The organism is Pseudomonas sp. FG43 (genome assembly GCF_057809175.1).
The window spans coordinates 1-57,429 of sequence record NZ_JBMDJL010000001.1 but is presented as its reverse complement, the minus strand read 5'-3'; the positions used below and the strand labels follow the sequence as shown (position 1 = coordinate 57,429).

49 protein-coding genes (1 of these 49 only partly in view) are annotated in these 57,429 nt (G+C 57.8%); 22 read left to right on the top strand and 27 right to left on the bottom strand.

Annotated features, from left to right (window positions below; all coding sequences use genetic code 11):
- Positions 1-469, top strand: the 3' end of a protein-coding gene (locus ACODS3_RS00245; protein WP_489032771.1) for an iron-sulfur-binding ferredoxin reductase. It extends 482 nt beyond the left edge of the window; 469 of the gene's 951 nt are visible here — the last part of the coding sequence; its start codon lies beyond the left edge, outside the window; the stop codon is at positions 467-469.
- 4 nt (positions 470-473) lie between these two features.
- Here the strand turns inward: ACODS3_RS00245 and ACODS3_RS00240 are convergent, their stop codons facing one another.
- A complete protein-coding gene (locus tag ACODS3_RS00240; protein ID WP_489032770.1) occupies positions 474-1,760 on the bottom strand; it encodes a hypothetical protein in 1,287 nt (428 codons plus the stop codon).
- 267 nt (positions 1,761-2,027) lie between these two features.
- A complete protein-coding gene (gene pyk, locus ACODS3_RS00235; RefSeq protein ID WP_201017459.1) occupies positions 2,028-3,479 on the bottom strand; it encodes a pyruvate kinase in 1,452 nt (483 codons plus the stop codon).
- A 178-nt stretch (positions 3,480-3,657) separates the two neighbouring features.
- Between pyk and ACODS3_RS00230 the strand changes: the two genes are divergently transcribed.
- Together ACODS3_RS00230 and ACODS3_RS00225 are read left to right on the top strand one after the other, a co-directional pair.
- Complete coding sequence (locus ACODS3_RS00230; protein WP_201017458.1) at positions 3,658-4,032, top strand: tetratricopeptide repeat protein; 375 nt, start codon at positions 3,658-3,660, stop codon at positions 4,030-4,032.
- A gap of 199 nt (positions 4,033-4,231) precedes the next feature.
- Positions 4,232-4,591: a PilZ domain-containing protein gene (locus tag ACODS3_RS00225; protein ID WP_489032768.1), complete on the top strand. Its 360-nt coding sequence runs from the start codon at positions 4,232-4,234 to the stop codon at positions 4,589-4,591.
- A 10-nt stretch (positions 4,592-4,601) separates the two neighbouring features.
- Here the strand turns inward: ACODS3_RS00225 and ACODS3_RS00220 are convergent, their stop codons facing one another.
- Genes ACODS3_RS00220 through ACODS3_RS00195 form a run of 6 tightly spaced genes read right to left on the bottom strand, consistent with a single transcriptional unit; the run spans position 4,602 to position 11,498 of the window.
- A complete protein-coding gene (locus ACODS3_RS00220) occupies positions 4,602-5,945 on the bottom strand; it encodes a DUF58 domain-containing protein (protein WP_489032766.1) in 1,344 nt (447 codons plus the stop codon).
- Entirely contained in the window at positions 5,942-6,997 is a 1,056-nt protein-coding gene (locus ACODS3_RS00215; protein ID WP_201000242.1) for an AAA family ATPase, read from the bottom strand. The genes ACODS3_RS00220 and ACODS3_RS00215 overlap by 4 nt, the downstream gene beginning before the upstream one ends.
- Positions 6,994-8,223, bottom strand: coding sequence for a DUF4350 domain-containing protein (locus ACODS3_RS00210; RefSeq protein ID WP_489032764.1), 1,230 nt, complete (start codon positions 8,221-8,223; stop codon positions 6,994-6,996). The genes ACODS3_RS00215 and ACODS3_RS00210 overlap by 4 nt, the downstream gene beginning before the upstream one ends.
- Positions 8,220-9,809: a DUF4129 domain-containing protein gene (locus ACODS3_RS00205; RefSeq protein WP_489032762.1), complete on the bottom strand. Its 1,590-nt coding sequence runs from the start codon at positions 9,807-9,809 to the stop codon at positions 8,220-8,222. The genes ACODS3_RS00210 and ACODS3_RS00205 overlap by 4 nt, the downstream gene beginning before the upstream one ends.
- Positions 9,796-10,776: a stage II sporulation protein M gene (locus tag ACODS3_RS00200; RefSeq protein ID WP_489032760.1), complete on the bottom strand. Its 981-nt coding sequence runs from the start codon at positions 10,774-10,776 to the stop codon at positions 9,796-9,798. The genes ACODS3_RS00205 and ACODS3_RS00200 overlap by 14 nt, the downstream gene beginning before the upstream one ends.
- Positions 10,773-11,498, bottom strand: a complete 726-nt coding sequence (locus ACODS3_RS00195; RefSeq protein ID WP_489032758.1) for an RDD family protein — start codon at positions 11,496-11,498, stop codon at positions 10,773-10,775. The genes ACODS3_RS00200 and ACODS3_RS00195 overlap by 4 nt, the downstream gene beginning before the upstream one ends.
- A gap of 159 nt (positions 11,499-11,657) precedes the next feature.
- Here ACODS3_RS00195 and sbcB point away from each other — a divergent pair, with 159 nt between their 5' ends.
- Positions 11,658-13,088 carry an exodeoxyribonuclease I gene (gene sbcB, locus ACODS3_RS00190; RefSeq protein WP_489032756.1) on the top strand — a complete coding sequence of 477 codons (1,431 nt, stop codon included), beginning with the start codon at positions 11,658-11,660 and terminating at the stop codon, positions 13,086-13,088.
- Positions 13,089-13,176: 88 nt separating this feature from the next.
- On the opposite strand, the gene mvaT is transcribed toward sbcB, so the two are convergent.
- A complete protein-coding gene (mvaT, locus tag ACODS3_RS00185) occupies positions 13,177-13,554 on the bottom strand; it encodes a histone-like nucleoid-structuring protein MvaT (protein ID WP_201000236.1) in 378 nt (125 codons plus the stop codon).
- Between the two features lie 346 nt (positions 13,555-13,900).
- On the opposite strand from mvaT, the gene purU reads away from it, so the two are divergent.
- Both purU and ACODS3_RS00175 read left to right on the top strand, forming a co-directional pair.
- The gene (gene purU / locus ACODS3_RS00180; RefSeq protein ID WP_201017449.1) at positions 13,901-14,752 is read left to right on the top strand and encodes a formyltetrahydrofolate deformylase; all 852 of its coding nucleotides are present in this window, start codon (positions 13,901-13,903) and stop codon (positions 14,750-14,752) included.
- Positions 14,753-14,865: 113 nt separating this feature from the next.
- Positions 14,866-15,042: a hypothetical protein gene (locus ACODS3_RS00175; RefSeq protein WP_201017448.1), complete on the top strand. Its 177-nt coding sequence runs from the start codon at positions 14,866-14,868 to the stop codon at positions 15,040-15,042.
- On the opposite strand, the gene gpgD is transcribed toward ACODS3_RS00175, so the two are convergent.
- A complete protein-coding gene (gene gpgD, locus ACODS3_RS00170; protein WP_201017447.1) occupies positions 15,000-15,788 on the bottom strand; it encodes an N-acetylglucosaminyl phosphatidylglycerol deacetylase in 789 nt (262 codons plus the stop codon). The genes ACODS3_RS00175 and gpgD overlap by 43 nt on opposite strands.
- Positions 15,781-16,902 (bottom strand): N-acetylglucosaminyl phosphatidylglycerol synthase, encoded by a 1,122-nt coding sequence (gene gpgS, locus ACODS3_RS00165; protein WP_236250150.1) that lies wholly within the window; start codon positions 16,900-16,902, stop codon positions 15,781-15,783. Before gpgS ends, gpgD begins: the two co-directional genes overlap by 8 nt.
- A 194-nt stretch (positions 16,903-17,096) precedes the next feature.
- Between gpgS and ACODS3_RS00160 the strand changes: the two genes are divergently transcribed.
- The gene (locus ACODS3_RS00160; protein ID WP_489032753.1) at positions 17,097-18,584 is read left to right on the top strand and encodes a helicase HerA-like domain-containing protein; all 1,488 of its coding nucleotides are present in this window, start codon (positions 17,097-17,099) and stop codon (positions 18,582-18,584) included.
- A 42-nt stretch (positions 18,585-18,626) separates the two neighbouring features.
- Here the strand turns inward: ACODS3_RS00160 and ACODS3_RS00155 are convergent, their stop codons facing one another.
- Both ACODS3_RS00155 and ACODS3_RS00150 read right to left on the bottom strand, forming a co-directional pair.
- Positions 18,627-20,099 (bottom strand): inorganic phosphate transporter, encoded by a 1,473-nt coding sequence (locus ACODS3_RS00155; protein WP_201000231.1) that lies wholly within the window; start codon positions 20,097-20,099, stop codon positions 18,627-18,629.
- Between the two features lie 198 nt (positions 20,100-20,297).
- On the bottom strand, positions 20,298-20,495 hold the full coding sequence (locus ACODS3_RS00150) for a hypothetical protein (RefSeq protein WP_201017445.1): 198 nt from the start codon (positions 20,493-20,495) through the stop codon (positions 20,298-20,300).
- Between the two features lie 795 nt (positions 20,496-21,290).
- Here ACODS3_RS00150 and pcaR point away from each other — a divergent pair.
- From pcaR to ACODS3_RS00125, 5 genes are all read left to right on the top strand, one after another.
- Entirely contained in the window at positions 21,291-22,133 is an 843-nt protein-coding gene (pcaR, locus tag ACODS3_RS00145; RefSeq protein ID WP_117183921.1) for a pca regulon transcriptional regulator PcaR, read from the top strand.
- A gap of 148 nt (positions 22,134-22,281) precedes the next feature.
- Positions 22,282-23,139, top strand: coding sequence for a CoA transferase subunit A (locus ACODS3_RS00140; RefSeq protein ID WP_201000230.1), 858 nt, complete (start codon positions 22,282-22,284; stop codon positions 23,137-23,139).
- Positions 23,139-23,918 (top strand): CoA-transferase subunit beta, encoded by a 780-nt coding sequence (locus tag ACODS3_RS00135; RefSeq protein ID WP_374063363.1) that lies wholly within the window; start codon positions 23,139-23,141, stop codon positions 23,916-23,918. The genes ACODS3_RS00140 and ACODS3_RS00135 overlap by 1 nt, the downstream gene beginning before the upstream one ends.
- Entirely contained in the window at positions 23,915-25,126 is a 1,212-nt protein-coding gene (pcaF, locus tag ACODS3_RS00130) for a 3-oxoadipyl-CoA thiolase (RefSeq protein ID WP_201017444.1), read from the top strand. The genes ACODS3_RS00135 and pcaF overlap by 4 nt, the downstream gene beginning before the upstream one ends.
- 224 nt (positions 25,127-25,350) lie before the next feature.
- Entirely contained in the window at positions 25,351-26,655 is a 1,305-nt protein-coding gene (locus tag ACODS3_RS00125; protein WP_489032749.1) for an MFS family transporter, read from the top strand.
- 59 nt (positions 26,656-26,714) lie between these two features.
- Here ACODS3_RS00125 and ACODS3_RS00120 read toward each other — a convergent pair whose 3' ends face one another.
- The 3 genes from ACODS3_RS00120 to ACODS3_RS00110 are packed head-to-tail and all read right to left on the bottom strand — an operon-like array spanning position 26,715 to position 32,470.
- Entirely contained in the window at positions 26,715-28,175 is a 1,461-nt protein-coding gene (locus tag ACODS3_RS00120) for an AdeC/AdeK/OprM family multidrug efflux complex outer membrane factor (protein ID WP_201000227.1), read from the bottom strand.
- Complete coding sequence (locus ACODS3_RS00115; RefSeq protein ID WP_489032747.1) at positions 28,172-31,306, bottom strand: efflux RND transporter permease subunit; 3,135 nt, start codon at positions 31,304-31,306, stop codon at positions 28,172-28,174. The genes ACODS3_RS00120 and ACODS3_RS00115 overlap by 4 nt, the downstream gene beginning before the upstream one ends.
- Positions 31,307-31,309: 3 nt before the next feature.
- Positions 31,310-32,470, bottom strand: coding sequence for an efflux RND transporter periplasmic adaptor subunit (locus ACODS3_RS00110; protein WP_489032745.1), 1,161 nt, complete (start codon positions 32,468-32,470; stop codon positions 31,310-31,312).
- Between the two features lie 244 nt (positions 32,471-32,714).
- Here ACODS3_RS00110 and ACODS3_RS00105 point away from each other — a divergent pair, with 244 nt between their 5' ends.
- Positions 32,715-33,347 carry a TetR family transcriptional regulator gene (locus ACODS3_RS00105; protein WP_201000224.1) on the top strand — a complete coding sequence of 211 codons (633 nt, stop codon included), beginning with the start codon at positions 32,715-32,717 and terminating at the stop codon, positions 33,345-33,347.
- Between the two features lie 468 nt (positions 33,348-33,815).
- Positions 33,816-34,946: a DUF3396 domain-containing protein gene (locus ACODS3_RS00100; RefSeq protein WP_201017441.1), complete on the top strand. Its 1,131-nt coding sequence runs from the start codon at positions 33,816-33,818 to the stop codon at positions 34,944-34,946.
- A 3-nt stretch (positions 34,947-34,949) separates the two neighbouring features.
- On the opposite strand, the gene ACODS3_RS00095 is transcribed toward ACODS3_RS00100, so the two are convergent.
- Complete coding sequence (locus tag ACODS3_RS00095) at positions 34,950-36,452, bottom strand: MDR family MFS transporter (RefSeq protein ID WP_489032743.1); 1,503 nt, start codon at positions 36,450-36,452, stop codon at positions 34,950-34,952.
- Positions 36,453-36,554: 102 nt separating this feature from the next.
- Complete coding sequence (locus tag ACODS3_RS00090) at positions 36,555-36,725, bottom strand: hypothetical protein (protein WP_201017439.1); 171 nt, start codon at positions 36,723-36,725, stop codon at positions 36,555-36,557.
- A gap of 145 nt (positions 36,726-36,870) precedes the next feature.
- Here ACODS3_RS00090 and ACODS3_RS00085 point away from each other — a divergent pair, with 145 nt between their 5' ends.
- A complete protein-coding gene (locus ACODS3_RS00085) occupies positions 36,871-37,110 on the top strand; it encodes a hypothetical protein (RefSeq protein WP_201000220.1) in 240 nt (79 codons plus the stop codon).
- Here the strand turns inward: ACODS3_RS00085 and ACODS3_RS00080 are convergent, their stop codons facing one another.
- From ACODS3_RS00080 to bglX, 8 genes are all read right to left on the bottom strand, one after another.
- On the bottom strand, positions 37,111-37,734 hold the full coding sequence (locus ACODS3_RS00080) for a flavin reductase family protein (protein ID WP_489032740.1): 624 nt from the start codon (positions 37,732-37,734) through the stop codon (positions 37,111-37,113).
- Between the two features lie 107 nt (positions 37,735-37,841).
- Complete coding sequence (locus ACODS3_RS00075) at positions 37,842-38,234, bottom strand: hypothetical protein (protein ID WP_304574892.1); 393 nt, start codon at positions 38,232-38,234, stop codon at positions 37,842-37,844.
- 356 nt (positions 38,235-38,590) lie between these two features.
- Positions 38,591-39,919: an MFS transporter gene (locus tag ACODS3_RS00070; protein ID WP_201000217.1), complete on the bottom strand. Its 1,329-nt coding sequence runs from the start codon at positions 39,917-39,919 to the stop codon at positions 38,591-38,593.
- Positions 39,920-40,102: 183 nt separating this feature from the next.
- On the bottom strand, positions 40,103-41,713 hold the full coding sequence (locus tag ACODS3_RS00065; protein WP_489032738.1) for a molecular chaperone DnaJ: 1,611 nt from the start codon (positions 41,711-41,713) through the stop codon (positions 40,103-40,105).
- A 5-nt stretch (positions 41,714-41,718) separates the two neighbouring features.
- A complete protein-coding gene (locus ACODS3_RS00060) occupies positions 41,719-43,413 on the bottom strand; it encodes a molecular chaperone HscC (protein ID WP_489032736.1) in 1,695 nt (564 codons plus the stop codon).
- A 78-nt stretch (positions 43,414-43,491) separates the two neighbouring features.
- Positions 43,492-44,814 (bottom strand): sigma-54-dependent transcriptional regulator, encoded by a 1,323-nt coding sequence (locus ACODS3_RS00055; RefSeq protein ID WP_200986473.1) that lies wholly within the window; start codon positions 44,812-44,814, stop codon positions 43,492-43,494.
- Positions 44,808-46,574: a sensor histidine kinase gene (locus ACODS3_RS00050; RefSeq protein WP_201017435.1), complete on the bottom strand. Its 1,767-nt coding sequence runs from the start codon at positions 46,572-46,574 to the stop codon at positions 44,808-44,810. Before ACODS3_RS00050 ends, ACODS3_RS00055 begins: the two co-directional genes overlap by 7 nt.
- Positions 46,575-46,651: 77 nt before the next feature.
- Positions 46,652-48,958 (bottom strand): beta-glucosidase BglX, encoded by a 2,307-nt coding sequence (gene bglX / locus ACODS3_RS00045; protein ID WP_489032733.1) that lies wholly within the window; start codon positions 48,956-48,958, stop codon positions 46,652-46,654.
- 272 nt (positions 48,959-49,230) lie between these two features.
- Here bglX and ACODS3_RS00040 point away from each other — a divergent pair, with 272 nt between their 5' ends.
- From ACODS3_RS00040 to ACODS3_RS00030, 3 genes are all read left to right on the top strand, one after another.
- Entirely contained in the window at positions 49,231-49,923 is a 693-nt protein-coding gene (locus ACODS3_RS00040; RefSeq protein WP_489033129.1) for a TPM domain-containing protein, read from the top strand.
- A 13-nt stretch (positions 49,924-49,936) separates the two neighbouring features.
- Complete coding sequence (locus ACODS3_RS00035) at positions 49,937-50,554, top strand: TPM domain-containing protein (RefSeq protein ID WP_489032731.1); 618 nt, start codon at positions 49,937-49,939, stop codon at positions 50,552-50,554.
- 237 nt (positions 50,555-50,791) lie between these two features.
- A complete protein-coding gene (locus tag ACODS3_RS00030) occupies positions 50,792-52,009 on the top strand; it encodes a class I SAM-dependent methyltransferase (protein WP_489032729.1) in 1,218 nt (405 codons plus the stop codon).
- Here ACODS3_RS00030 and ACODS3_RS00025 read toward each other — a convergent pair.
- On the bottom strand, positions 52,002-52,901 hold the full coding sequence (locus ACODS3_RS00025) for a DMT family transporter (protein WP_489032727.1): 900 nt from the start codon (positions 52,899-52,901) through the stop codon (positions 52,002-52,004). The genes ACODS3_RS00030 and ACODS3_RS00025 overlap by 8 nt on opposite strands.
- 248 nt (positions 52,902-53,149) lie before the next feature.
- Here ACODS3_RS00025 and yiaY point away from each other — a divergent pair, with 248 nt between their 5' ends.
- The 4 genes from yiaY to ACODS3_RS00005 all read left to right on the top strand — a co-directional run bounded on the left by yiaY (position 53,150) and on the right by ACODS3_RS00005 (position 57,379).
- Entirely contained in the window at positions 53,150-54,298 is a 1,149-nt protein-coding gene (gene yiaY / locus ACODS3_RS00020) for an L-threonine dehydrogenase (RefSeq protein WP_201017430.1), read from the top strand.
- Between the two features lie 10 nt (positions 54,299-54,308).
- Positions 54,309-54,632: a DUF2025 family protein gene (locus tag ACODS3_RS00015; RefSeq protein ID WP_304574899.1), complete on the top strand. Its 324-nt coding sequence runs from the start codon at positions 54,309-54,311 to the stop codon at positions 54,630-54,632.
- A gap of 79 nt (positions 54,633-54,711) precedes the next feature.
- Positions 54,712-56,226: a diguanylate cyclase gene (locus ACODS3_RS00010; RefSeq protein ID WP_201017428.1), complete on the top strand. Its 1,515-nt coding sequence runs from the start codon at positions 54,712-54,714 to the stop codon at positions 56,224-56,226.
- Between the two features lie 88 nt (positions 56,227-56,314).
- Positions 56,315-57,379 (top strand): DUF4118 domain-containing protein, encoded by a 1,065-nt coding sequence (locus tag ACODS3_RS00005; protein ID WP_489032724.1) that lies wholly within the window; start codon positions 56,315-56,317, stop codon positions 57,377-57,379.
- The last annotated feature ends 50 nt before the right edge of the window (positions 57,380-57,429 follow it).

Sequence of the window (57,429 nt, the reverse complement as noted above, 5' to 3'; positions counted from 1 at the left end):
CTGCGATGTGGCGCGTACCTTGAGCCCCGGCGATATGCTGCGTCTGGGGGAGTTGCGCGGCGGTGCCTTGCACTATGACCCCGACTGGCAGGAGCGCCCGCTTCTGCTGTTGGCCGCCGGCACCGGGCTTGGGCCACTGTGGGGTGTGTTGCGTGAAGCGTTGCGTCAGGAACATCAGGGGGCTATTCATCTGCTGCATCTGGCCCATGAGCCTGGCGAGCACTATCTGGCTGACGAGTTACGACGTGTGGCCGAGGTGTATCCGCAATTGCAGGTCCGCCTGTTTACCCCCGATGAGTTGCGTGCCGCTCTGGGCGAGTTGCGTTTGATCTGCCGCCAGGCCGTGGCGCTGGTCTGCGGCAGCCCGGTCAGTGTCGAGACATTTGCCAAAGCCCTGTACATGGCGGGAGTGCCACGTAATCGGCTACTGGCTGATACTTTTGCTGGCCGGGGTGCTACAGGCGGATAAAGCGTTATCCCAATACCCTGAAGACAAAGCCCTTCAGCAATCCGCTGGTCGGGATAGATGCACCGGCCACCAGAATGTTGCCGTCGTTCTGCACGGCAACACCATAATTAAGGGTATGCCCAACTGCTACCGATATCCTGACCCAGCCTTGGGGGGCACCGAACTGAGTGTCCCAGACACCCCGGTTATCAATACGCCCGATGATTGCCGCCGACTCGGTTCCCAAGGTGCCGCCGCACAGGACATTCAGGCCGGAACGGCTGTCCAGAGCGGTATTGTTCCATTGGCAGCCTTGAGTGCCGATTTCGGTAAACAGCGCTTGGCCACCATTGAACTCGGGGTCCAGTGAGCCGTCTTTATCCAGGCCCAGTGCCAGAGACTTGAGAGGGTATACGACCGTGCTTCCGATCCCCAGAATATTGCCGTTGGACTCTCTGAGCACATCCAGAAACTGAGCTTGCTGGCCATCTGTGCTTTCTGGCGGAGCGATGAAGATGCCGTTTTCCCCAAAGCTGCTGTCCAGCGACCCATCGGTGTTATAGCGAACTACCATCGGACGGGCTTCAGTGATTGGGGTATACCGATAAGTCCCGGCGATGATGACCTTGCCGTTTTCCACATACAGAGGCTCCAGCCTGGTCAATACGTCTGGAAAACTCAGGGTCGCATAGCCAGTGCCATTGAACGATGTGTCCAGCGAGCCGTCCGGATTCAGCCGGAACGTGACAGCGATATGAGCGAACGTGTCGCTGACGACGATCTTTCCATCCGCCTGAAGTAGAGCGCCGATCGAGGTGGAGGAGTTCTGCAGGGCTTCTGGGTCGCGCGCAAAACGAGTGGATTCCGTCGCGGACTTTTCAAGTGGCAGGTCCAGGATGACAGAACCTTGCTCACCGAAACTGGTATCAAGGCTGCCATCGGGATTCAGGCGAGTCAGTGCCCGGTAATCAGTGTTCTCGCCGATGTAAACCTTCCCGACCAGAACCAGCTTATTGTCTGAGGTGACAAGGGTTGCGGCGACGGCCGATTCGAGTCCCGGACCGAATCGGCCGAGCACGATTCCGGCATTGCCAAAGCTCTGGTCAGGCGTGCCGTCGGGGTTCAGGCGTGCCAGTGCATAGTCATTTTGGCCGCGATACCCGGATACCAGCAGTTTTCCGTCTGGAGCAATATTGACCCCGAGCACTGAGGCATCGATCGTTTCCGGTCCGAAACTCAAGAGCAGGATGCCGTTTTCGCCAAAGTCGGGGTCAAGGTCGCCAGCAGCCAGCGTTGATTTTTTTGTATTCATGGGCTTATTCCTTCAAGTCTGCAACGTTCATCCTGAACGTTTTATGTAAGTGACTTCCGTGCTCCAGGCACCAGAAGAACCTCACAGTGTCATGAGGCAAAAGAGTGAACAACTTTCAGAAATGACAGGTCATGGGCTGTTGTCATGGCACCATCGCCCCGTATGTATTTGTCGCCAATCCATCGTCGCGAGCAAGCTGTCATGCCATAACGCGAAAACCCCCGGCTCGCGAGAGACCGGGGGTTTTCGTTTACGGCGTCTGGCGTTTTAAACCAGGGGATCGCCAACGTGCAGGATTTTCATGCCGTTGGTGCCACCGATGGTGTGGTAGCTGTCGCCCTTGGTCAGGATGACCCAGTCGCCTTGCTCGACCAGACCGCGCTTGAGCAGTTCGTCTACCGCAGCCTGGCTGACTTGACCTGGCGGCAGGGCTGCCGGGTCGAACGGCACGGTGTAGACGCCACGGAACATGGCGGCACGCGCCTGGGTTTCGCGGTGCGGGGAGAACGCATAGATCGGCACCGAAGAACGGATACGCGACATGATCAGCGGGGTGTAGCCACTTTCGGTCAGGGCGATGATCGCCTTGACGCCCGGGAAGTGGTTGGCGGTGTACATGGCGGCCAGCGCGATGCTTTCGTCACAGCGAGTGAACGAGTGACCGATGCGGTGGCTGGAGGTCTTGCCTGTCGGGTGCTTTTCAGCGCCCAGGCAGATGCGAGCCATGGCCTGTACAGCTTCGATCGGATAGGAACCGGCGGCACTTTCAGCCGAGAGCATCACGGCGTCGGTGTAGTCGAGCACGGCGTTGGCCACGTCGGACACTTCGGCGCGGGTCGGCATCGGGCTGGAGATCATCGACTCCATCATTTGCGTGGCAACGATCACCGCCTTGTTGTGGCGACGTGCGTGCAGGATGATGCGTTTCTGTACGCCGACCAGTTCGGCGTCACCGATTTCAACGCCCAGATCACCACGGGCAACCATGACGGCATCGCTGGCGCGGATAAGCTCGTCGAGCACTTCATCGTTTGCAACGGCTTCGGCGCGCTCGATCTTGGCGACCAGCCAGGCAGTGCCGCCGGCTTCGTCACGCAGCTTGCGAGCGTATTCCATGTCCGCGGCATCGCGCGGGAAGGAAACGGCCAGGTAGTCCAGCTCCATTTCTGCAGCCAGCTTGATGTCCTGTTTGTCTTTTTCGGTCAGCGCGGGTGCTGTCAGGCCACCACCGCGGCGGTTGATGCCTTTGTGGTCCGAGAGCGGGCCACCGATCAACACGGTGCAATGCAGTTCTTCAGCCGTTTGTGTATCGACGCGCATGACCACGCGACCGTCGTCGAGCAGCAGCTCGTCGCCCACGCCGCAGTCCTTGACCAGGTCGGGGTAATCGATGCCCACGATTTCCTGATTGCCATCGGTCAGTGGATGAGCGGTGGAGAAGGTGAACTTGTCTCCGACCTTAAGCTCTATTCGTTTGTTGGCGAACTTGGCGATACGAATTTTCGGGCCTTGCAGGTCACCCAGCAGTGCGACGAAGCGCCCGTGTCTGGCGGCGATTTCACGGATCAGCCTGGCGCGAGCCTTGTGCTCATCCGGGGTGCCGTGGGAGAAGTTCAGGCGAGCAACGTCCAGACCCGAGAGAATGAGTTGTTCGATGACTTCAGGCGAATTACTGGCAGGGCCAAGTGTGGCGACGATTTTGGTGCGGCGAACGGTCATGCACAAACTCCTTAATTGAAGCGCAGCGAGAGGCTACTCCTGTCCGGGGCTTTAGTCATTGTTCCTTTGCACTACCTCTTCGGAAATCGGCAGGGCAATCGGCTGATGATCGGTGTTGAATCGGCCCTGAAGAAATGGGGCCGGGGGCCGATATCAAGGCACAGAACAGGAGACTCTCATGCGCATTTTAACGATTCTTGTATTACTGGTTGCTGTCAGCGGATGTACCCGTTGGGCGATGAACGCCAACTTGAATGAGGCCTATCAGGCTTATGATCGTGGTGATTGCGACAGTGTGATGCTGTCTCTGTCGAAGGTCGAGCGTCAGAGCCGTGATCGCCCGTACGTCCTGCCGGAAGTGTCGATGCTGCGTGGGCAATGCCTTGAAAGGCAAAAGCTGTATATAGATGCGGTGCAGACCTATCAATTTCTGATTGCCAGGTATCCTTCCAGTGAATATGCGTACCGTGCCCGCGCACGCCTCGATACCTTGTCGCAACTGGGCCATAACCTCGGTGGACAACCTGCGAAGCCCCTTCCTGCGTCAAAATGATTACACCCGATTGGGGGAAAAGTAGCGTTTTTGGGTGGATGTTAAAAAAATCTCGGCTAGGCTCTGTGTCAAGGGAATGAAATGTACAGAGCTAAACCTGTTTCAAGGGCTTTCCATGCGGCATGAGTAGGTCGTAACCGCAGGGAATTTGAATTGTTCGCGTGCAGGATCACGCCCAATAGTTCAGAAGGCGGCTGAGATGCAAAGGAATCGAAGGATTGAACGTCACCAATTGCAAGATTATCTTCACGTCTCAAATCGCTACACGGGCAGGTTGATGGGGTGTCTGGGCAATGTCTCTGAAGAGGGATTGATGCTCATCAGTGACTTGCCATTACTGGTCGGCGCAGTATTTGATTTGCGCATGAAGATGCCCGTTAACGAGAGCGGGCAAAGGATGGTAGATGTAAATGCCACCTGCCTGTGGTGCAACGAAGATGAAACACCTGGAAACTACAATTCGGGCTTTTTATTGAACACGGTGCCTGAGGGCTATCGTGATCTTACCGATGCTCTGCGTCATTACTTCTGCTTCTACCTTGTGGAAGCTTCAGCCTGACGCAGGCGATTTACAGGGTTCCTGCTTTCTTCCAGCTCAAGTAACGAGTGACCAGTTGTGCGCCCAGTTCTGCTGGGCGTACATCCATGACCGGGATTTCCTGGGCTGCCAGGCGTTCATGAAGCCCGGCTCTCGCATTGAGAAAATCGATGGTCCCGCAATAAGCCAGCGCCTGATCGTAGGTTTGTACCGACGATTGACGCAGGCTGTCGAGAACCTCTTCACGCAGACTGGCGACCAGTACGCGGTGATGGCGGCTGAGCTGTTTAACGGCTGCCTGCAGCTCTTCATCGTCTTCATCGCGCAGGTTGGTCACCAGTACCACCAGTGCCCGGCGTTTCTGCCGCGCCAGCACCTGGCGTACCGCAGCGCTGTAGTCCGCTGCATGCTGAGTACTTTGCAGGTCATAAACCTTGTTGAGCAACAGGTTCAACTGGCTCTGCCCTTTGACCGGGGCCAGATAGCGCTGCTGTTCGCCGGCAAAGGTCATCAGCCCCACGGCATCTCCCTGGCGCAATGCAACGTAACTGAGCAAGAGGCAGGCATTGAGGCTGTGATCGAAGTGCGACAGGTCGCCATCCTGACTGCGCATACGTCGGCCGCAGTCGAGCATGAGGATGATTTGCTGGTCGCGCTCGTCCTGATATTCACGGGCAATGGGCGTGCGTTGCCGGGCAGTGGCTTTCCAGTCGATCTGCCGCAGGCTGTCACCTTCGCGGAATTCACGCAATTGATTGAATTCCAGCCCGAGACCCCGGCGTTGACGCTGGTGTACGCCGATCTGACTGAGCCAGTTATCCACAGCCAGCAATTGCCCGCCATACAGTCGGGCGAAATCCGGGTAGACGCGGGTGCTGCCGGGCAGCGGCAGATAGCGACGTGCAGACCACAGGCGCAACGGGCTGGGCAGGCTGACTTCGCAGTGCCCGAAGACGAAATGCCCTCGGCTCAAGGGGCGCAGACGATACCCCAGCCGGCCTTGTTCGCCGCTGGCCAGGGTGATCGATTGCGGCATGTTTTCAAATTCAAGACCGTTGGGAATGTGATCGAACACTTGCAAGGTCAAGGCACTCGGGTAGACGTGCTCAAGATCCAGCCGCACTTCGCTCCAGCGTCCCAGTGCCAGGCTGCCCGGCAAGTGGCGCTGCACGCCGGGTGACGGTTGGCGTGCGACCTTGATGAGGTCGAACAGGCTTGCCCCGGTCAGCCCGAGCAACGCTCCCCAGAACAGGGTTGTGACCTGGTGGGGTAGCTCGACGCCCAAAGCCTTGAGGGTTCCGAGCAGCAAGGCAATGCCCGCCAGCCCGCCAAGCCAGCGCAACAGTACGACAGAAGGCCTGAATGCCTGCTTCATAGGCGCGGTGCCGGAACCTGATCGAGTACTTGCTTGAGTACCTGATCCACCGAAAGACCTTCGATATCCAGCTCTGCCGATAGCCGCACGCGATGGCGCAATACGGCCAGGGCGCAGCCTTTGATGTCGTCCGGTATGACGAACTCACCGCCGCGTAACAGTGCGCGTGCCCGTCCGCCACGGGCCAGAGCGATGGACGCCCGTGGCCCGGCACCGAGGCTCAGGCCTGGCCAGGTGCGTGTGCTGCGCGCCAGTCGCACGGCATAGTCCAGAACCTGTTCGTCCATGGGCAGTTCGCTGGCGATGCGTTGCAATGCCTGAACCTCACGGGCTTGCAGGATCACCCGCAGGGGTTGCACATCAAGCATGTCGGCGCGGGTCGAGCGGGTGACTTGTCGAACCATGGCCAGTTCTTCCTGAGCGTCGGGATAATCCATGCGCAACTTGAGCATGAAGCGATCCAGTTCAGCCTCTGGCAACGGATAAGTGCCTTCCTGTTCGATGGGGTTTTGCGTCGCCAGCACCATGAAGGGCTGGGCAATGGGCAACGCTCGGCCCTCAAGGGTGACTTGCCGTTCCTGCATGGCTTCAAGCAGCGCGGCCTGAGTCTTGGCCGGTGCGCGGTTGATCTCGTCGGCCAGCAGCAGATTGGTGAACAGAGGCCCCTTGCGCAGTTTGAACTGCTCGGTCTGCATGTCGTACACCGCATGGCCGGTGACATCGCTGGGCATCAGGTCGGGAGTGAACTGGATGCGGGCGAACTCACCGCCGAAGCAGCGAGCCAGGGCGCGGACCAACAGGGTCTTGCCCAGCCCCGGCACACCTTCAAGCAACACATGGCCGCCGCCGATCAGGGCGGTCAGGACATCGTCGATCACTGCATTCTGGCCGATCAGTGCTTTTTGCAGCTCATTGCGCAGCGCCTGTGCCAGATGGCTGGCGCGTTGACGTTGCTGCGCCTGATTGCTCGGCGCCTGTTCGGCAGTACCCTGGGCTTCGGTAGGCGTGAGGTCGTCGGGAGTGTGAGGCTGGTCGGTCGTTTGATCGCTCATAGGGCATTCCTGAGGGTTTGCAGGTGGGCAACCTGACGGGTGAATTCGGCACTGGACATCCGCTGGCTGGGTCTTGGCCGCAGGGCGTCGCTGATGGCGCTGGTGGGTTGGCGAGTCAGGCGGGCCAGAACCTGCCACTGATCGGTTACCCCCAATCGTTCAAAACCGGGATGGCGCAGGCGGGCGCGCCGCAGGATATCCATTTGCAGGCTCTTGAGCAGAACCTGCTGACCACTGCGTCGGCGCACAAAGTCGGCACTGGCGCGCAGATGCTCAGCCAGTTGTCGCCTGCCTCTGGCGGCGGGCGCTTGCAAGGGGCCTTCACGCAGGCCGACATGCCAGAGCGTCAGGGCGATCAGTAGCGCGAGTGTCACCAGCGCCAGCGGGAAGTTGCGCAGCAATAGCCCCGGCAGGCTGTCATGCTCGGTTTCCAGAAGCATGGTCACCGCGCTGTCCTGGGTGAGATACCACAACAGCCAGGCGTTGTCGTATTTGGCGATGGCGCGGTTTTTCCACAGATCCGAGTCCGTGAGGACAGTGATCAGCCCCTTGCCGTAGATCATTTGCAGCATGTGCGTGGCATCGGCGCTGTTGGCCCAGGACTGGGCGTGATCCTGCGGATCTTCCAGATGGAAGGCCGGGCTGAAACTCATGTAGGCCGGTTCTTTTTCGTTTTCCAGATACAGGCGAGTCAGTTCCGGCCAGCGCATGGCAGGTGCAGCAGGGCGCGGGGCAATCATGGGAACGGGCAGTCTGGGGCGTGCCTCGTTTTCCAGCCGTTCCTGTTCGCGGTCCTGTCGCTTGATATCTCTTGTGAGGTATTGGCGAACCTGAACCCTGTCCAGCAACAGGTCACCGCTCCGTCCCTTTTTTTCGTCCCATAGCTGCTCGGCGACAAACAGCAGATGGCCACCCGATCTGGCCCAGTCCAGCAGCCGTTCGACCTGAGCAGGCGTCATGTTTTCGCGACTGTCGAGCAGCAAGAGCGTTTGTGCCTGCTGACTGACATCGGGAAGAGCGAGCAGGGTGCGGGTCGTGTCTACTGACGTCGAGCGTTGTCGAAGGAAGTGTTCGGCAGCCAGGTACGGGTTGGCCGCCACTTCCGGTGAAGGCCCTTGATCGATGATTTCTTCGTAGGGCTCGAGGTTCTTGTAGGCATAGACACCGCTCAGTACCAGCGCCACGAGCACCAGCAAGCCGATGAGGATCTGCTTGCGCCGAGTCATCGCTGTACTCCGGCATCGAACAGTCGGCGCCAGCCGTCACAGAGTTCCTGTTGCAGATGAGCGGGTGGCAGGCGATGGCCGTAGGCGAGGTTTTGCCAATGGGTGGTCAGGTTGCGGCTGAACTCGCTCAGCAGTGGCTGGTTCAGTTTCGTGACCTGCTCCAGCACCTGGCCTTCGGTGTCGGCGTTCTTGAGGGGAAGTTGATAGTCACTCAACAAGCGGCTGAGCAAGCCGCGATACAACAGGCTCAAGGCTTCTCGCGGCTGGGTGGCCCAGAGTCGCTGGGCGTGGCTGGCAATGTCGTCAGGCAGGCTTTGGGCCGTTACCGACAGGCCGAACAGTTGCTCGGGCCTGTTGCGCAAGGTTTTGCGCTTGCCATTGCCTCGGTCAACAAAGGTCTTGAACCACTCGCGATAACGCCAGACCAGCCAGCCGATCAAGGCGATGGCGGCCCCCCAAAGCAAGACCTCCAGTACGTTGGCGATCACATTTGCCGACCTCAACAAGCCGTTCAGCCATTTGATCAGGGCGCCTTCACTGCCGGGCTTGGCCTTGGACGCGGGCTCTTCGTGTTCCGGGAAGCGCCAGCCGCTTACGGTCTTGGGATTCTTGAACGGTGGTTGTTGCAGCAGGGCCTTGATGTCCTTTTTCGCGTCTTCGCTGGTCAAGGCCTGATGCGTCAGGCGTGGTGTATCGGGCGCAGCGGGTTGCGGGTCATTGATGACTGGATCCTGTTCCGGCAGCGGGCAGCTATAGCTTTGGGGTTCGTCTGCCAGGCTCGACGTGGGCAAGGCGGACAGGGCCAAGCCTGTGGCTATCAGCAGGACAGAAGCGCTGCCGATCAACCGTTGGCGCAGGCGCCTGAATATCAGTTCGATATCCCAGGCTTCCAGTGTGGTGCGGCGATTGAGGTACAGGGTAAAACCGCAGGCAACGTAGATCGGCCCCCAGAACACCAGCACCAAGGCATAAAGCGCATTGCTCAGGTGTTCAAGCCAGTTCCAGCTTCCGTCCGTATTCAGCATGCTGTACCAGCGCCAGTCGAGTTCGATCTGCTGGGGAATGAAGGCATAGAACAGCAGGATCAGGCCGAACCACAGCGCAAATTCCAGATGGCTGCCGACGATGGTCAGGCAGCGGGCGGCGCGCATGTTTTTTTGTTGGAGCAGTGCGATGCGCTGGCTTCGTTCGATGCCTGAAAGGTTTTCCAGTTGTTGCACCGGCAGCAGGAAACTGCGACTCAGGCTCAGACGTCTTGTGGTCAGGCTGGGGAGCAACTGGTTCTTGAGTGTCGCAGGCCAGGCCTTTAGCGCCTGTTTGAGTGTCGGCGCAGGGCCGAACAAGGCCTGGGAGAGAATCAGCAGGGACAAGCGCTCAAAGACGGGTTTTAACCACCAGATCAGGATGAAGACCAGCGAGGGATAATCCCACAGCAATACGCTGAGCAGTGTGAAGATCGGCAGTGTGACGATGGCCCAACTGCTCATCAGCAGGGCACGGTGTTCGCGGGCCAGCAGTACGCCGAGATCGATGGCTTCCCAGGCATTGCGCGGACGTATCGTGACGCTGGCGTCAGTCAGGCGCATGGGCTGTCCGTCCTGCCAGAGCCAGATAGGCAATCACCAATGCCCAGAGAGCGGCGCCCACCAGATATTTGATGAGAGGGGCGGGCCAGGTCATCGATGACCAGTAGGCTTCTATAAAGGCCGCAATAAACAGGAACAGAATGACGCCGCCGATCAGTTGCACACTGGTTCGTGCCGCCAGACGCAAGGCTTCGGCGCGGGTCAGGCGGCCCGGAGCCAGCAAGGCCCAGCCCAGTTTCAGGCCTGCCGCGCCGGCCAGGGCAATTGCCGTCAGCTCAAAGGCACCGTGCCCCACCACGAATGACCAGAATGTCTGGCCAAAGCCGATCTGTGTCAGGTGGCCGGCAACGGCACCGATCATCAGGCCGTTGAACAGCAGGAAGAACAGGCTGCCCAGGCCAAAGAGCAATCCGCTGGCGTAGGTCTGAAACGCGATGCCGATGTTATTCATGATGTAGTAGCCGAACATCATCCAGTCATCGCTGGATTCTCGCTCCAGCGCCTGGCCTATGCGTTTCGCGGCGGGGTCGTACATGCTTTCCATGTCGCTGACCTGTGCCGGGCTGAGGATGCTGTAGACCAGATCCGGAAAGAAATACACCAGCAGGCCCATGCCGATCAGGCTGGCGAAAAACAACAGGCTGGCGACCAGTACGAAGCGCCATTGCGCCCGAACCAGACGCGGGAAGCCTGCGAGGATGAAACTCAGGAACTGCGCACCGATGCTGCTGCGATGGCGGTAGAGCTGTTGGTGGCCGCGCATGGCCAGTTGTTGCAACGGGTCGATCAAGTGGCTGCTGTAGCCGCGTTCCCTCGCCAATGCCAGTTGATGGCAGATACGCCGGTAATCGCTGGCGAAGGTTTCGCCGGTTTCGGGATCGCTCTTGCTACGCTCAAGTGCATCCAGGCGCTCACTGAAACGTTGCCATTGGGGTTGGTGACGGGCTTCGAACAGGCTCTGTTTCATGTTGGCCCCAACAGGCCGCGGGCCAGGCCATTGATGTGCGCGACTGCCTTGCCGGGAGGAATGTGCAAGGGTTCTGCCAGAATGGCTGCCAGCTCTTCAGTGCGGGCAGCGGAGAGTTCGCCCTGGCGTTCCGCCAGATCCATGACGGCACGTTGTTCGTCCAGAGTCAGCGTGAACGGCGCAACAACCGGCTCGGCTTGCGGCAGAACGGGGCGCTGGGCCGGTACATCGCGATAGATCACGCAGGTTCCGGCCGCCAGATCGCCCAGACGCTTGAACATGGGATGGCTCAGGCAACTGATGGTCCCGATGCAGTAACCGAAAGGCAGCATGTCGACGACGCGCAGCAGGTTGCGGATCAGCGACGATGCCCAGCCGATGGGCGTGCCATCGTCCTGTACCACGCGCAGGCCCATGATGCGTTTGCCCGGCGTGCTGCCTTGATTCAATACTTCAAACAGCACCATGTACCACCAGGTCACCAGAAACGTGGCGATGGAACCCAGGCCTGTGCCGAGTTTGTCGAACAGCCGGAAGAACATGATGAGTGCGCCGATGATCAGCACTCGGATGCCGAGATCGATCCCGAAGGCCAGTGCGCGCGGCAGCAGACCGGCTGGACGGATGACCAGATCGATGCCTTCCGGGGTCTCGATCCCTATTCGGGTATCCAGTGGCGCGGGCGGCGCTGCATTCCTTGGCGAGGCTGGAGGCGATGACATTGTCGGGAGCAGGGCACCTGAAAGCGATTTGTGATGCTATCGAGCAAGGCTGTGGTGCGCAACAAGGCATTCCGGGCTTTGTGGGGCAATAAGGCTTTAATTCGCCACAGGCATGCTCGACAACCTACACTTTGCAGGTCTTTTGTTCAGGATCAGCCCGTGACCTCCAGCATCTTCTGGTACGACTATGAAACCACCGGTATCAATCCGCGCAGTGACCGTGCGTTGCAGATGGCCGGCATTCGTACCGACTTCGACCTCAATGAGATCGCAGAGCCCGTAAATCTTTATTGCCAGCCCGGCGACGACATTCTTCCTCATCCGGCGGCGTGCCTGATTACCGGGATCACGCCCGAGCGTCTGGCTGAAAAAGGGCTCTGCGAAGCTGATTTCATGACCCGTGTGCATGCCGAACTGTCGGCTCCCGGCACATGCGGTTCGGGCTATAACACGCTGCGTTTCGATGATGAGGTAACCCGTTACAGCCTGTATCGAAACTTCTTCGATCCTTATGCGCGAGAGTGGCAGGGCGGCAACAGTCGCTGGGATTTGATCGATGTAGTGCGAGCCGCCTATGCACTGCGCCCTGACGGGATTGTCTGGCCACAGGAAGAGGGCAGAGTAACCCTCAAGCTGGAACGCCTGACCGCCGCCAATGGCATTGATCACGGGCAAGCCCATGATGCGTTGTCGGATGTGCGGGCAACTATCGCTCTGGCGCGTCTGATACGTGAGAAACAACCAAGACTGTATGACTACCTGTTCGCTCTGCGCAGCAAACATAAGGTTCAGGAACAGATTCGTCTGATGCAGCCGCTGGTGCATATCTCAGGACGCTTTTCTGCGGCCCGTAATTATCTGGGTGTGGTATTGCCGCTGGCCTGGCATCCCAGAAATCGCAATGCCCTGATTGTGTGCGACCTGCATCTGGATCATTCGCCTCTGCTGGACCTGGATGCCGAAGTTCTGAAGCAGCGTTTATATAGGCGTCGTGAGGAGATGGCGGAGGGTGAGTTGCCGGTGCCGCTCAAATTACTGCATATAAATCGATGCCCGGTGATTGCGCCGCTCAGTGTCTTGCGCAGTGAAGATCAAGAGCGCTTGCAGCTGGATATGGCGGGCTATCAGGCGCGCGCGTCTCAGCTGAACGAGAGTCGTGAAGTTTGGCAGAGTAAATTGCCTGCTTTGTATGACAAGGATGATTTCACGGCCACCGAAGATCCCGAGCAGCAATTGTATGATGGATTTATTGGTGATCGTGATCGTCGACTTTGTGAGCAAGTACGCTGTGCCGAGCCGGAACAACTGGCCCATGATGCGTGGCCTTTTGACGATGGGCGTCTGCCTGAGTTGTTGTTTCGTTATCGCGCCCGTAACTTCCCCGATACCTTGAGTGACGAAGAGCAACAGCGTTGGCGCCATTTTTGTCAGGCGCGGCTACGCAGCCCGGAATGGGGCGCTCCCAATACCTTACAAAGTTTTACAGACGCGCTGGCCGAGTTGTCTGTTAATGCCACCCCTGCGCAGCTTCAGGTGTTGAATCAGTGGCAGAATTATGTACAGCATTTAACCGGGCGATTGGGAGTATAAGGCGAGAGGGGGGGGAATCTTATTAATAAAAAAACGCCAGCAAGCTGGCGTTTTTAACGGGTGCAGATGCGGTGCAGCCCTGTAAGGCTTAGCCCAGCAGAGTGGCCCAGCTTTCAACCTCGTCGCTGCCCCACTTGGCTTTCCACTCTTTCAGAGTTTTATGGTTGCCACCTTTGGTTTCGATGACTTCGCCGTTGTGCGGGTTTTTGTATTGCTTGACTTTGCGAGCACGCTTGGTGCCGGTAGTTTTCACTGCACCGCCACGAGGCGCTTTAACTTTGGATTCTGGATCCAGAAGTGCAATGATGTCGCGCAGCGATTTTTGGTATTCGCCCATCAGTGTGCGCAGTTTGCCTTCAAATTCCAGCTCGGTTTGCAGTTTGTCGTCTTGCGACAGGTTTTTCAAACGGGCTTGCAGTTCTTTGATGGCTTCTTCTGTGGCGCGGTATTCGTTGATCAGGGACATGAGGGAACCTTATGTTGTGATGGGTTTCAGGGTTACAGTCACGCAATAATAGTCAGAGAACTTGAGCAAGTAAACATTAAATAAAAGTTTTATTGGATTATTTAGAATATACACCCCGCCTACAGATTCATGGAACTAGCAAGCGGGTGTGCGACTCCCAAAGATGCACCCTATTAAAGCACCGCTAAATAGAGGGTTTGTTTGGGGCTTGAGCGCTGACAATGTGATGCTGGCAAGGTGCAATCTCTGGCGTCGGGTTTTCTTGAGAGGCAGGCAAAGGGAATACTGCAGTTTTGCCGCACAGTCGCTAGAATAGCGCCTTTGCGAAGTTCTGGAGTTTCCCTAAATGCGCACTTTTCGTCTGGTGATTGCTTGCCCGGACCGTGTTGGCATCGTTGCCAAAGTCAGTAACTTTTTGGCATCCCATAATGGCTGGATTACCGAAGCGAGCCACCATTCGGACAATCTCAGTGGCTGGTTCTTCATGCGTCACGAGATCCGTGCCGATACATTGCCCTTTGATCTCGAGGGCTTTCGCGAGGCGTTTACGCCTATCGCCGAAGAGTTCTCGATGGACTGGCGCATCACTGACTCTGCGCAGAAGAAGCGCGTGGTGCTGATGGCCAGCCGCGAATCCCATTGCCTGGCTGACCTGCTGCACCGCTGGCACAGCGATGAACTCGACTGCGACATCGCCTGCGTGATTTCCAATCACCAGGATCTGCGCAGCATGGTCGAGTGGCACGACATTCCTTATTACCACGTCCCTGTCGATCCAAAAGACAAGCAGCCGGCATTTGCCGAAGTTTCGCGTCTGGTCGGTCATCACAAGGCTGATGTGGTGGTTCTGGCGCGCTACATGCAGATCCTGCCGCCGCAGTTGTGCAGCGAATATGCCCATCAGGTGATCAACATTCACCACAGCTTCCTGCCATCGTTCGTCGGCGCCAAGCCTTATCATCAGGCCTCGCTGCGTGGCGTGAAGTTGATTGGTGCCACTTGTCACTATGTCACCGAAGAACTCGACGCTGGTCCCATCATCGAGCAGGATGTGGTTCGCGTCAGCCATCGCGACAGCATCGAAAACATGGTGCGCTTCGGCCGTGACGTGGAAAAAATGGTCCTGGCCCGTGGTCTGCGTGCTCACCTGGAAGACCGGGTGTTGGTGCATGACAACAAGACCGTGGTTTTCGATTGATCATTTGCGCCATTCGCGAATAAATTCGTTCCTACGCCTCTGTAGGAGCGAATTCATTCGCGAGACGTCATTGAAGGCGACAGATTTTCTTCGATTGTACGGGCGCCTTGCGAATGACCGATCCCCTCGACAAAGCCACCTCCACCGCGCCTCCCACTCTGGGCGAAGGCTGTCTGAGTCGCTACGACCTTGATGAGTTGACGCCTGAAGACGGCGCCGACTTCTCTGAGGCCGCTGAATTGTGGCGTCAGTTGCAAGAACAATCCCCCGAGCCCGACAGCAACGCTTGAGCATTCAGCCAGGCGATTTTGGTCATGGGCTGACGTCCTTCCTCCAGCAAGCGTTTGAGGGTGTCGAGCCAGTAGCGGCGCGAGAACCCATGGCGCATGTCGACAGGGTGCAGGCCCAGACGAATGGTCGGTGCTTCCTGAATCCTGGACCTGTGCAGTTCGCTGACCACTTTCGATACGCCTCGCCGCCAGGAACTTCGTGCGCTCCAGACAAGACCGGGTGCATCGATGCTCGTAAAGTCAGGTAATCGATAAAGGTGCTGCGAGTCGCTGGTGTAAGCCAGTGGTAGTTGGCGCAACGCTTCGCGGGTGCCTTGGCTCATCAACCAGGCGGGTGCCACAAAACCGTGAAGGGGCCAGGCATGGCGTCTGAACAGTTCAATCCCCGCTTCCAGTCGCGCAAGGGCTTGTTGCCGGTTCAGGGTGTAAAACTCGCCTTCCCAGGTGAAGATGCGACGCATGAAGTATTCATGCAGTGAGCGGGGCGCAGGGCCGTCGTCGTAGTGACAGTAACCATGCAATGCCAGCTCATCGCCTCGTTCAAGCCTGCTGTGCAGCAGGTTAGGCAAGTACGGGTCGTTATCCAGCGGGTGGCGTTTGTGGAAGTCCGGTACGACCAGCCAGGTGATGGGGATCGAGCCCAATGCATCCACGGCAGCCACAAAGGGCTGATAGTCGGCCCAGGTTGGCGGCGCGACATCATGCAGGACCAGCAGGACACTGCGCGGTTTCGGCGTTTCAGCCATGGGCGAGTGCTGGCAGGCGACAGCCCAGGACTGCTCGATAATGTTCGAGCAGGCCGCTGATCACGTTATCCCAACTGTAACGCTCCTCGACATGGCGCCGAGCCGCCAGGCCTTTCTGCTGCGTGTCATGGCTGAACAACTCGCGAACGGCGAAGGCCATCGCCTGGGGATCATTCGCATGACACAACAAGCCGCACTCCGGTTTTACTATTTCAGTAAAGGCCCCGGCCGCGACGGCAATTACGGGAATGCCGCTGGCCATGGCTTCAAGGATTACCAGGCCGAAAGTCTCCTGATCGCCTGCATGTACCAGGGCATCGGCACTGGCCAGCAGTTGTGCCAGCAGCCTGGTGTTGCAGAAGCGTCCGATGACCGAAACATTGTCCGGCACCTGGACCGGCATATGTGAGCCCACCAGCAACAGGTGATAGTGCGGGCCAAGTTGGCGCATGCATTCAAGCAAGACCGGCAACTTTTTCTCTTTCGAGCCGCGCCCGGCAAATATCAGCAGATGGGTATGTTCGTTCAAGCCGAGTTCAGTTCTGATGTCCGGGTTTCGATGGCGGGGGTTGAATGTCTCCAGATCGACGCCCAGGGGCTGTGTATAAACATTTTCTACGCCCAGGGATATCAACTTGTCAGCCATGATCTGACTGGGCGCCAATACCCGGTCGAAGTTGCCGTATAACTTGCTGATGTAGGCTTCGACACTGGTCCCCATCCAGTGGCCCATGCGGTTGCTGACCAACAATGGCAGATCCGAGTGATAGAAGCCGATCACCGGCACTTCCAGTTGCCGCCGGGCATCGAGTGCCGCCCAGGCAGTGAGGTAGGCATCGCCGACTTCTATCAGGTCCGGTTGCAGGCTATGCAATACATTGCGCCAGGGCGATACCCGTAACGGAAAGCGGTAACCATTGCTGAACGGCAAGGCAGGAGCGGCCACTTTATAAACCCCGTCGTTATGGCTTGAGCAGGCACCGGGGATCAGCAGGCTGTGGCGCACATCCGGGTAGCGCTCAAGGCGGCGGTGCTTGGCATCGAGGTAAGTGCGTACTCCACCGCTGGCGGGGGCGTAGAACATGGTCATGTCGGCGATATGCACAGTTGGCACTCCTGCGATCAATGGCAGTTCTTTCCTTGACCTCCCACAAGAATAGATGTTCGCGTGCAAATCCCGCCGCCCGGCGGGAGGATGGCAGTCAGCCTTGTTGAAACTGGTCAATACTATGCGTTCTATAAAAAGCGGCTGGCTGGCGGTCAGCTATTTCCAACAGCTCTGCATGATGTGCATGAGAAGGTGATGACATGCCTGATTCTCAGGAAATTGCGTTGGGGGCCGACCTTGGTGGGCAACCGGTCTTTCAGGCTTTGCGCCTGACCAATCGTCATGGTCTGGTGGCCGGTGCAACCGGGACTGGCAAGACGGTCACCTTGCAGCGTCTGGCTGAAGCCTTCAGCGATGCCGGCGTGGCCGTATTCGCCGCGGATATCAAGGGCGATCTCTGCGGGCTGGGGGCAGCGGGCAATCCTCAGGGCAAGATTGCCGAACGGATTGCCGGGATGCCCTGGCTCAATCACAAGCCTCAGGGATATCCAGTAACGCTGTGGGATATCGACGGCAAGTCCGGCCATCCCTTGCGCACGACATTGAGTGAAATGGGGCCGTTGTTGCTGGGCAATCTGCTTGAACTGAGCGACAGCCAGCAATCGGCGTTGTACGCAGCCTTCAAGGTGGCTGATCGTGAAGGCCTTCTGCTGCTGGATATCAAGGACCTCAAGGCACTGCTCAACCATTTGCGCGATAACCCGCAGTTGCTGGGGGAAGATGGCGCGCTGATGACTACCGGTTCCAGCCAGGCTTTGCAGCGGCGTCTCGCGGTTCTGGAGCAGCAGGGCGCAGAAGCCTTGTTTGGTGAGCCGGCCTTGCTACTGGAAGATATCCTGCGGCCTGCCAGCGACGGGCGAGGGCGCATTCATCTGCTGGACGCCAGCCGCCTGGTACACGAAGCCCCCAAGGTCTACGCCACTTTCCTGCTGTGGTTGCTGGCAGAACTCTTCGAGCAATTGCCTGAGCGTGGCGATGCAGACAAGCCGCTGCTGGCGCTGTTCTTCGATGAAGCGCATCTGTTGTTTGCCGATACGCCCAAGGCCTTGCAGGAGCGGCTTGAACAGGTGGTGCGTCTGATTCGCTCCAAGGGTGTCGGTGTGTATTTCGTCACTCAGTCGCCCGGTGACCTGCCGGATGACATTCTGGCGCAGTTGGGGCTGCGTATTCAGCACGGGCTTCGAGCGTTTACGGCCAAGGAGCAGAAGTCGCTGCGTGCAGTAGCCGATGGTTTCAGGCCCAACCCTGAGTTCGATGCATTGAGTGTGCTGACTGAGCTGGGAATCGGTGAAGCGCTGGTGGGCACCTTGCAGGACAAGGGTACGCCGGCCATGGTCCAGCGGGTTCTTGTGGCTCCTCCTCAATCGCGCATCGGGCCGCTGAGCGAAGCCGAGCGTGTCAGCCTTATCAGCCAGTCGCCTCTGGCGGGGCGCTATGACAGGCCTGTCGACCGGGAGTCGGCCTACGAAATACTGGTCACCCGCAAAGCGAGCGAACCGAGTCAGGCCGATGCACCTGCCGCAAACACGCAGGAGTCGGAAAGTTTCGGGGACAAGGCCAGTGAGTTTCTGGGAAGCGTTGCAGGGCAGGCGGTGAAAAATGCCATGCGTCAGGCGGCGACTCAATTGGGTCGTGAGCTGGTGCGGGGTTTGATGGGGTCGTTGCTGGGCGGCAAGAAGCGCAGGTAAGGCGTCAAAGGCGGTGCGTGCGCACCGCCTTTGTATGGAGCATCAGGCCAGCGCTTTGGACGCGAGCCAGAACAGACAGGCCGACAGTGCGACAGTGGCTGGAAGGGTCAGGACCCAGGCCAGCAGAATCGTACGTACGGTGCCGCCTTGCAGGCCGCTCCTGTTGGCAACCATGGTTCCGGCAACACCCGACGACAGGATGTGGGTGGTCGAAACGGGCAGGCTGAAGATGTTGGCCATACCAATTGCGCAGGCTGTGGTGATCTGCGCAGACATGCCTTGAGCGTAAGTCATGCCTTGCTTGCCGATCTTCTCGCCAATGGTCAGTACCACACGTTTCCAGCCGACCATGGTGCCGATACCCAGCGCCAGTGCAACGGCCAGGATTACCCAGAACGGTGCGTATTCGGTCGTACCGGTCAGGTCCTTGCGAAGTTTTTCCAGGTCGGATTTTTCACGAGCGCCCAGGTTTGGCAACTTGCCGACCTTGCGTGCAGTGTCATCCAGGCAAAGCAGGTAGCGACGTACCTCGATGCGTTGCTCGGAAGACAGCGAGTGGTAATCGGCAACGCCTTTCAATGTGTCGAGCAGTGCGTCGATGGTTGGCTCGGTCTGCTCCGGGTTACATGCGGAACTGGATGGCAGGTCGCCCTTGAACGACTTGCCCATGGCCAGGTATTCGCCCAGCGTGTTGCTGTTGCGCTGATAGAACTGGCTCAGGTGCAGGGTTGCATCCCGGGTGCGCTCGATCTGGTAGGTCGTGCTGTTGAGGTCCAGTACGAACTGGCTTGGCACGATACCGATCAATACCAGCATGATCAGGCCGATACCTTTCTGGCCATCGTTGGAGCCGTGTACAAAGCTGACGGCCATGGCCGAAATGACCAGTACCAGACGGTTCCAGAACGGTGGGTGCTTCTTGTCGTCGATCTTGCGACGCTGTTCAGGCGTCTTGTGCATCTTGGACAGGGGGCGCCACCATTTCAGTGCGATGAGCACCAGGCCCGCCACCAGGAAGCCAGCCAGTGGCGAGAACACCAGCGATGCGCCGATATCCATCGCTTTCTGCCAGTTGACGCCCTCGCTCAGGGGGATGTCGTTGATCAGGGCGTTGGCCAGACCCACGCCAAGGATCGAGCCGATCAGCGTATGGGAACTCGATGCCGGGATACCGAAGTACCACGTCCCCAGGTTCCAGGCGATCGCGGCAGCCAGCAGCGAGAACACCATCGCCAGCCCGTGTCCTGTGTTGACGTTGATCAGCATTTCCACCGGAAGCAGGTGGACGATGGCATAGGCCACGCCGACACCGCCCAGCAGGACGCCGAGAAAGTTGAACACACCCGAGAAGAACACGGCCAGATGAGGCGGCATTGCCTTGGTGTAAATGACTGTCGCCACCGCGTTGGCGGTGTCATGAAAGCCGTTGATGAACTCGAACGTTAGGACGAATGCCAGGGCGAGCAACAGGCTCACTAACACCCAAGCATCTAGCCCGCTGAATAAATCGATCATGTAGGTTTTCTGACCCGGTCTGAAGGGGGCGCGATTATGACAGAAAAAATACGGATCGACTTGCCAGCCGCTGATTGGTATCGATTAAAGTCAAAAAAAAGGCATGCCACAGGTGCCCGAATGATTGCTCAATGGGACGGTGACGCCTGTGTGGCTGGCATTTTCAGGTCTGGGCGAACGGCTGAAGCCCGTTCAGACCTATGTCTCTTCTTTCAGGTCTTTTTCCATCTTCTGCAACTCTTGTTTGAAAGCCTGATCCAGAAGACTGGCTCTTTTACGCCAAGGCTTGCGTTCCGGTTCGGGTTGCGCGGCATAGGTGGTGACTTCCCCGCCGTAGACATCCTTGTAACGTTGCTCCTGGCGCTCAAGTTCCGCGCGCAGTTCATCTTTAGTCACTGAGTTACCTGATCTAAGTCAATTGAGTCTGGTGATAACGCTGAGCACGCAAAAGTGTTCGCTCGTGTGAGCTGACCGGCGAAATACATTCGTGGCTGTCTGGCCACGCAGGGATTCCGGCTTTTTCACAAGGCCTTTGACACGTTGCTGCTCGCGGCTACGGGGCACCAGAAAAAACAGCTGTCGTAGCGACATTCGTTTTTGGGTTGGGCGCTAATGCTTAACGTTGACTGGTCCTTGCACCGAAAAATTAACTGCATGTTGCGCAGGAGGGCAAGGTATCGCCAATCAAGTGATCGATACTATCTCCAAGAAGTTCAGTCTCGTCAACTATAGGCGTTGTCCGGACGCCATGAGATTTCATGAATATTGTTTTTTTTGTGAGACTCTTCCGAAGTTTTGGTGAGTAATGAATATGACAGAACTTTCATCGATGAAAGTCTGATGCGCCGGGACAGAATACTGGCGACAAAATTCAAATGAAAATGAGAGAGGCGATTTATCGAGTGATCATTGAGGGTGCGTCAGGATGTCGCAGTCTGGATCGCTCTAATGAAAACGGCCTTGCTTCGTGGGCAAGGCCGCTGCCTTGGACTTCTTAGTGGGTACCTGACCAGGATTTCCAAGAAGTCACTTCATGGCAGGCGTAAAGGTATAAGTATATTTGCGACGGGTCAATTGCGATTATCGGCCATTGGTTCGATAATCGCACAATCCGGGCTTCGCAGAACCCCTTGAAAAGGGGCTGAAGCCAGCGGTTTACAAGGCCTGAGAGCTGTTACAGAGGTGTTGGCAATGAATGATGAACTGCGTAATTCTTTTGCATCGCTGGCACCGCCTATCGTGGCATCGCCTGCAAAACGTATTCAGGCACTGACCGGCGACCCCGATTTCATGACGTCACTGGCGCGTGGCCTGGCAGTGATTCATGCCTTCCAGGAGCGCAAGCGGCATCTGACCATTGCCCAGATCAGCCATCGCACGGAAATTCCCCGGGCTGCGGTTCGGCGTTGTCTGCATACGCTGATCAAGCTGGGTTATGCGACGACAGACGGTCGAACCTACTCATTGTTGCCCAAGGTCCTGACGCTGGGTCATGCCTATCTGTCCTCGACCCCTCTGGCGGTTTCTTCCCAGCCTTATCTGGACCGCATGAGCGATATGCTGCATGAGGCCTGCAACATGGCGACCCTCGAAGGCGATGACATTCTTTATATCGCCCGCTCGGCAACCACCCAGCGGCTCATTTCCGTCGATCTGTCTGTCGGTGGTCGCTTGCCGGCTTATTGCACGTCCATGGGACGTATCCTGCTGGCGGCGCTGGATGATGTGTCGTTGCGTGAATATCTGGATCATGTGGATTTACAGCCCAAGACCAGCCGCACCATTCGCACTCCCGAAGCACTGCTCGAATGCCTGCAACTGGTTCGCCAGCAAGGCTGGTGCATCGTCGATCAGGAACTGGAGCAAGGGCTGCGCTCGATTGCCGTACCTGTTTATGACGCATCGGGTCAGGTGCTGGCTGCGCTGAATGTCAGCACCAGTGCCGGGCGAGTGGCCCGCAGCGAGCTGGAGCAGCGGTTCTTGCCGATCATGCTCGATGCGAGCCGGGACTTGAGCACGCAACTGTTTACCTGATCGCTGTAGTCGCTTTTTAATTCGTTCGATTATCGAACGCTTAGTCGATTATCGGATTGTTTGCGATCGTGCTCAGGCATAACCTCATTTTCATTGCGGCGCTCTTCGCGCTGATCATTGAACGTGATGTTGGGTTCGGGAGCACCTCATGGCTGAAATTCTTTCTCTACGCGATGCAGTGAAGCAACTGGTCAACGACGGCGATACCGTTGCACTGGAAGGCTTCACGCATTTGATTCCTACGGCTGCTGGTCATGAAATCATTCGTCAGGGCAAAAAAGACCTGACGCTGGTCCGCATGACGCCGGATTTGATCTACGACCAATTGATCGGTGCCGGTTGTGCGAAACGGCTGATTTTTTCGTGGGGCGGTAATCCGGGCGTCGGCTCTTTGCACCGTTTGCGTGATGCGGTCGAAAAACAGTGGCCTCATGCGATTGAAATCGAAGAGCACAGCCATGCCGACCTGGCCAACGCCTACGTGGCCGGTGCATCGGGTTTGCCGTTCGCAGTGCTGCGTGCTTACGCCGGCTCCGACCTGCCCAAGGTCAACCCGCTTATCAAGACCGTGACCTGTCCGTTTACCGGTGAAGTGCTGGCTGCCGTGCCTTCGGTGCGCCCGGATGTCACGGTGATCCACGCCCAGAAAGCCGACCGCAAGGGCAACGTGCTGCTGTGGGGCATTCTCGGTGCGCAAAAGGAAGCGGCCCTGTCTGCCAAGCGCTGCATCGTGACGGTCGAAGAAATAGTCGACGACCTCAAGGCACCGATGAATTCCTGTGTATTGCCTACCTGGGCATTGAGCGCTGTCTGTCTTGTGCCGGGCGGTGCGCATCCGTCCTACGCCCATGGCTACTACGAGCGGGACAATCCTTTCTATCAAGCCTGGGACCCTATTGCCCGGGACCGCGAGAGTTTCACCGCCTGGATTGCCGAATACATTCATGGCACGGCGGATTTCAGTGAGTTCCAGAGCAAGTTGGCCAGCGCTGCGGAGGCAAAATAATGACTTACACCACCAGTGAAATGATGACTATTGCCGCCGCCCGCCGCTTGCGTAATGGCGCGGTCTGTTTCGTGGGCATCGGCCTGCCTTCCAAGGCTGCGAACCTTGCGCGCCTGACCTCTTCGCCGGATGTGGTGCTTATCTACGAGTCCGGCCCGATTGGTGCCAAGCCGAGCGTATTGCCGCTTTCGATTGGTGATGGCGAGTTGGCCGAAACGGCTGACACCGTGGTCGCCACCAGCGAAATCTTCCGTTACTGGTTGCAAGGCGGGCGCGTGGATGTGGGCTTTCTGGGGGCGGCTCAGGTCGACCGTTTCGGCAATATCAACACCACGGTCGTGGGCGATTACCACAACCCGAAAGTCCGCTTGCCGGGTGCCGGTGGCGCGCCGGAAATCGCCGGTTCTGCCAAGTCTGTACTGATCATTCTCAAGCAGTCGGCCCGCTCGTTCGTCAACAAGCTCGACTTCGTGACCTCTGTCGGCCATGGCGAAGGCGGCGACTCGCGCAAGCGCCTTGGGCTGCCGGGTGCGGGACCTGTAGGGATCATCACGGACCTGTGCATCATGGAGCCGGAAACCGGCACCAACGAATTCGTTGTGACTACGCTGCATCCGGGTGTCACTCGTGAACAGGTCATTGCGGCCACCGGCTGGGAAATCCGTTTTGCCGAGCAGGTCGTTTACTCCGAAGAGCCCACTGACGTGGAACTCAATGCCCTGCGTGAGCTGGAAGCTCGAACCGCGGCGGCTCACGGTCAGGTTGCAGGAGAAGCATGATGCGTGACGTCTTTATCTGCGATGCGATTCGTACTCCTATCGGACGTTTTGGCGGTGGCCTGTCTTCGGTGCGTGCCGACGACCTGGCGGCCGTGCCGATCAAGGCTCTGATAGAGCGCAACCCGTCGGTCAACTGGGAGGAGGTCGACGAGGTGTTTCTTGGCTGCGCCAACCAGGCAGGCGAAGACAACCGCAACGTTGCGCGCATGGCCGCTCTGCTGGCGGGCCTGCCGCCGAGCATTCCCGGCGTGACCCTCAATCGGTTGTGCGCTTCGGGCATGGACGCTATCGGCACCGCCTTCCGCGCCATTGCCGCAGGCGAGATGGAATTGGCGATTGCCGGTGGCGTCGAGTCGATGTCGCGCGCACCGTTTGTCATGGGTAAGGCCGATGCAGCGTTCTCGCGCAACATGAAGCTGGAGGACACCACCATCGGCTGGCGCTTCGTCAATCCGGCCATGAAGGCTGCGTACGGCGTCGATTCCATGCCGGAAACCGCCGACAACGTGGCGGATGACTTCAAGATTTCTCGAGCCGATCAGGACGCTTTCGCCCTGCGCAGCCAGCAACGCACCGCCGTTGCTCAGGCTGCGGGCTTTTTCGAGGAAGAGATCGTGCCGGTGCGGGTCGCTCACAAGAAGGGCGAAACCATCGTCGACAAGGATGAACATCCACGCGCCGATACCAGTCTGGAAACGCTGGCCCGGCTCAAGCCTGTCAACGGTCCGGAAAAAACCGTTACCGCTGGCAATGCCTCGGGCGTCAACGACGGCGCGGCAGCCTTGATTCTGGCTTCGGCCGAAGCCGTCAAGAAGCATGGCCTGACGCCTCGGGCACGGATTCTGGGCATGGCCAGCGCCGGTGTTGCACCTCGGGTGATGGGCATTGGCCCGGTGCCGGCGGTACGCAAACTGGTCGAGCGTCTTGGGCTGGCGGTTTCCGATTTCGACGTCATCGAACTCAATGAAGCCTTCGCCAGCCAGGGGCTTGCAGTGCTGCGTGAACTGGGGCTTGCCGACGACGCACCTCAGGTCAACCCGAACGGTGGTGCGATTGCGCTGGGGCACCCACTGGGCATGAGTGGCGCCCGACTGGTGTTGACGGCCTTGCACCAACTGGAAAAGACCGGCGGCCGCAAAGGTCTGGCGACCATGTGCGTGGGAGTAGGGCAGGGGCTGGCGCTGGCAATCGAAGTACAACCCGCGTAAGCGAATTCATTCGCGAGGGGGCGGCATATTCGATAGAGATATGTCGTTTGAAATACCGCATCGCGAATGAATTGGCTCCTACGGTGGCTAGGTAGGAGCCAATTCATTCGCCAGAAGCCGGTGCATTCAACAGAAGTGTGTGGTTTGCAATGCCGGGACGGTTGTACTTGTCGGGCTTGAGTGTTACAGATTGTTTCTAGTCGCCTAATCAGGATGGGGAAACAATGACAACTACAAACACGACTGAAACGCCTTATACCGGCGAAGAGCGCAGCAAGCGAATCTTTGCCATCGTAGGCGCCTCTTCCGGCAATCTCGTCGAGTGGTTCGACTTCTATATCTACGCCTTCTGCGCCATTTACTTTGCCCCGGCGTTCTTTCCTTCGGATGATCCGACCGTTCAGTTGCTCAATACCGCCGGGGTGTTCGCGGCCGGGTTTTTGATGCGGCCGATTGGCGGTTGGCTGTTCGGACGTGTGGCCGACAAGCATGGCCGCAAGAACTCGATGCTGATCTCGGTAACCATGATGTGCGCCGGGTCGCTGATCATTGCCTGTTTGCCGACCTATGCCTCGATTGGCGCCTGGGCTCCTGCGTTATTGCTGATGGCGCGTCTGCTGCAAGGGTTGTCGGTGGGCGGTGAATACGGCACCACGGCCACTTACATGAGTGAAGTCGCACTGCGTGGCAAGCGCGGTTTCTATGCGTCCTTTCAATACGTGACCCTGATTGGCGGTCAGTTGTTGGCGGTGCTGACGGTGGTGATCCTGCAGCAGTTTCTCACCACTGAAGAGCTGCGCGCCTACGGCTGGCGTATCCCGTTCGTGATCGGTGCCTGTGCTGCGGTGATTGCCTTGCTGCTGCGCCGCACTCTCAATGAAACGACCACTGCCGAAAGCCGTCAGGACAAGGACGCCGGAAGTATTGCGGCGCTGTTCAAGCATCACAAGTCGGCGTTTATCACCGTACTGGGATACACCGCGGGTGGCTCGCTGATTTTCTACACCTTCACCACTTACATGCAGAAGTATCTGGTCAACACAGGCGGTATGGAACCCAAGACCGCCAGCTACATCATGACCGGCGCGCTGTTTCTGTACATGTGCATGCAGCCGTTTTTCGGCATGCTGGCAGACAGGATCGGGCGTCGTAACTCGATGCTGTGGTTCGGCGCGCTGGGCGCACTTTGCACCGTGCCCATTCTGATGACCCTGAAAAGCAACACCAGCCCGTTCGTTGCTTTCGTGTTGATTACCTTGGCACTGGCGATTGTCAGTTTCTACACATCCATCAGCGGTCTGGTAAAAGCCGAAATGTTCCCGCCCCAAGTGCGTGCGCTGGGTGTCGGCCTGGCTTACGCAGTGGCCAACGCTCTATTTGGCGGTTCGGCCGAATACGTCGCTCTGAGCTTCAAGAGCAACGGCATGGAAAACACCTTCTATTGGTACGTGACGGCGATGATGGTAGTGGCTTTCCTGTTCAGCCTGCGCTTGCCGAAGCAGCCAGCGTATCTGCATCACGATCACTGATTGCGTTTTTCAGGGCATAAAAAAACCACCCGTCAGGGTGGTTTTTTTGTGGATGCCGATCAGAACAATTGAACTGACGGCTTCTCTTTGGCGATAGGTTCCGCGCTGCTGGTCTGCTCGTACCAGCCGCCACCGAGGGCCTTGTACAGGTTGACCTCGCTGGTGAGCTGCGACAGACGATCAGTGATCAGCGTCTGTTGCGCGCTGAACAGCGAGCGCTGTGCGTCAAGGAACGTCAGGTTGCTGTCGATCCCGATGCGGTAGCGACGCTCGGCAAGACGGTAGTAGTCCTGGTTGGCAGTGACGAAATCGCGCTGCGCCTGAAGCTGCTCGTTATAGGTCTTGCGCGAGGCCAGGCCGTCGGAGACTTCCTGGAACGCAGTCTGAATCGCCTTCTCATAGTTGGCGACGTTGATTTCCTTCTGGATCTTGGAGTAATCCAGGCTGGCGCGCAGGTTGCCGGCGTTGAAGATCGGCAGGTTGATGCTTGGCTGGAACAACCATGTGCCCGAGCCGCCCTTGAACAAACCGGACAGGTCAGGGCTGGCTGTACCGGCATTGGCCGTCAGCGTGATGCTCGGGAAGAACGCGGCACGTGCTGCACCGATATTGGCGTTGGCGGCCAGCAGGTTATGTTCGGCCTGCAGGATATCCGGACGGCGCTGCAGCAGGTCAGACGGCAGGCCGACCGGCATTTCGGTCAGCAGGTCGGCAGACAGAGGCTGCGCTTCGGGAAGGTTGTCAGGCAGGGCAGAGCCCAGCAGCAAGGTCAGGTTGTTCTGATCCTGTGCGACCAGTCGTTGGTACTGGGCCAGTCTGGCCTTGGCACTTTCAACCGAGGTACGCGACTGGCTCAGGTCCAGAGCCGAAGCGACACCCACTTCATTGCTGCGCGAAGTCAGGCGATAGCTTTCCTCGTAGGTCTTGAGGGTTTCCTGCGTCAGCTTGAGCAGTTCCTTGTCGGCCTGCCAGGTCAGGTAAGCGTTGGCGACGTTGGCCACCAGGCTGATCTGTGTGCTGCGGCGTGCTTCTTCGCTGGCGAAGTAAGTCTGCAAGGCCTGATCGCTGAGGCTGCGAACACGACCGAACAGATCCAGTTCATAGGAACTGATACCCAGGTTTGCCGAGTAGGAACTGGTGATACCAGCCTCGCCACTGGTGGACATGTCGGCTGGCACGCGCTGGCGTGAGCCCGTGGCATTTGCCGACACGGCCGGGAACAGGTCGGAGCGCTGGATGCGGTATTGCGCACGGTAAGCGTCGATGTTCAGTGCCGCGACACGCAGGTCACGGTTGTTGACCAGAGCGGACTGGATCAGTTGTTGCAGTGCCGGGTCACGGAAGAACTGACGCCAGCCTTGTTCGGCGGCAGCTCTTTCGGCGGTCTCGGCTGGCAGGTACGCAGGACCTTGCGGGTACTGCGCTGCAACCGGTGATTCCGGTTGCTTGTACTCAGGAATCAAAGAGCAACCGCTGAGAATGAACGCGGTTACTGCCAGAGAAATCAGGGACTTGCTCATTGGCCAGCCTCATCGTGAGAGATAGGTTTCTGCTTGCTCTTGAAGAGCGACGATATCGATACAAAGAACAGTGGCACCCAGAAGATGGCCAGAACAACGGCAGTGATCATACCGCCAATTACGCCTGTACCAATCGAGTGTTGGCTGCCCGAGCCTGCGCCCGTGGAAATTGTCAGTGGGACAACACCCAGGATGAAGGCCATGGAGGTCATGATGATCGGACGCAGGCGCATCCGGCAAGCCTCAATTGCAGCGTCGACCAGACTCTTGCCCTGTTCGTGAAGCTCCTTGGCGAACTCCACGATCAGAATGGCGTTCTTCGCAGCCAGACCGACTGTCACCAGCAACCCTACCTGGAAGAACACGTCGTTGGACAGGCCACGCAAGCTGGTTGCCATCAACGCACCGATGACGCCCAGTGGCACGACCAGCATGACCGCGATCGGAATCGACCAGCTTTCATACAGGGCCGCCAGACAGAGGAAGACCACCAGCAGGGAAAGAGCATACAGCGCAGGTGCCTGCGAGCCGGACAGACGTTCCTCGAAGGACAGACCTGTCCAGGAGATGCCGATGCCTGGTGGCAGTTTCTTGGCCAGTGCTTCCACTTCGGCCATGGCTTGACCAGTACTGTAGCCAGGGGCCGGTGTACCGAGAATTTCCTCTGCCGCCACGCCGTTGTAGCGCGACAGTTTAGGCGAGCCGTAGACCCACTTGCCGCTGGCAAATGCCGAGAACGGCACCATCTCGCCTGCACTGTTGCGCACATACCACTTGTTCAGGTCTTCCGGTGACATTCGTGCGCCAGAGTCGCCCTGCAGGTAGACCCTTTTGACACGACCACGGTCGATGAAGTCGTTGATATAGCGGCCACCCATTGCAATCGACAGCGTACTGTTGATGTCCGACAGCGTGATGCCCAGGGCGCTGGCGCGCTCGTCATCGATCAGCAACTGGTACTGAGGCTCATCGTTCAGGCCGTTGGGGCGGACGCCTGCCAGAACCTTGCTCTGGGACGCCATGCCCAGGAACTGGTTGCGGGCTTCCATGAGTTTCTCATGGCCTACGCCACCCTGGTCTTGCAGGTAAACGTCGAAACCGGTGGCGTTACCCAGTTCCAGAACCGATGGAGGTACTACGGCAAACACCATGGCATCGCGGAAGCTGAAGAAGTGTGCCTGGGCACGCTTGGCCAGCTCGAAGACGCTGTTTTCAGCCGAACGCTCATCCCATGGCTTGAGCATCACGAACGCAATCGCAGAGCTCTGGCCGCGACCGGCGAAGTTGAAACCGTTGACCGTGAACACCGATTTGACGGCCCCGCTTTCTTTGGTCAGCAGGTGTTCGCGCATCTTGTCGATGACTTCTTGCGTGCGCTCAGACGACGAACCCGCCGGCGTCTGGACCTGGACGAAGAGAACGCCCTGGTCTTCTTCAGGCAGGAACGCGGCCGGAATGCGAGTGAACATCCAGATCATGCCAACGCAGATCAGGACATAGCCCAGGTACGCCGGGAATTTATGCTTGAGCATATTGCCCACGCCGCGCTCGTAGCTTTCTACGCTGCGGTCGAAGGTGCGGTTGAACCAGCCGAAGAATCCACGCTTGGGTTGACCATGCTTCTCGTGATCGATCGGCTTGAGCATCGTGGCGCAAAGGGCAGGGGTGAAGATCAGGGCCACCACGACCGATAGCGCCATCGCCGAAACGATGGTGATCGAGAACTGTTTGTAGATCACCCCGGTGGAGCCACCGAAGAACGCCATTGGCAGCAGAACCGCCGACAGAACCAGTGCAATACCCACCAGTGCGCCCTGGATCTGCTCCATGGACTTGATGGTTGCCTGTCGGGGCGACAGTTTTTCTTCTGCCATGACCCGTTCGACGTTTTCCACCACGACGATGGCGTCGTCCACCAGCAAGCCGATGGCCAGGATCATGCCGAACATGGTCAGGGTGTTGATGGTGAAACCGAAGGCCGCGAGGATACCGAAAGTACCCAGCAATACCACCGGAACGGTCAATGTGGTGATGACCGTGGCGCGGAAGTTCTGCAGGAACAGGTACATCACCAGGAACACCAGGACAATCGCTTCGCCCAGGGTATGAACAACCCCGGAAATCGACTCGCTGACCACTGGAGTGGTGTCATACGGGTAAACGACTTTCATGCCCGGCGGGAAGAACGGCTCAAGGGATGAAACGGTCTTGCGGATGGCCTTGGCGGTGTCTAGTGCGTTGGCACCGGGGGCCAGCCTGATCGCAAGGCCAGAAGCCGGTTTGCCGTTGAACTGAGAGTCGACACTGTAGTTTTCCGAGCCTAGACCTACCGTGGCAACATCCTTGATGCGCACCTGGGAACCATCGGTGTTGACCTTCAGCAGAATATTGCCGAACTGCTCTGCGGTCTGCAGGCGGGTCTTGCCGATGATGGTGGCGTTCAGTTGCTGGCCGTTAATGGACGGCAGACCGCCGAGTTGCCCGGAGGAAACCTGAACGTTCTGAGCCGTGATTGCGCTGCTGACATCGACCGGAGTCAACTGGAAGTTGTTCAACTTGGCCGGGTCTAGCCAGATACGCATGGCGTATTGGGAGCCAAAGACCTGGAAGTCCCCCACACCGGAGGTCCGGGAAATCGGGTCCTGCATGTTCGATACGATGTAGTTGGCCAGGTCTTCCCTGTCCTGGCTGCCATCTTCGGACACCAGGCCGATAACCATCAGGAAGTTTCGTACTGACTTGGTTACGCGGATGCCCTGTTGCTGCACTTCCTGGGGTAGCAGCGGTGTGGCCAGGTTCAGCTTGTTCTGCACCTGGACCTGCGCCGTATCTGCGTTAGTACCCTGATTGAAGGTCGCGGTGATGGTCATGCTGCCGTCGGAGTTACTTTCCGAACTCACATAACGCAGGTTGTCGATACCGTTGAGCTGCTGCTCGATGACCTGCACCACAGTGTCCTGCACGGTCTGTGCAGAAGCGCCCGGGTAGGTCACCTGAATCGCGATGGCTGGCGGCGCGATGCTTGGGTACTGGTTGATCGGCAGGCTGAGGATCGACAAGGAGCCGATCAGCATGATCACCAGGGCAATTACCCAGGCGAAAATCGGGCGATCGATAAAGAATTTCGACATGGGTTACTCCCCTTTGCTGCCTGCGGCTTTTTCAGTGGCCGGGGCAGGCGCCGGGTTTGCTCCTTTGACGTTGGTTGCTTCTGCGACTTTCACTTCCGCGCCTGGCCTTACGTATTGCAGGCCTTCGGTGATGACACGATCACCGGCGTTCAGGCCTTCTTCGATCAGCCACTCGTTACCCACGGTACGGTTGGCAACCAGAGTGCGAAGCTCAACCTTGTTGTCCTTGTTCACGATCAGGGCAGTCGGTGTGCCTTTCTGGTCGCGGGTCACACCTTGTTGCGGTGCGAGGATCGCCTGGGCGCTTACACCGGCTTGCAGTTGGGCGTGAACGAACATGCCTGGCAGCAGACGATGATCGGGGTTCGGGAAGACTGCACGCAGGGTTACAGAGCCTGTGCCTTGGTCGACCGAAACTTCCGAGAACTCCAGCTTGCCTTCAACCGGGTAGACGCTGGAGTCTTCCAGAGTCAGCTTGACCTTGGCGGCGTTGTCGCCTGCCTTCTGCAATTTGCCGCTTTCCAGGTCTGCACGCAGCTTGAGCATGTTGGCCGAGGACTGCACCACATCGACATAGATCGGGTCGAGTTGCTGGATGGTAGCCATGGCTTCGGTCTGGGCACTGCTGACCAGCGCACCTTCGGTGACCGCGGAGCGGCCGATACGACCGGAGATCGGTGCCAGAACCTTGGTGTAGCGCAGGTTGATCTGGGCGGTCTGCAAGGCGGCCTGGGCTTCCTGGCTGGAGGCTAATGCCGTGTCGTATTCCTGACGGCTCACTGCTTGTTCATTGACCAGTTGCTTGTAACGATCCGCCAGTGATTTGGCCGACTGCAAGGTCGCCTGTGCGCTGGTGGCGGTTGCTTCGTAAAGCGCCGGGTCGATCTGATACAGCTGCTGGCCAGCTTTTACATCGCCGCCTTCGGTGAACAGGCGCTTGAGAATGATGCCGTTGACCTGTGGACGAACTTCAGCAACACGGAAGGCTGTGGTTCGACCCGGAAGTTCGGTGGTCAGTGCATAAGGTTGGGCTTTGAGGGTGACTACGCCGACCTGAGGAATTTGAGCCGGCGGTGCCGCCTCTTCCTTTTTACTACAGCCACTGAGCAGTGTTGCCAGGGCGACGGCAGTGACCAGAACGGTAACAGCTGGCTTGAATTGCATGAAGATCCTCGGGGGCAGGAGCCTGTTTACGCAAGGGAGTTGGAGAGTGTAAAAAAATATTTCGGCTAGATAAGTAGCATGCTAATGAATATACTTACATTCACGGTTGTTTGTAAACATCTTCTTACCCGCTCATCTGCTGTGTGGAAGGGGTGATTGCAAGCTCGGGACAAGGCAGCCAAATGCCGCCCGATCACGTTTCAGGTCTTGATACACGGTTCGCAAGTCTTTGAGGTTTATTGCCATGGTCCGCCGCACCAAAGAGGAAGCCCAGGTTACTCGCAGTCATATTCTGCAGGCCGCTGAGCAAGCGTTTGATGACCGCGGCATTGCCCGCACGACGCTTGCCGACATTGCGACGCTTGCCGGCGTGACACGTGGTGCTATTTATTGGCACTTCACCAACAAGGCCGAACTGGTGCAGGCAATGCTCGACAGCCTCCGTGAGCCGCTCGAAGACATGGCCCAGGCCAGCGAAAGTGAAACTGAAGCAGATCCGCTTGGCTGGATGAGAAAACTGCTGATTCATTTGTTTCATGAAGTTGCACTTGATCCGCAGACCCGTCGCATCAATGAAATCCTTTTCCATAAATGCGAGTTCACGGATGAAATGTGTGATTTCCGACGTCAGCGTCAAGCTAACGCAATCCTGTGTCATGAACGAATCGGCCGGGCATTGAGCAATGCCGTGCGCCGGGGACAGCTACCGGCCTCTCTGGACGTCAAACGCGCCTCGATCTGCCTGTTTTCCTATATCAACGGCATCATCTACCAATGGCTGCTGGTGCCTGACAGTTTTTCGCTGTCCGGGGAAGCCGAGCAACTCGTCGATAGTTGCATGGATATGTTGCAGTACAGTCCGGCCTTGCGGGCTTGAGTGCGAACCCTGCTGTGAGGTAGGCCAATATAGCGCTGACCTGCACGCGCAGACCAGTACATAACTTCAATACGGCATGCTTTGGCGGGCTGTTTACTCACCGTTTACCTTTTCGGCGTCAGTATTGCCTGGCCAGCCGAGCATCGGGGCTTTGGGATGACACCTGCTTTGTAGGAATTAGGTAGGACATTTCTCGATGTATGTAGCTGATTTCCCAAACTGATTTCCGCGTATTGCTCCGCTATCAAACTCCCTTCAATCTTCGTCCCTTAACAAACAAACGGGAGGGAGGTTGCATGTTTTCATTGAATCTTGCGCCCATATGCTCTGAAGTCAGCAGCAACTTCACCAGTATTGAAATAGCCCTGTCTGGCTGTGAAAAGAGGGTGGCAGGCCTGATCACGGCAGACCCTTGCATGTCTGGCATGGACGCTTCCCAGATCCGACGGATCATCGGGAGGACAGACGATGTCAGAAACTGTATCTGATCCTGTGAGGTTATTGGCCCGGCTTGCCTCTCAATCTGAACATCTGGCGGTAGATTGCTCTGAAGGTGTCCCGGTCGTTCGTCTGGGGCTGATCACAACGCTGTATTTCAAGCAGGGCCATACGCAAGAGGTCAAACGACGTGTCGAGGCCTGTTTCCTGCGTTTCTACGGCGCCTTCAAACCGATGCTCAAATGGCAGCTTTACAACCGGATGCGACGTCTTACGGCCTCGGGGTTTGCTTCGTGCCGGCGTCAGGTCCTGCAAAGCTCGCCCGATGCCCAGTTCGTGTGGTCGATTGCCAGCGCCACCCAGGCGGAAGTCGCGACCTACAGCCTGTTTGTAATGAACACCTCGCAATCACAGGCAGAGAATGATCGTTCCTGTCTGAAAATGGTTTTGCCCTGGTCGTACCTGGCGGAACCCGATGGCTTGAAGCGTTATGAAACCTGGATCAGATACCTGTGCAGCGAGGTTCAGGCCGAACACGGGTTTGGCGGTCTGGCGTGTGTGTTACCGGGGGACGGGCATCATTATCTGCCGCTGGAGTATCAGTTTGCTCAGGAATACGCCGGGCTGATGGTCGATCCTGGTCCGCATATAGAAAGCCTGCGGCTGCTTGAGCATATCAAGGGCGTTGCCTGGTACACGGTATTGGGCGAGTCGTTCGTGCGGCGGCTTGGCGGTAGCGATGCTCTGCGCGGCAAGTTGAGCGGTTGCAGCGACATTGTGTTTCACGCCTACAGCAATGGCCTGATGATTCGTTCAGGAGTCGTCCCGCAACTGGGCAGCCAGGGGAAGGCGCCAGATGTCTACAGGGTGCTTAACAAGATCATCAGGCCGATTCGCTTGCAGGATACCGGCTGCCTTCACCCTTATCTGGTTCCGGGTGTGGGGTTTACCAAGGAAACCACTGCGCAGTGGTATGCCCGTTTCGACGAAAAGCCCGTCCCGCCGGTCAATTGCGGTGAGCCATGCCCCAGATCCGGTTACTGGTTCAGCAATGCCAAGGTGCGTTCCCGGCGCTTTTTCAATCAGGGCGAAATCATGCCTGTATTTGCGCATATCAAGGCTGGACGCAGCCAATGGTTCTGGGCGCAGCAGGAAGACTGAAGCCTACTTCTGTTCCGCACCGCGCAGCAATTGGTTGGGCATGACCAGTGCCGTCGCCAGACCCAGTAGCGAGACAGCCGCACTGATCATCAATAAATGACGGAAGGTCAGCGCCAGTTCTGCACGCAAGGCTTCGAGGGCCGGACCGCTGGCGGTGTTCAGGCTATCGATCAACGCATTGCCGGCATTGCCTTCGCCACTTATGGATCCGGGTTGAAGCTGGCCGATCCCCGTGTCTTGCAGCATGGCCAGCAGCAGAGCGGACATCATCGCTACACCCACGGCGCCGCCCAGCGAGCGGAACAGATTGGAGGTACTGGTCGCCACGCCAATATCCTTGATCGCGACCGCGCTTTGCGTACCGACCAGTGAAGTGGGGAACTGCATGCCGCTGGCAATTCCGGTCAGGACCATGAACAGGCTGGTGAGCAGGATCGAGTGCGCGGGAGTGAACGCCATCCCCAGAATGGCGATGGGCATGAGTAACGCGCCGCACAGGATCAGAGGTTGATAACGGCCGGTCACTGCGGTTCTTCTGCCTGCGCAATAGGCGCCGATGGGAATGCCCATCGCCAGTGGCAGCAGATGCAGGGCTGCGCTGTCGGCGCCACCGCCGGTGACCGTCTGGTAACGCATCGGCATCAGGACGATCAGCGAGATAGCCTGAAAGCTGGTAAAGAACACCGCACTCCAGCAAAGCACTGCGCTGCGATTGGCAAACAGGTGCATGGGCAGCAGAGGTTCCAGCGCTCTGCGCTCGTACCATGCAAAAAGCGCCAGGGTGAACAGTGCAATTCCCAGCAGTAGCAGAATCCTTGGGTGACTCAGGCCGTGGCCCTGACCGATTTCGGTGATGCCCAGCAACAGACTGGTCAGGCCGATGATCATCAACACCGTTCCCAGGTAATCGATGACCGGTTTGCGTTGCGGTACGGGCAGGCCATTCAAGGTACGGTAAGCCACGACCCAGGCCACGATGCCCAGAGGAAGATTGATCAGGAATACCCAGCGCCAGGACAGGTATTCGGTCATCAGCCCGCCCAATACAGGGCCGGCGACACTGGCAATGGCGTACATGCTGCTGAAATAGCCCTGATAGCGACCCCGTTCGCGGGGCGGGACTATGTCGGCGATGATTGCCTGGCTGACCGATACCATGCCGCCAGCCCCGATCCCTTGAAGCACTCGGGCCAGCACCAGTTGTTCCATGCTTTGCGCAAACCCGCAAAACAGTGACGCCAGGGTAAACAGCCCAAGCCCGAACAGCATCAGCCTGCGCCGCCCATACAAGTCGCCCAGCTTGCCGTAGATGGGCACGGCAACGGTCAGCGCCACCATATACGCCGCGATGACCCAGGCCAGCAGGTCGATATCCTTGAATTGAGCAGAGATCGCGGGCATCGAAACGGCCACGATCGTCTGATCCAGCGCACTGAGAAACACGGCCATCATCAGTGCGAATAAAATGCTGCGAATTGTCGGTGTAGTGTGCGCAAGACTGGTCAAGGTAAAACCCGAAACCTGGCGGGGGAAGTTGGCCAGTCTAATCCGATAGCCTGCTAATCGATAGCTGACTTTGTTTAAGGGGCGCGTGCTATTGGTTGTCGGTCATCGCAAAGCACTTAATGTTGCAGTGGTTGGTACGCAATGGCCAAAGCTGCAGATTGCGACCTTGGGTGCCTGGCGAATCATTTCAATGCGATAGGCGCCCGCCGCGTATATACCAACCACTGCGAGTACACCCAATACAGCCATGCATTTTCTTGTTTTCACTTTCATGGTGCATTCCTCATTCCCACTACAGAAAAGGACATGAAGTGATTGTAGGACAAGAATTATGGATCAGGCGGTAGGAGCGAATTTATTCGCGAAGACCGATTAGAATGCGTCCCTTCGATTTATCCAGCAGACAGGTTCGCTATCCATGGCACGCAAGGAATTCAATGAGTACGAGGCGGTTTCGGCAGTCATTCCCGGTGAAGGCGGTTACAGCGCGGCGATTGCGGTAAAGGCTTTGGAGGCGGGTGGTGCGCCACGCTTCCATCCCGTTCTGGCGGGAGAAAAGTTCAAGACCGCCCATGACGCCGATCTGGCCGCGGCTCAGGAGCTTGAGCGGCTGATCGGCGTGGATGTCGAGGCTGAACTGGTATGGGCAAACGAGTAATCAGACAGTAGGCCGGTACATCTTGAAGAGTGCTTCAGGCCCTAACTGAAAGTAGTCAGCCGGGCCGCCACCACGCAGGATAGGCTCGGCTGCTGCGGTGTCATAGACGCCATTCTTGAGCAGCCACTTGGCGATATGCACCGCCACCACTTCCCCCAGAATCAGCCAGCTTGGCACCAGCTCCTTGTCGGCGCGCTGCAATTGCACGATCTGGGTGACCTTGCATTCAAACGATACTGGCGTTTCCAGTACCCGAGGCACGGCGACGATCTTCGAGGCCAGTGGTGTCAGGCCGGCCAGTTCAAATTCATTCACATCCGCTGGCACGGCTGCGCAGCTCTGGTTCATGGCCTCGGCCAGTGAGCGTGTGGACAGGTTCCAGACGAATTCGCCCGTCTGCTCGATATTGTTGAGACTGTCTTTACGCCCGACACTGCAAAAACCAATGATCGGGGGAATGTAGTTGAAGGCGTTGAAGAAACTGTAGGGCGCAAGATTCAGTCTGCCCTCGGCGTCCTGGGAGGAAATCCAGCCAATAGGGCGCGGGCCTACGATAGCGTTGAAGGGGTCGTGCGGCAGGCCATGACCTTTGGCTGGCTCGTAGGAGTGAATATCGTCTGACATGGCTTGATTCCTGGTAACCACGGTTTCGGAGAGTCGATCATAGTAGACCTGAGCCCAGGAACAACAAAGCCCGGCACTGGCCGGGCTTGGGTGTCATTCGGGAGGTATCAGACCCGGCGGTTTGCACCGACACGATCAGCACCGTCAGCAGCCAGACGATTTGCACCAACGCGGTCAGCGCCATCGGAAGTCAGACGGTTTGCGCCAACACGGTCAGCACCGTCAGCAGCCAGGCGGTTTGCACCAACGCGGTCGGCACCATCGGAAGTCAGGCGGTTTGCGCCAACACGGTCAGCACCGTCAGCAGCCAGACGATTTGCACCGACGCGGTCAGCACCATCGGAAGTCTGACGATTCGGGCCGATGTTGGTGTTGTTCGAACCACCTTCTGCAACGACTGGAGCGTTCAACGAATCATTGGTGTTGATGGCTGGGAGTGCAAAAGCAGTCGAAGCCAGAACAGAGAAAGCGAGGCCGAAAATCAGTTTGTTGGTTTTCATGATGGTGTCTCCAATTTGGGTCGGGTGAGTTGTCATCCCGGTATGGAGGCAATGCTACGCGGCTGGGCATTATTAAGAAGTTAATAGGATTGCTACCTACCATCGCTGAAAATGATAGTAAGTCGTATCGCCCGATTTTCGGGCCTTTCAGGTAGAAATGGCTATTGATGGTGCATTTTCTGAAAAATCTTGCAATAAAGCCTCTTGACAAATTTAAACATAAATAAATTTAAGGGCTTACATGCGAAAGGCTGTTGAAAAGCGCACCAGCCTGAAACAACTTGTCATGTTCTGTCGTCCATGAAAAAGGGCAGCCCATGACGCTGGCTGCCCTTTATCATCACTCAAACACGAGATCAGTCGGTTTCGATACGCGAATGCTTGCGGGTGTCCTTCATGAATACATACACCAGCAGCGAGCATGCGATACAGGCCGTGACATACCAGTAGTATCCGGTTTCCATGCCGATGCTCTTGAACCACAGTGCAATGTATTCAGCCGTGCCACCGAAGATCGAGACGGTCAGTGCGTAAGGCAGGCCTACGCCCAGCGCGCGGATTTCGGTCGGGAACAGTTCGGCTTTGACCACGGCGTTGATCGAGGTGTAGCCGCTGACGATGATCAGTGCGGCCATGATCAGGAAGAACGCGCCCCACCAGGTCTGGATGGTGTGCAGGGTGGTCAGGATCGGCACGGTGCACAGGGTACCCAGTACGCCGAAGGCGATCAGGATCGGACGACGACCGATCTTGTCGGACAGCCCACCCACGACCGGTTGCAGCAGCATGAACAGGAACAGCGTCGCGGCCGAGATGGTGGTCGAGTCGCTGATGCTCATGCCTACGGTGTTCACCAGATACTTCTGCATGTAGGTGGTGTAGGTGTAGAAGGCCAGGGTGCCGCCCATGGTCAGGCCGACCACGGTCATCAGTTCCTTGGGATGACGCATCAGGGTGCGCATCAGGCTTTCTTTAGGCTTGTCGTCTTTCTGCTTGCGGGTAAAGGATTCTGTTTCTTCCATGCCGCGACGCAGGAACAGCGCAACCACGGCACACAGCGCGCCGATGGCGAACGGGATACGCCAGCCCCAGCTGTGCAGTTCTTCGGTGGTCAGGACCTGTTGCAGCACGATCAGGACAGCCAGTGCTATGAGCTGGCCGGAAATCAGGGTGACGTACTGGAAGCTGGAGAAAAAGCCGCGACGTTCCTTGGTAGCCATTTCACTGAGGTAGGTTGCCGAGGTGCCATATTCGCCACCCACCGACAGGCCCTGCAGCAGACGGGCGAAGACCAGCAGGATCGGAGCACCGACGCCGATGGTTTCATAACCCGGTGTCAGGGCAATGATCAGCGAGCCGAAGCACATCAGCAGTACCGACGCCATCAGGGCTGCCTTGCGTCCTTTGTAGTCGGCGTACAGGCCCATCAGCCAGCCACCGATCGGGCGCATCAGAAAGCCTACGGCGAAGATTGCAGCGGTGTTGAGCAGTTGAGCGGTGCTGTCGCCCTTGGGGAAGAAGACTTTGGCGAAGTACAACGAGAAAGCGGCATAGACGTACCAGTCATACCACTCGACCATGTTGCCGACCGAGCCGCTGAAGATCGACTTGAGCCGGCTGGAGGTGGATTTTTCAGCGGCGGGGGTGCCTGCCGACTCTTTCGAGAGGGAGTTGGAGATATCCATGGTGTTCCTTAAGTCATTATTTTTAGAAGGCAGCTGCACGCAGCCTGACCTGAGCTATAGCAGGAGTTGTGCCAGGCCTGAGAGGCCCGTTCCAGAGGGGGAAGGGGATTAAAATGAGCGGAAATCCGCCTATCCGGTCTTTCTGGGTAAGCGGAAAATTGCCGAAGGCAGCAAGATATGGGGTTAGCGAGGGTGACCGGGACCGAAAATCAGCACGGCCAGTACAAAGGCGAACATCAGGCCCAGGATGATCATGACGCCCTTGCCGATATTTTCCGAGCAGTAGCTCTTGATGCGCTTCCATCCCCCGGTTTTCGCTGCGCAATAGCTCTGGAGCCTGAATATCCGGTAGGGCGAAAGGGCTATCCAGGCCGCCAGAGTGATTGCGTATGTGGCCAGCGCAACCGGCCCGTTATTGGCGAAGGCGATACCTGCGACGATCACCGGGATACCATGACGCAGCAGCAATGCCTGATGTCCCGGCCAACTCAGCCAGCCAGGCAGTAACCGCTTGCTCAGATATTCATCCACAGATGCAAAGGAGGCGGAAACCGGCCTCCAGAACGACATGAAGACGTGGACCACCAGAAGAATCACCACCGGCAAGCTGAGTGCCGTGAAAATCATGTAGAGCAGATCAAACTTTCCGGCTCTGGACGTAGGAACAATGCCTGCCATCAGAATGAATACGAACCCGAACAGATAGGCTCTCAGGTACGTGTTGAAATGCACCTGGTCATACAGCGTTCGCCAACTCGAAAGATCGGCGTTCGGGTATTGCTCCAGCGTCTCGGGGTAACGATAGATCAGGTCCTGAGACAGTTGCTCGCAACCTTGCCAGACTGCCGGGTCGCTGTTTCTGGCCATGCGCAACTGAGTATCCAGCGCAGGCGGCTCAAGCAGCAGCTTCGCGGCATCGCCATGATGACTGTTCTCGTTCAGCAACTCTTGCAGGCGTTTGGCAAAACCATATCGTTCGCAACGCTCCACAAGACGCTGCCAGAGCGAAGGCGGATCGGTCGGGGCGTAATGTTTCTGATCCCAGTCAAAGAGCTGGCAGATACGCTCGAACAGGGCCGGCGTCCAGTCCCTCGTATTGATCAGCAGGGTCATGGTCCAGCGCTGAAGGTGCTCACGATGCTCCAGCTTTTCCAGCCAGGGTTGCTGCTCCAAGCCTTTCAGCTCGTCCAGGAACTGGCGCTCCTGCTGTTTTTCCAGCAGCGTTTGCAGGCGTGGCAGCACGTCATCGAGCAGGGCCTGGATCAGGCGTTTTTCCTGATGGGCACTCAGCGTCACCTTTTGCCAAGGCGTCAGCCATTGCAGTTGCGCTACAGCGGCCTTGAGCAGCTCCAGATTGTCGGCGGTGTCGATCAGGCAGTGCTGCACGAGATGCTGCTGAAACTGCGCATCCGCCCCGAGGTCCTTGGCCAACTGATGTTGCGAGTGCAGGTTCTGCGCTGTGGTCTTGTGTGCCAGCTCGTACCAGCTCTGTTCCACAGGCGGAGGCGTGCTGACAACCGTTGGCTCTGAAACCTGTACTGTCTCGACGAGTTGCAGATGCATGAGCGGTTCAGGGCTCGTATCGCTTTCTTCGTACCCGTATTCGTCCTCATCCTCGTCCGCTTCAAGGCGATTACGTGCCAGATCCAGCGCCTGCTCATAAGCGTCGCGCAATCGCTGAAAGGCGTCCGGGTCCTCATCGGGCCGGTTCACTTTCAGCAGCTTTGCGTACTGGCGTTTGATGCTGCGCTCGTCGGCGTTTCTGTCCAGCTCAAGGACGCTCCAGCAATTCATCCCTGTTACCTCTCGCCCCGCTCGAAACGATCGATCTCTTGTTCGAGGCTCTTGCGCATTTCGCTGATCTGGCGCTCATCCTGGGTTTCCAGCACTCGCTGAAACTGACTGGCCCAGTAGCCGATCATTTCCCGGGCTTCGCCCAGATATTCCTGATACAGCCTTTCCAGACGGGCGCTCAGGTGTGTATTGACCTGCTGCTCGCGAGGATGAACCTTGAGCGCTGAAAGTACCTGAAGACGCTCCTGGATTTCCTCCGGGGTCATGACGCCAGGGTTGTTCTCGATCACCAGCTTGTGGCTCTGGCCGGTCATCGGGATCTGTACGTCGGCTTCCAGCAGACCGTTGTTGTCGTAGGTGAAACGCACATTCAGCTCGACTTCCCCGGCCTTGGCGGGCGGAATCGGAATATCCAGTTCACCCAGGGCAATGTTGTCTTTCACCAAGCGGCTTTCGCCTTGATAAATCTTCACCAGAACATGCTTCTGATTGTCGCTCAGGGTCTGCACGGTTCTGACCCGGCTGACCGGGACCACGCTGTTGCGCTCGATGATCGGCAGGTAATGGCCGCTTTCGATGGAGGTGCCGAACCGGTTGGAGGTTTCGATACCCAAGGTGTAAGGGCACACGTCAGTCAGGACAATCTCTTCCAGTGCCGCGTCTCTTTGCTTGAGCGCCGCCTGGATGGCTGCACCCTGCGCGACCACTTCATCGGGGTTGAGGGTAATGGACGGAAAGCGCCCGAACAGACCCGCCGCGAGCTTGCGGATCAGCGGCATGCGCGTGGTGCCGCCGACCAGCAGGATTTCGTCGAGATCGGCTACGCGGATTTTCGCATCGCGCAGGGCACGCTCGATGGGTGCGCGCAAGCGCGAGAGCAATGGCGCATACAGCTCGCCCAGTTGTTCCTGGGTAATCGTCTTGCGCCATTCGCGATCGGCATGGCGCAGCACGAATTCGGCGCTGTTGTCCTGGCCCAGCGTTTTACGTACGCGCTCGGCTTCGCGGCGCAATGACGGGCCGATGTTCGTTCTGGGCGGGAAATCGGTTTCATCGCGATGCAGGCCAATGAAGTGATCGACCAGCAAGAGGTCGAAGTCTTCACCGCCAAGAAAGTTATCCCCGGCGCTGGCGCGGACTTCCATCACGCCATCGAACAGTTCGAGGATCGAGATATCGAAGGTGCCGCCGCCGAGGTCGAACACCAGAAAAGAAGTCTCGCCTTCCTTCTGGTGCAGCCCGTAGGCCAGCGCCGCGGCGGTGGGTTCATTGATCAGTTTGTCGACTTTAAGGCCTGCCAGTTCGCCAGCCACGCGAGTGGCCTTGCGCTGGGCATCGCTGAAGTAGGCCGGCACGCTGATCACCGCTTCGGTCACGGGTTCACCGAACTCACGTTCCACATCGGCCTTGAGGCTTTTCAAGACCAGTGCCGAGAGCTCTTCGGGCCGATAGCTGTTCGATCCCAGGCTGACCTTTTGCGCGCTGCCCATATGGCGCTTGAACAGCGCAGCGGTTCTGGCCGGATGGGTTTGCAGGCGTTCGCGTGCAGCTTTGCCCACCAGGATCTGATCATCGTCGTCCAGTCCTACCACGCTGGGCGTCAGCATCTCGCCCAGTGCGTTGGCAACCAGTCGGGTTTTACCATCGCGCCAGACGGCGACCAGACTATTGGTCGTGCCCAAATCTATACCGACGATCATGTAATGCTTTCTCCTTGCGTGGTCACTGTCCGGATTCTAAAGGGGGATAAGGTTGATCGGTCGATTCCATGAATAGTTTCATACCAGAAACATTTCTCGCACCAGCCCGTGACGCTGCATTTTTTCGTTGAGCGTTCGACGCGGCAGTTGCAGCTCATTGAGCACGGATTTGATATCGCCTTTATGACGGGCCAGAGACGCACGCAGGCACTGGGCCTCGAATGCTTCCTGCTGCGCCGCCAGGGATTGTCCCTGCTGCGGTGATTCGGCGATATCCAGCCCCAATGCCTGACGCTCGGCCGCGTTGGCCAGTTCGCGGACATTGCCCGGCCAGTCATGGCTGAGCAACTGGCTCAGTTGCAAGGCGCTGAGTGCCGGCGCTTCGCGGCCCATGCGGGCAGCGGCGGTGCGGGCAAAGTGGTTGAAGAGCTGCACGATATCTTCGCGTCGCTCACGCAGGGGCGGCAGATGCAACTGTGCAACGTTCAGGCGATAAGCCAGGTCTTCGCGGAAGCGTCCAGCCCGTGCTTCTTCCAGCAGATCCGGCTTGGTCGCGGCGATGATGCGCAGGTCAACTTCAATACTGCGGTTGGAGCCCAGCCGCTCCAGGCGCTTGTCCTGCAGCACGCGCAACAGTTTGACCTGCTGAGCCATCGGCATGCTTTCGATCTCGTCGAGAAACAGCGTGCCGCCGTCGGCGTACTCCAGCCTGCCGATACGCTTGCCCTGAGCGCCGGTAAAGGCTCCGCTTTCATGGCCGAACAGTTCGGCTTCGAACAAATGTTCGGGGATGGCGGCGCAGTTGAGGGCGACAAAGGGTTTGCTGGCGCGAGGGCCGAAGTCATGCAGGCAGCGAGCGACCAGTTCCTTGCCGCTGCCGGTTTCGCCACGGATGATCACGTTGACCGGCAGTTGCGACAGTTCCAGCACATTGCGTCGCAAGACTTGCAGGCTGGGCGATACACCCAGCAGCGTGGTATCCAGCTGGGAACGGGCGTCGGCCTGTTCGGTCAGGCGGCGGTTCTCCAGAACCAGCTGGCGTTTTTCCATGGCTCTGCTCAGGTTGGTGAGCAGGGTCTGCGGGCTGAAGGGTTTTTCCAGAAAGTCGTAAGCGCCTTCACGCATGGCCTCGACCGCCATGGGCACATCGCCGTGGCCGGTCAGCAGGATAACCGGCAAGTCCTTGTCCAGCGCTTGCAGGCGGGCCAGCAACTCAAGGCCGCCCATGCCCGGCATGCGCACGTCGGTGAGGATCACGCCAGGAAAGTGTTCGGGCAAGTGCTCCAGACATTCCTCGGCGCGGCTGTAGACCTGAACCTGGAAACCGGACAGCGTCAGCCATGGCTCAATGGCCTGGCGAATGGGGGCTTCGTCGTCAACGACGATGACCGAGTTCAGCATGCGTTTTCAGTCTCTATAAAGTCATTGGGCAGGCTGAACCAGAACACCGCGCCGTTATCCCGGTTTTCTGCCGTCAGGCGACCATTGAGTTCATGGATGATCGCATAGGATACCGCCAGCCCGAGGCCAAGCCCGTCGCCCACCGGTTTGGTGGTGAAGAACGGATCGAAGATATTGCCCAGATGTTCCTGCGCAATGCCACCGCCACTGTCGATGACACTCAGACGCCAGTGTCCGGCTTGGGCATCTATCCGCACTTCCAGGCGTTTGAGGGGTTGATTGCGTATGGCATCCAGGGCATTGCGCAGCAGGTTGATCAGCACCTGTTCCAGACGGATTGCATCGCCACGTACCCAGGCCGGGCGTGACAGATGCAGAACACAACTGACCCGCTCCTCGCGGATGCGCGGGTCCAGCAACAGCAAGGCCTGATCGACTACGGTCGCCAGGTCCAGACGTTCACGCAAGCCGCTTGGGCTCTTGCGGGCGAAGGTTTTCAGGTGCCCGGTCAGCGCGCTCATGCGGGTCAGTTGCTGGTCCAGCGGCGTAAGGGATTTGCAGGCATCCTCGATACGGCCCTGATCCAGAAGCAGGCGAACGGTCGCCAGTTGCATGCGCTGGGCCGTCAGCGGCTGGTTGATCTCGTGGGCCAGTGCCGCGGACATTTGCCCCAGTGCCGCCAGCTTGGTCGATTGCACCAGACCTTCCTGGGCGGTACGCAAATCACGGGTACGCTCCTGCACCTGACGTTCCAGTTCGTCACGGCTGCGCTCGCGCAATTTCGACAGTCGCCAGCGCTGGTACAGGAACAACCCCAGAAAGACCAGCGTCAGCCAGATACCCGCGCCGGCCAGTGCGGCATTGCGTATGTCGTCATTGACCATCTGGGGTTTGCGCAGCAGGTGCAAGGTCCAGTTTTCATCGGGAAGCGGCATGGACTGCCAAAGGTAATCAACCGTGCCGTCGGGGCCGTCGACCCGGCTCAAATGGCTTTGCTGCCCGACCTGATCGAGGATGCGGCTGCGCAGTGGCGACAGTGGCTTTTTATCGTACTGGCGGGTACGCAGCAGTTCTGCACGGTTTTCGAGGGAAATGGGTTCCAGTTCGCGATAGCGCCATTCGCTTTTGCTGGAGATAAACACGATGCCTTTGTTATCGCTGACCAGGAGCAGATCGTCGCCCTGGCTCCATTCCTGTTCGATATTGGGAAACTCCAGCTTCACCACCATGGCGCCGCCGAACTCTCCTGCCTCATCCAGCACGGCATTGGACAGGAAGTAACCGGGAATGCCTGTCGTGACACCGACCGCATAGAAGCGTCCGATACCCTGGGTCCGGGTCTGTTGAAAGTAAGGGCGAAACCCGTAGTTGTGCCCGACATAGCTGTTGGGCTGTCGCCAGTTGCTGGCGCCTACGGCCAACCCGTTTCGATCAAGTAGTTCCAGGGACGAGGAGTGTGCGGTTTCGTTGATTTTTTCCAGCTTGCGATTGAGTGAGAGCTGGGCGCTTTCGCTGATGGGGCCGCTCACCGCTGCGCGAATTTCGGCGTCGAGCGCCAGCACCGAGGGGAGGGCGCGATAGCGTTCGATCAAGGTGTGAAGGGTGTTGGCGTACAGAGCCATTTGCCCGCTGGCACGTGTTGCTTCCTGTGCCAGGGCATGTCGCTGCGCCTGACGCATGGCCAGACTGGCCGACAGGGCGGCGCCCGCCAGGATCAAGAGGATATACAGGGAAATACGCACGTTGCGCTTGATGATCATACTGCGTGTGCTGCCTGAGGTTTCAAAACGGGCGTATTCGCAAGCGCAGGCACTTACGAATACGCCGTTATCGGCATTTACAACAGATCGAAGCTTGCTTGTTTCACTGCTTCGGAGTCGAGGCCGATCATGACCTTGAACTCACCTGGCTCGGCCGCGTATTTCAGCTTCGAGTCATAGAACTTCAGGTCGTTCTCGCTGAGGGTGAAGTTCACGACTTTCTCCTCACCCGGCTCAAGCGTGACTTTCTCGAAGTTCTTCAGTTCTTTCACCGGACGGCTGATCGAAGCCGCTACATCACGCAAGTACAACTGCACGATGGTGGTGCCGGCAACCTTGCCGGTGTTCTTGACGGTGACACTGGCGGTCAGCTTGCCTTTGCGGGCCATCTTGGTGTCCGACAGCTTGACGTCGGAGACATCGAACTGGGTGTAGCTCAGGCCATAACCGAACGGAAACAACGGGCCGTTGGGTTCCTCGAAGTAGTGCGAGGTGTAGTTGCCTGGCTTGCCCGGCGTGTAAGGACGGCCGGTGTTCAGGTGCGCATAGTAGACCGGCAGTTGGCCGATCGAGCGCGGGAAGGACATGGCCAGTTTGCCCGACGGGTTGTAGTCGCCAAACAGCACGTCAGCCACGGCGTTACCGCCTTCGGTGCCCGGGAACCAGGTTTCGAGCATGGCATCGGCCTGTTCCAGTTCGTCGACCAGTACCAGCGGGCGGCCATTCATCAACACCAGAACCAGCGGCTTGCCGGTGGCTTTCAGGGCCTTGATCAGATCACGCTGCTTGCCCGGAATGTTCAGGCTGCTGCGGCTTGCCGATTCATGGGACATGCCACGGGACTCACCTACAACGGCCACGATCACGTCGGACTGCTCGGCTACCTTCACGGCTTCGTCGATCATTTCCTGAGCAGGACGTGGATCGACTTCCACTTCGTGTTCGATGAAGTTCAGGTAGTTGAGGATGTGCTCGTTGTCACTGACGTTCGCGCCACGGGCATAGACCAGCTTGGCCTTGTCGCCGACAGCTCTGGTCAGGCCTTCATACACGGTCACCGACTGGTTCGGCCGGCCGGCTGCGGACCAGCTGCCCAGCATGTCGAGCTGACTTTTCGCCAGACCGCCGATCACGGCGATGGTTCCTTGCTTCCTCAGTGGCAGGGTTTCGTTCTGGTTCTTCAGCAGCACCAGAGTCTTGCGGGCGACATCGCGAGCTTCTGCGCGGTGCAGGCGATCATCGGAGTAAGTGTCGGCCGGATCATCGGCGGCAACGCCGATACGACCATAAGGCGCTGCGAACAGGCCCATGTCGTACTTGGCGCCCAGCACTTCACGTACGGCGTTGTCGATTTCCTTCATGGAAACCTCACCGTCCTTCACCAGACCGGGCAATTGCTCGCCGTAGGCCACGTCGTTCATGCTCAGGTCGATGCCAGCCTTGATCGCCAGCTTGGCGGCTTCGCGATAGTCCTTGGCAACGCCGTGTTCGATCAGCTCCTTGATGGCGCCGTGGTCACTGACGGTCACGCCCTTGAAGCCCCAATCCTTGCGCAGCAGGTCTTGCATCAGCCACATGTTGGAAGTGGACGGAACACCGTTGATCGAGTTGAGTGCGACCATGACACCGCCGGCACCGGCATCGATAGCTGCGCGGTAAGGCGGCAGGTAATCCTGGTGCATGCGCGTCATGCTCATGTCCACGGTGTTGTAGTCACGCCCGCCTTCGACCGCGCCATACAGGGCGAAGTGTTTGACGGCTGCCATGATGCTGTCGTTCGCGGCGACGCTCTTGCCCTGGAAGGACTTGACCATCACTTCGGAGATGCGCGACACCAGATAGGTGTCCTCACCGAAGCCTTCGGAGCTGCGGCCCCAGCGTGGGTCACGGGAGATGTCGACCATGGGGGCAAAGGTCATGTCCAGGCCGTCGGCGCTGGCTTCCTTCGCAGAAATCCGGCCGGTCAGCGCGATGGCGTCCATGTCCCAGCTGGCAGCCATGCCCAGGCTGATCGGGAAAATCGTGCGATGGCCATGAATCACGTCATAGGCGAAGAACATCGGAATCTTCAGACGGCTATGGGCTACAGCCGCTTCTTGCAATGGGCGGTTTTCCGAGCGTGTAATGGAGTTGAATGTTCCGCCGATCCTTCCTGCGGCAATTTCCTTGAGAATTTTCGGCTGAGGCATCTCACCGCTGATGCTGATAAGGCGCAACTGACCGATCTTTTCATCAAGGGTCATTTGTTTCATCAGGTTGGAGATGAAGGCATTCTTGGCTTGCAGTGTGGCTTTGGCGGAGGGAGCGGTAGTGGAAGTGGCGTCGGCCATTACCGATTGACTGGCCAAACCGACCAGCAGACCTAATAAACACAGCTTATTCATGAATGATTTCTCAAGGCTTTTGCCGGTAACTCGCGTTTAATACCGGGTAGCCAGATTTTGGGTTTTAGACCTTTGGCATTTATTGTGCAAACAACGCGAAGGGTAGACGCTGTTCGTTTCGTTGCCCGAGGCATATCGAATCCAGTCAGATTCGACCGACTCGGGCGTTGGCGAGGGATTATGCCGGGGAACTTCTATTTTGGCTAAGGCGTGTCCATCCAATAGAACAAAAAATCACCGGAGGTCGGGTGTTGAAGTTTGTGTTACAGCATATGTTTTATATAGCGATGTTGTGGGGGAGCGCTCTGAAGGTGCAGGCCGAACAGCTCGCTCTGGTGTTCCCGCCAATGACGGGCAATGTAGTCGACTCGGCGCAAATGCTCGACAGCCAGGCAACGGTGCGTCTGGCGAAAATGCTACAGGCCCATGAGCAAGTGACCGGGGAGCGGGTCGTACTGGTTACCGTGGTCGACTTGCAAGGCACGACCATCGAGGATTACGGTTCGCGACTGGGCAGTGCATGGGGATTGGGCAGCCAGGGCCGGGACAACAGTGCTCTGCTGATTGTCGACCGCGACAAGCGCAGAGTCCTGATCGAGGTGGGTTCCGCCCTGGACGATCGTCTTACCGAGGCTCAGGCGTCGCTCATCATCAACATGCTGATTGCCCCGGAATTCAACCGCAGCCGCTTTGCCACGGGCATCGAACGTGGCGCGCGGGCCATGGTCATGGCGCTGGGCGGTCATGTACCGGACGAACCCGAGCCCTCGACCGAATTCAGCGTCTACGACGTCCAGGCCAGCAGCGATGTGGCTTGGCAGATTGCCGGAGGGCTGATTGTCGGTGTGTTGCTGATTGTGTTTGTCTGCTTGAGAAGGGCTGTACTGGTCTGTGCCGCTTCACGCGAAGGGGCGGCAAGCGGCAAGGGCCGATTTGGCGGCGGCGGGGCTTCGGGCAACTGGTAACAGGACACTGGAAATGGCTTTACTCAATAAAGATGAACAGCAGCAGGTCGCAGAAGCGATTGGTCGTCTTGAACTGCGCACCGATGCCGAACTGGTCACGGTCCTGGCAGCCAGAGCCGATGACTACGCCTATATGCCTCTGGTCTGGGCCGGGCTGATCGGCCTGTTGCTGCCGGGCGTCATCAATTTCTTCATGGATGTGCTGAGCGCCAATGAATTGCTGCTGGCGCAGATGAGTACCTTCATCATCGTGGCCCTGCTGTGCCGTATTCCGGCGGTCACCAGTCATCTGGTCCCGACCGCGGTTCGGCGCTGGCGGGCCGGGAACCTGGCCCGTCGGCTGTTTCTCGAACAGAACCTGCATAACGCGGTGGGCGGCACCGGGATTCTGGTGTTCGTCTGCGAGGCAGAGCGCTACGTCGAAATCCTGGTGGATCACGGCATTGCCACTCGCTTGCACAGCGATATCTGGAAGGCGATGGTTGATGTCTTTACCCAGCAGATCCGGGACGGGCAGGCGGTGCAGGGCTTTCTGGGCTGCATCCATGCCTGCGGGGAATTACTGGCCGATCATGTTCCGGTGACCCATGAGCGCGGCGATTTGAGCAACCGGTTGGTGGTTCTGGGATAAGGCCTGTCAGTTACGGTCATAAATCACTTCGTGGGAGGCAGCTTGCTGGCGACTTCACGTACAGACGCAGAATATCTGCCGGTTTTCAGACTTTTTTGCCAGCAAGCTGCCTCCCACACGTTTTGTTTGTGCCTTAACTGATCGGCATCAGTCATACATATTTATTAACCCTGAACCTTCAACCCGCCTAAAATGGCTCCCTTCCTGTTCAGCTCCAGCCGCCCGAGGCGTTTTTCGATGTCAGCCACTGCCACTTCCTCCAGACCCACGCCGGACCATCGCGCGCAGTTCCTGGGTTTGCTGGACACCAGCCTTTCCCAGAACTCTCTCATCAAACTGGTTCTGGCCAGATACGTGGGCTCCGAAGCTGAGTTGCAGCGGGTCATCATCAAGCCGTTGACGGTCAAGGATCAGCCATGCCTGTCGTTCGTGTATCGCTACAAGACCCGCGATATCACCAAGAACTTCCCCTTGCGAGAGGCGGTGGATGTCATTGCGGGCTTGCTGCCCGAGTCGTTTAAAAATGCACATTTGCTGTCGCTGACTGATGAGGTGCAACTGGAGTTCGGCAAGAAGGGCAAGAGCACGCTGTTCAAGAGCAAGGCACAGCAAGAGCGCGAGGTGCCATCGGCCGGGCATGATCGTGAGAAGAAACGCTATCTGGAACTCAGCCGTCCATTTCTCGCCGATCTGGGCGTGACCAACAAGCAGCATGAGCTGATCCCGGCCATGTCGCGCAAATGGAAGCAGATCAACAAGTTCATCGAAGTGTTTTCCCATGCCCTGACCTCATCGCCGCTCCAGCTCGATCAGCCGGTCAAGGTGGCTGACTTCGGCTCCGGCAAGGGCTACCTGACGTTCGCGATCCACGATTACCTGTGCAACACCTTGCAGGCACAAGGGCAGGTTACCGGCGTTGAACTGCGCGAAGACATGGTGAACCTGTGCAACGCCGCAGCTGAACGGCTTGAGCATTCTGGTCTGGTGTTCAAGCATGGCGACGTCCGTAGCGTGGCGCCCAGCGATCTGGACGTGATGATTGCCCTGCACGCCTGCGATATCGCCACCGACTACGCCATTCATATGGGCATTCGTTCCGGTGCGTCGATCATCATGTGCTCGCCGTGCTGCCACAAACAGATCCGCTTGCAGATCCAGAGCCCGACCTTGCTGCGCCCGATGCTGCAATACGGTTTGCACATGGGCCAGCAGGCTGAAATGGTCACCGACAGCCTGCGTGCCTTGCTGCTTGAAGCTTGTGGCTACGAAACCAAGGTGTTCGAGTTCATTTCCCTGGAGCACACCAACAAGAACAAGATGATCCTGGCGGTCAAACGCGCCGAGCCGGTCGACCCGGCGCAGTTGCTGGCGCGTATTCAGGAACTCAAGACGTTCTACGGCATTACCGAACACTGCCTGGAAACCTTGCTCCAGGCAGACGGCTTTCTCAGCTGAGGGATGTGGCCGGTTTTGGCGGCGCAATGACCGATGTCTTGCGCCCCAGCATCACCGTGGCAATGACGGCAGCGGCGAAAACCCAGGTCATCGGTTCGATATGTTCGCCAAAGAACATGGCCGACAAGGCCATGGTGAAGAAGATCTGCAACAGTTGAACCTGGCTGACCCGCGAAATCCCCCCCATCGCCAGCCCTGAATACCACGCAAAGAAGCCCAGGAACTGCGAAAAAAACGCCACATAGGCAAAGGCCCACAAGGTCCCGCTGGACACAGGCCCCTGGTGTTGTGCGGCGAAATAAATTAAAGGGCCGATCAGCACAGGGCTCGACAGCACCAAGGCCCAGCAGATTACTTGCCAGCCGCCCATTTCCTTGGCCAGTCGGCCACCTTCCGCGTAACCCAGCCCGCCTACGGCGACGGCAGCCAGCATCCACAGATCACCTACCTGAATGCCACCGGCACCACTCATCAGCGAATAAGCGAGCACCAATGCGCTGCCCAGTGCCGCGCAGCCCCAGAAGGCCTTGGATGGACGCTCGTGGGACAGCCACGCTGCATAGATCGCGACAAACAGCGGCTGTATGCCGTTGACCAGTGCGCCGTGAGAGGCGGGCAAGGTCTGCATGGCCCAGGCCGACAGCACCGGAAAACCAATGATCACGCCAAAGATCACCAGCGCCAGCCCTTTGAGTTGTTGCCGCGTCGGCCACTTTTCCCGCCGCCAGTACAGCAGCGCCGCCGCCGGAATCGCGGCCAGCAGCGCACGACCGATGCCGTTGAGCAGTGGGTGAAGTTCCTGCACCACGATGCGGGTCATCGGCAGTGTCAGGCTGAAAATGATGACGCCCAGCAGGCCCAGAGCCATACCGGTGTTTTCGCGAGAAGACATGATCCCAATCCATTTTTAATGTTTTTTGTATACAGAATGGGCATATAGCCACAGGTCCAATCAATCGTACGTCTACAGCTATGCACAGATTCAACCGTACAGTTGCGACCATCGGTGGCCTGCAGTTGCGCTTCATTGAGCTGGATCAACGCCTGCGCCTGCGCTAAGGCAGAAGCTACAGGCAAACCCAAGGTTCCAGACCCGCCGTCTTGTCGGACACCTGAGCCAGCCAGAGATGAGGATTCGCCATGAGCAGCACCTTTTTCATTCCCGCCGTGAACATTATTGGCTCCGGTTGCATTGATGAAGCCATGCAAGCCATCCGCAAATACGGATTCCTCAAGGCACTGATCGTCACCGATGCCGGGCTTGCCAAGGCCGGTGTCGCGGCTCAGGTCGCGGGCCTGTTGGTGGAGCAGGGGATCGATGCCGTGGTGTACGACGGTGCCAAGCCCAATCCGACCATCAGCAACGTGGAAAAAGGCCTCGCGCTGCTGCAAGAGCGCCAATGCGATTTCGTGATTTCCCTCGGTGGCGGCTCACCCCATGACTGTGCCAAAGGGATTGCCCTGTGCGCCAGTAACGGCGGGCATATCAGCGATTACGAAGGCGTTGACCGCTCGCAAAAGCCTCAACTGCCGCTGATCGCGATCAACACCACCGCCGGTACTGCCAGCGAGATGACTCGCTTCTGCATCATTACCGATGAAGTGCGCCACGTGAAAATGGCGATCATCGACCGCAACGTCACGCCGATCCTGTCGGTGAACGACCCGAAGATGATGGTCGGCATGCCTAAGTCCCTGACCGCCGCCACGGGCATGGACGCACTGACCCACGCCATCGAAGCCTACGTGTCGACCGCTGCTACCCCGATCACCGACGCTTGCGCCATCAAGGCCATGAACCTGATTGCGGGCAACCTGCATAAGGCGGTTTTTGACGGTACGGATATCGTTGCCCGGGAAAACATGGCCTATGCGCAGTTCCTGGCGGGTATGGCGTTCAACAACGCTTCGCTGGGTTACGTGCATGCCATGGCGCACCAGTTGGGCGGTTTCTATGATTTGCCCCATGGCGTCTGCAACGCGGTATTGCTGCCTCATGTGCAAAGTTTCAACGCCGCCGTCAGTGCTGCGCGCCTGACCGACGTGGCTCACGCCATGGGCGCCGATATTCGCGGCCTGTCCCCTGAGGACGGTGCCCGTGCGGCTATTACGGCGATCCGCAAACTGTCGGCGTCGGTGGAAATTCCGTCAGGCCTCGTGGCGCTGGGCGTGAAGGAAGAAGACATCCCGACTCTGGCTGCCAATGCCTTGAAAGACGCCTGCGGCCTGACCAATCCGCGCCCGGCCAATCAGGAACAGATTGAAGGCATCTTCCGTCAGGCTCTTTGAGGAAAACACAATGAGCACCACTTCCAGCGACATCTGCGAAGCCGCCGAGCAACTTGAAGGTTTTGTGGGCTATCACCACAAGCACAAACATTTCATCGTTCGTTTCAGCGAAGACTCTTTTGGCATGGACGTCACCGAAGACAGCATCACCCCCACCAGTGAATTCGTCTGGAGTGCAGGCTCCGGCGCCCAGATGAGCCTCAGCCGCGAGCGCCTGCAACTGCTGCTCGACCAGAACATCGACAGCCGCCTGAATATCACCGAACCGCTGCGTGTATACATGCGCCGCCAGGACTTGCCGGAAATCAAAGTGGAGCGCTGGGTGAAGGTGTAAATTCGCACAATACTCGTCATCCCCTTGGGTATGAAATGTGCAGCAAAGCACGGATCTGCCAAGAAAATGACGAGAAACCATGAAGCCCATACCCTTCGTATCGGCCCGGCTCACACCTAAAGCCCTGTCGGCAGGGCTTATAGGTTTCATTGTTCTGGTCTGCGTCTCCCTGATACTGGCCACAGCCTGGCAAATCCAACAGTCGGCCGATGAACGTCTGGCAAATGCCCAAATGGGTGTTTCAAATATTGTCAGTGCTGCCGAGCAACAGGCTCAAGACACCGTCCGTCAGGCTGACAACAAGTTGAGGGATATCGTTGAGCGGGTAGAGAGCGAGGGCATGGACCGGCCCCAGCAACTACGCCTGCACAAAATCATGTCCCAGGACACTGCCACGATGGACAGTATTCAGGGACTTTTCATCTATGACGAAGAGGGAAACTGGATCGCCAACTCCTTCTCGCCAAACGTCAGCAAAAAAAATAACAGCGATCGCGACTATTTTATTTATCACCGCGAAAACATTGATGATTCGATTCATATTGGTTCGATCATCACAAGCCGCACTACCGGAGAAATGGTGATTCCGGTCAGTCGCCGTATTCAAAGTCCGGATGGTGGCTTTGCGGGGGTTGCCCTGGCCACGATTCCTGTTGCTTATTTCCAGCGTTTTTTTGAGCGCATGGAAGTTGATGATAAAGGCGTCATTTTTCTAGCCCTTGATAACGGGGACCTGCTGGCACGTCGCCCGGCAGTTGGGACCTTGGTGGTGACCAATATTTCCAAGGGGGAAATCTTCAGCAGATACCTGCCTGTAAGCGATAGAGGTACCGCCATTATCACTTCTGTAGTGGACGGTATTGAACGGATATATGCCTATCGCCGCCTGCAAGGGCTGCCAATGGTGACGGCTGCGGGGTTTTCCTATGAATACGTATTCTCCAACTGGTGGACATATGCCTACCGCTCGTTCGCCATTGCCGGTTTCATCATTTTTGCACTCACGTTGCTCGGGGTTGTGCTTTACAGCCAGGTTCAGAAACTGCTGAAGGCTGAAAAACAACTCAATATCGCACGCAGCGAACTGGAAATACTGGCGCAAACAGACAGCCTCACAAACGTGGCTAACAGAAGATGCTTCGATGCCGCATTACAGAAAGAGGAAGCTCAATCGCGGCGTAACGGACAAAGTATCGGGCTGATTCTTCTCGATATCGACTGGTTCAAGCAATACAACGATACCTACGGTCATGTTATGGGCGACCAATGCCTGCAACAGGTGGCGCGCCTTATACAGGCCAATATCCGTCGCCCTGCCGACCTGGCCGCTCGATATGGCGGGGAAGAGTTTGTGGTCTTGCTGCCGGATACCGATCTGGCCGGTGCATTGAGTGTGGCTGAACTCATAAGGTCAGCCATCCATGCCGCTGGCATTGAACATTCGGGCAGTGCCTTGAAGGTTGTTACCATCAGTGCCGGCGTGGTCGCTACGCGGTTGTCCGAAGGAGAGAGCTACGCTGCAAGTTTGAGAGAGGCGGATCGGCTGCTGTATCGGGCGAAGAGTCTGGGGCGCAATCGGGTTGAAACAGAGTGACTCCAAGGGGCGGCCTTTGTTGTTAAGCCGCCGGGAAGGGACGTTTTATCAGTCAGGTTTGTAGAGTTTGGTTATTTGGGAACACGTGATGCCAGTTACCCGGTTTGATGTGCGCGCACTGATACGCCTTGATTTGCCCCAGCCCCTGAAATGGGGGCTGACGCTGCTGATTGTATGGAGCGCGTATTTATTGAGAGCAAAAGTCTTCACCGCGATTCCACCCTTGCCCATATTGTTTTTCTTGCCGACCATCCTGTTCTCGGCGATTTTTTTCGGACGGCGTTTCGGTCTGTTTGCCACAGCCCTGAGTTCAGCCATTGCTGCTTATTTCTTCCTTCCCCCGCTCGGCAGTTTGAGTATTGCTGCACCCAGTGGCGCATTCAGCCTCACGCTATTCATCATGACCAGTGCACTTATTACGCTAATGGGGTCGGCATTGCGCAATGCCTACCTCGAAACCGAGCAATTGCAGCGCCAGACGGCCATCGCCCACGATGATGCGGAGAAGGCGCGTGCCCTGGCCGAGAAAGGCGAGCGCGAACGACAGTTGCTGCTCGTAGAGTTCGGGCATCGGGTCAAAAACGACATGCAGCGCACCATCGCCACCCTGCATCTGCAAGCCGTCCACTCTGCCCCCGACGTCGCCTCGGCCCTCAGACAGGCGGCCGGACAGATAAACGTTGTTGCCTCCATGCATGATCGCCTGGCTCACCACGATGGTGAGGTATCCGTTGACATGAATGAATACCTCCAGGACCTGGTCGCCGGGTTGAATTACAGCATGGCCGAAACCCGGCCCATTGAAATGCTTGTAAAGGCACAGGCCCTTACACTGCCTCTGGATCGTGCCGGGGCTGTGGGGCTCATCACCAATGAACTCATTACCAATGCCTTGAAGCATGCGTTTCCCGATGGGCGCGCAGGTAGCATCACAGTAGATTTTTGCCGTACCAACCAACAGTTTGTGCTGACCGTCTCGGACAACGGGGTCGGCCTGCCTGACGAAACCACGGACTCCACGCCGCGACGCAAAGGGCTGGGCCGCAAACTCACAAAGGCTTTGGCAACGCAGTTGGGAGGCGAGCTTGTAGTGACGACGCATGATCCCGTCGGGACTACGACAGTCTTGAGTTTTCCGGTGGTGGAGAGTTGATGTAGGCAGGGATGGTAGTTACACATTGTGAGAGGGGCCTTGGCCGCGAC

What these genes read in the sequence shown, in the direction of transcription:
- ACODS3_RS00240 (WP_489032770.1), bottom strand. Translation starts at nt 1,760, where the DNA reads ATGAATACAAAAAAATCAACGCTGGCTGCTGGCGACCTTGACCCCGAC.
- pyk (WP_201017459.1), bottom strand. Translation starts at nt 3,479, where the DNA reads ATGACCGTTCGCCGCACCAAAATCGTCGCCACACTTGGCCCTGCCAGT.
- ACODS3_RS00230 (WP_201017458.1), top strand. Translation starts at nt 3,658, where the DNA reads ATGCGCATTTTAACGATTCTTGTATTACTGGTTGCTGTCAGCGGATGT.
- ACODS3_RS00225 (WP_489032768.1), top strand. Translation starts at nt 4,232, where the DNA reads ATGCAAAGGAATCGAAGGATTGAACGTCACCAATTGCAAGATTATCTT.
- ACODS3_RS00220 (WP_489032766.1), bottom strand. Translation starts at nt 5,945, where the DNA reads ATGAAGCAGGCATTCAGGCCTTCTGTCGTACTGTTGCGCTGGCTTGGC.
- ACODS3_RS00215 (WP_201000242.1), bottom strand. Translation starts at nt 6,997, where the DNA reads ATGAGCGATCAAACGACCGACCAGCCTCACACTCCCGACGACCTCACG.
- ACODS3_RS00210 (WP_489032764.1), bottom strand. Translation starts at nt 8,223, where the DNA reads ATGACTCGGCGCAAGCAGATCCTCATCGGCTTGCTGGTGCTCGTGGCG.
- ACODS3_RS00205 (WP_489032762.1), bottom strand. Translation starts at nt 9,809, where the DNA reads ATGCGCCTGACTGACGCCAGCGTCACGATACGTCCGCGCAATGCCTGG.
- ACODS3_RS00200 (WP_489032760.1), bottom strand. Translation starts at nt 10,776, where the DNA reads ATGAAACAGAGCCTGTTCGAAGCCCGTCACCAACCCCAATGGCAACGT.
- ACODS3_RS00195 (WP_489032758.1), bottom strand. Translation starts at nt 11,498, where the DNA reads ATGTCATCGCCTCCAGCCTCGCCAAGGAATGCAGCGCCGCCCGCGCCA.
- mvaT (WP_201000236.1), bottom strand. Translation starts at nt 13,554, where the DNA reads ATGTCCCTGATCAACGAATACCGCGCCACAGAAGAAGCCATCAAAGAA.
- purU (WP_201017449.1), top strand. Translation starts at nt 13,901, where the DNA reads ATGCGCACTTTTCGTCTGGTGATTGCTTGCCCGGACCGTGTTGGCATC.
- ACODS3_RS00175 (WP_201017448.1), top strand. Translation starts at nt 14,866, where the DNA reads ATGACCGATCCCCTCGACAAAGCCACCTCCACCGCGCCTCCCACTCTG.
- gpgD (WP_201017447.1), bottom strand. Translation starts at nt 15,788, where the DNA reads ATGGCTGAAACGCCGAAACCGCGCAGTGTCCTGCTGGTCCTGCATGAT.
- ACODS3_RS00160 (WP_489032753.1), top strand. Translation starts at nt 17,097, where the DNA reads ATGCCTGATTCTCAGGAAATTGCGTTGGGGGCCGACCTTGGTGGGCAA.
- ACODS3_RS00155 (WP_201000231.1), bottom strand. Translation starts at nt 20,099, where the DNA reads ATGATCGATTTATTCAGCGGGCTAGATGCTTGGGTGTTAGTGAGCCTG.
- pcaR (WP_117183921.1), top strand. Translation starts at nt 21,291, where the DNA reads ATGAATGATGAACTGCGTAATTCTTTTGCATCGCTGGCACCGCCTATC.
- ACODS3_RS00140 (WP_201000230.1), top strand. Translation starts at nt 22,282, where the DNA reads ATGGCTGAAATTCTTTCTCTACGCGATGCAGTGAAGCAACTGGTCAAC.
- ACODS3_RS00135 (WP_374063363.1), top strand. Translation starts at nt 23,139, where the DNA reads ATGACTTACACCACCAGTGAAATGATGACTATTGCCGCCGCCCGCCGC.
- pcaF (WP_201017444.1), top strand. Translation starts at nt 23,915, where the DNA reads ATGATGCGTGACGTCTTTATCTGCGATGCGATTCGTACTCCTATCGGA.
- ACODS3_RS00125 (WP_489032749.1), top strand. Translation starts at nt 25,351, where the DNA reads ATGACAACTACAAACACGACTGAAACGCCTTATACCGGCGAAGAGCGC.
- ACODS3_RS00120 (WP_201000227.1), bottom strand. Translation starts at nt 28,175, where the DNA reads ATGAGCAAGTCCCTGATTTCTCTGGCAGTAACCGCGTTCATTCTCAGC.
- ACODS3_RS00115 (WP_489032747.1), bottom strand. Translation starts at nt 31,306, where the DNA reads ATGTCGAAATTCTTTATCGATCGCCCGATTTTCGCCTGGGTAATTGCC.
- ACODS3_RS00110 (WP_489032745.1), bottom strand. Translation starts at nt 32,470, where the DNA reads ATGCAATTCAAGCCAGCTGTTACCGTTCTGGTCACTGCCGTCGCCCTG.
- ACODS3_RS00105 (WP_201000224.1), top strand. Translation starts at nt 32,715, where the DNA reads ATGGTCCGCCGCACCAAAGAGGAAGCCCAGGTTACTCGCAGTCATATT.
- ACODS3_RS00100 (WP_201017441.1), top strand. Translation starts at nt 33,816, where the DNA reads ATGTCAGAAACTGTATCTGATCCTGTGAGGTTATTGGCCCGGCTTGCC.
- ACODS3_RS00090 (WP_201017439.1), bottom strand. Translation starts at nt 36,725, where the DNA reads ATGAAAGTGAAAACAAGAAAATGCATGGCTGTATTGGGTGTACTCGCA.
- ACODS3_RS00085 (WP_201000220.1), top strand. Translation starts at nt 36,871, where the DNA reads ATGGCACGCAAGGAATTCAATGAGTACGAGGCGGTTTCGGCAGTCATT.
- ACODS3_RS00080 (WP_489032740.1), bottom strand. Translation starts at nt 37,734, where the DNA reads ATGTCAGACGATATTCACTCCTACGAGCCAGCCAAAGGTCATGGCCTG.
- ACODS3_RS00075 (WP_304574892.1), bottom strand. Translation starts at nt 38,234, where the DNA reads ATGAAAACCAACAAACTGATTTTCGGCCTCGCTTTCTCTGTTCTGGCT.
- ACODS3_RS00070 (WP_201000217.1), bottom strand. Translation starts at nt 39,919, where the DNA reads ATGGATATCTCCAACTCCCTCTCGAAAGAGTCGGCAGGCACCCCCGCC.
- ACODS3_RS00065 (WP_489032738.1), bottom strand. Translation starts at nt 41,713, where the DNA reads ATGAATTGCTGGAGCGTCCTTGAGCTGGACAGAAACGCCGACGAGCGC.
- ACODS3_RS00060 (WP_489032736.1), bottom strand. Translation starts at nt 43,413, where the DNA reads ATGATCGTCGGTATAGATTTGGGCACGACCAATAGTCTGGTCGCCGTC.
- ACODS3_RS00055 (WP_200986473.1), bottom strand. Translation starts at nt 44,814, where the DNA reads ATGCTGAACTCGGTCATCGTCGTTGACGACGAAGCCCCCATTCGCCAG.
- ACODS3_RS00050 (WP_201017435.1), bottom strand. Translation starts at nt 46,574, where the DNA reads ATGATCATCAAGCGCAACGTGCGTATTTCCCTGTATATCCTCTTGATC.
- bglX (WP_489032733.1), bottom strand. Translation starts at nt 48,958, where the DNA reads ATGAATAAGCTGTGTTTATTAGGTCTGCTGGTCGGTTTGGCCAGTCAA.
- ACODS3_RS00040 (WP_489033129.1), top strand. Translation starts at nt 49,231, where the DNA reads ATGTTTTATATAGCGATGTTGTGGGGGAGCGCTCTGAAGGTGCAGGCC.
- ACODS3_RS00035 (WP_489032731.1), top strand. Translation starts at nt 49,937, where the DNA reads ATGGCTTTACTCAATAAAGATGAACAGCAGCAGGTCGCAGAAGCGATT.
- ACODS3_RS00030 (WP_489032729.1), top strand. Translation starts at nt 50,792, where the DNA reads ATGTCAGCCACTGCCACTTCCTCCAGACCCACGCCGGACCATCGCGCG.
- ACODS3_RS00025 (WP_489032727.1), bottom strand. Translation starts at nt 52,901, where the DNA reads ATGTCTTCTCGCGAAAACACCGGTATGGCTCTGGGCCTGCTGGGCGTC.
- yiaY (WP_201017430.1), top strand. Translation starts at nt 53,150, where the DNA reads ATGAGCAGCACCTTTTTCATTCCCGCCGTGAACATTATTGGCTCCGGT.
- ACODS3_RS00015 (WP_304574899.1), top strand. Translation starts at nt 54,309, where the DNA reads ATGAGCACCACTTCCAGCGACATCTGCGAAGCCGCCGAGCAACTTGAA.
- ACODS3_RS00010 (WP_201017428.1), top strand. Translation starts at nt 54,712, where the DNA reads ATGAAGCCCATACCCTTCGTATCGGCCCGGCTCACACCTAAAGCCCTG.
- ACODS3_RS00005 (WP_489032724.1), top strand. Translation starts at nt 56,315, where the DNA reads ATGCCAGTTACCCGGTTTGATGTGCGCGCACTGATACGCCTTGATTTG.